The 50,121-nt window shown below is 40.5% G+C and carries 44 protein-coding genes, 1 tRNA gene and 1 pseudogene; 23 read left to right on the top strand and 23 right to left on the bottom strand.

The annotated features are described in order from the left end of the window. Window positions 1-277: 277 nt before the first annotated feature. From HCG69_RS19105 to HCG69_RS19115, 3 genes are read right to left on the bottom strand one after another with little or no spacing between them, the layout of a single operon-like run. Window positions 278-976 carry a calycin-like domain-containing protein gene (locus tag HCG69_RS19105; protein WP_221651355.1) on the bottom strand — a complete coding sequence of 233 codons (699 nt, stop codon included), beginning with the start codon at window positions 974-976 and terminating at the stop codon, window positions 278-280. Between the two features lie 25 nt (window positions 977-1,001). Beyond that, entirely contained in the window at window positions 1,002-1,766 is a 765-nt protein-coding gene (locus HCG69_RS19110) for a porin family protein (protein WP_221651356.1), read from the bottom strand. A gap of 8 nt (window positions 1,767-1,774) precedes the next feature. Then, the gene (locus HCG69_RS19115; protein ID WP_255586306.1) at window positions 1,775-2,773 is read right to left on the bottom strand and encodes a PCMD domain-containing protein; all 999 of its coding nucleotides are present in this window, start codon (window positions 2,771-2,773) and stop codon (window positions 1,775-1,777) included. Window positions 2,774-3,513: 740 nt separating this feature from the next. On the opposite strand from HCG69_RS19115, the gene HCG69_RS19120 reads away from it, so the two are divergent. Then, window positions 3,514-4,800, top strand: a complete 1,287-nt coding sequence (locus tag HCG69_RS19120; protein WP_221651358.1) for a serine dehydratase subunit alpha family protein — start codon at window positions 3,514-3,516, stop codon at window positions 4,798-4,800. An 86-nt stretch (window positions 4,801-4,886) separates the two neighbouring features. Here the strand turns inward: HCG69_RS19120 and HCG69_RS19125 are convergent, their stop codons facing one another. Continuing rightward, window positions 4,887-5,462: a peptidylprolyl isomerase gene (locus HCG69_RS19125; protein ID WP_221651359.1), complete on the bottom strand. Its 576-nt coding sequence runs from the start codon at window positions 5,460-5,462 to the stop codon at window positions 4,887-4,889. A 470-nt stretch (window positions 5,463-5,932) separates the two neighbouring features. Between HCG69_RS19125 and ilvD the strand changes: the two genes are divergently transcribed. From ilvD to HCG69_RS19155, 6 genes are all read left to right on the top strand, one after another. After that, on the top strand, window positions 5,933-7,732 hold the full coding sequence (ilvD, locus tag HCG69_RS19130) for a dihydroxy-acid dehydratase (protein ID WP_221651360.1): 1,800 nt from the start codon (window positions 5,933-5,935) through the stop codon (window positions 7,730-7,732). An 80-nt stretch (window positions 7,733-7,812) separates the two neighbouring features. Next, the gene (gene ilvB, locus HCG69_RS19135; protein ID WP_221651361.1) at window positions 7,813-9,507 is read left to right on the top strand and encodes a biosynthetic-type acetolactate synthase large subunit; all 1,695 of its coding nucleotides are present in this window, start codon (window positions 7,813-7,815) and stop codon (window positions 9,505-9,507) included. Window positions 9,508-9,613: 106 nt separating this feature from the next. Beyond that, complete coding sequence (ilvN, locus tag HCG69_RS19140; RefSeq protein ID WP_221651362.1) at window positions 9,614-10,183, top strand: acetolactate synthase small subunit; 570 nt, start codon at window positions 9,614-9,616, stop codon at window positions 10,181-10,183. Beyond that, entirely contained in the window at window positions 10,176-10,919 is a 744-nt protein-coding gene (locus HCG69_RS19145) for an acyl-[acyl-carrier-protein] thioesterase (protein ID WP_221651363.1), read from the top strand. Before ilvN ends, HCG69_RS19145 begins: the two co-directional genes overlap by 8 nt. Before the next feature lie 63 nt (window positions 10,920-10,982). Continuing rightward, window positions 10,983-12,029, top strand: coding sequence for a ketol-acid reductoisomerase (gene ilvC / locus HCG69_RS19150; protein ID WP_002559445.1), 1,047 nt, complete (start codon window positions 10,983-10,985; stop codon window positions 12,027-12,029). 204 nt (window positions 12,030-12,233) lie between these two features. Beyond that, window positions 12,234-14,141, top strand: coding sequence for an LruC domain-containing protein (locus HCG69_RS19155; protein ID WP_221651364.1), 1,908 nt, complete (start codon window positions 12,234-12,236; stop codon window positions 14,139-14,141). A gap of 78 nt (window positions 14,142-14,219) precedes the next feature. On the opposite strand, the gene HCG69_RS19160 is transcribed toward HCG69_RS19155, so the two are convergent. After that, window positions 14,220-16,127: an AAA domain-containing protein gene (locus tag HCG69_RS19160; protein ID WP_221651365.1), complete on the bottom strand. Its 1,908-nt coding sequence runs from the start codon at window positions 16,125-16,127 to the stop codon at window positions 14,220-14,222. A gap of 218 nt (window positions 16,128-16,345) precedes the next feature. Between HCG69_RS19160 and HCG69_RS19165 the strand changes: the two genes are divergently transcribed. From HCG69_RS19165 to HCG69_RS19175, 3 genes are all read left to right on the top strand, one after another. After that, a complete protein-coding gene (locus HCG69_RS19165) occupies window positions 16,346-18,601 on the top strand; it encodes an aconitate hydratase (protein WP_221651366.1) in 2,256 nt (751 codons plus the stop codon). A 64-nt stretch (window positions 18,602-18,665) separates the two neighbouring features. Then, a complete protein-coding gene (gene icd / locus HCG69_RS19170; protein WP_221651367.1) occupies window positions 18,666-19,862 on the top strand; it encodes an NADP-dependent isocitrate dehydrogenase in 1,197 nt (398 codons plus the stop codon). A 22-nt stretch (window positions 19,863-19,884) separates the two neighbouring features. Further along, on the top strand, window positions 19,885-21,228 hold the full coding sequence (locus HCG69_RS19175) for a citrate/2-methylcitrate synthase (protein ID WP_025866512.1): 1,344 nt from the start codon (window positions 19,885-19,887) through the stop codon (window positions 21,226-21,228). 174 nt (window positions 21,229-21,402) lie between these two features. Here HCG69_RS19175 and pfkA read toward each other — a convergent pair whose 3' ends face one another. The 4 genes from pfkA to porQ form a co-directional block, all read right to left on the bottom strand. After that, the gene (gene pfkA / locus HCG69_RS19180) at window positions 21,403-22,383 is read right to left on the bottom strand and encodes a 6-phosphofructokinase (protein WP_002559450.1); all 981 of its coding nucleotides are present in this window, start codon (window positions 22,381-22,383) and stop codon (window positions 21,403-21,405) included. A 98-nt stretch (window positions 22,384-22,481) separates the two neighbouring features. Continuing rightward, window positions 22,482-23,360: a 4-hydroxy-3-methylbut-2-enyl diphosphate reductase gene (locus tag HCG69_RS19185; protein WP_221651368.1), complete on the bottom strand. Its 879-nt coding sequence runs from the start codon at window positions 23,358-23,360 to the stop codon at window positions 22,482-22,484. A gap of 89 nt (window positions 23,361-23,449) precedes the next feature. Next, complete coding sequence (gene cmk, locus HCG69_RS19190; RefSeq protein WP_221651369.1) at window positions 23,450-24,139, bottom strand: (d)CMP kinase; 690 nt, start codon at window positions 24,137-24,139, stop codon at window positions 23,450-23,452. 16 nt (window positions 24,140-24,155) lie between these two features. Further along, entirely contained in the window at window positions 24,156-25,094 is a 939-nt protein-coding gene (porQ, locus tag HCG69_RS19195) for a type IX secretion system protein PorQ (RefSeq protein ID WP_221651370.1), read from the bottom strand. 142 nt (window positions 25,095-25,236) lie between these two features. Between porQ and HCG69_RS19200 the strand changes: the two genes are divergently transcribed. From HCG69_RS19200 to HCG69_RS19240, 9 genes are all read left to right on the top strand, one after another. Beyond that, window positions 25,237-25,923 carry an energy transducer TonB gene (locus HCG69_RS19200; protein ID WP_002559454.1) on the top strand — a complete coding sequence of 229 codons (687 nt, stop codon included), beginning with the start codon at window positions 25,237-25,239 and terminating at the stop codon, window positions 25,921-25,923. 85 nt (window positions 25,924-26,008) lie between these two features. Further along, window positions 26,009-26,983, top strand: a complete 975-nt coding sequence (locus tag HCG69_RS19205; protein ID WP_221651371.1) for a polyprenyl synthetase family protein — start codon at window positions 26,009-26,011, stop codon at window positions 26,981-26,983. 16 nt (window positions 26,984-26,999) lie between these two features. Further along, entirely contained in the window at window positions 27,000-27,701 is a 702-nt protein-coding gene (locus HCG69_RS19210) for a hypothetical protein (RefSeq protein ID WP_221651372.1), read from the top strand. 12 nt (window positions 27,702-27,713) lie between these two features. Beyond that, entirely contained in the window at window positions 27,714-28,490 is a 777-nt protein-coding gene (locus tag HCG69_RS19215) for a TatD family hydrolase (protein ID WP_221651373.1), read from the top strand. Between the two features lie 121 nt (window positions 28,491-28,611). Continuing rightward, window positions 28,612-28,699 (top strand) — tRNA-Ser (locus tag HCG69_RS19220). An 85-nt stretch (window positions 28,700-28,784) separates the two neighbouring features. Then, on the top strand, window positions 28,785-29,588 hold the full coding sequence (locus HCG69_RS19225) for a MotA/TolQ/ExbB proton channel family protein (protein ID WP_221651374.1): 804 nt from the start codon (window positions 28,785-28,787) through the stop codon (window positions 29,586-29,588). Between the two features lie 6 nt (window positions 29,589-29,594). Next, window positions 29,595-30,080 carry a hypothetical protein gene (locus HCG69_RS19230; RefSeq protein WP_221651375.1) on the top strand — a complete coding sequence of 162 codons (486 nt, stop codon included), beginning with the start codon at window positions 29,595-29,597 and terminating at the stop codon, window positions 30,078-30,080. Window positions 30,081-30,116: 36 nt separating this feature from the next. Continuing rightward, window positions 30,117-30,710, top strand: coding sequence for a biopolymer transporter ExbD (locus HCG69_RS19235; RefSeq protein WP_221651376.1), 594 nt, complete (start codon window positions 30,117-30,119; stop codon window positions 30,708-30,710). Continuing rightward, the gene (locus HCG69_RS19240; protein WP_005933384.1) at window positions 30,710-31,174 is read left to right on the top strand and encodes a biopolymer transporter ExbD; all 465 of its coding nucleotides are present in this window, start codon (window positions 30,710-30,712) and stop codon (window positions 31,172-31,174) included. Before HCG69_RS19235 ends, HCG69_RS19240 begins: the two co-directional genes overlap by 1 nt. Before the next feature lie 88 nt (window positions 31,175-31,262). On the opposite strand, the gene HCG69_RS19245 is transcribed toward HCG69_RS19240, so the two are convergent. Continuing rightward, window positions 31,263-31,805: a GNAT family N-acetyltransferase gene (locus HCG69_RS19245; RefSeq protein ID WP_221651377.1), complete on the bottom strand. Its 543-nt coding sequence runs from the start codon at window positions 31,803-31,805 to the stop codon at window positions 31,263-31,265. Between the two features lie 25 nt (window positions 31,806-31,830). Next, window positions 31,831-33,114, bottom strand: coding sequence for an IgA Peptidase M64 (locus HCG69_RS19250; protein ID WP_221651378.1), 1,284 nt, complete (start codon window positions 33,112-33,114; stop codon window positions 31,831-31,833). A gap of 150 nt (window positions 33,115-33,264) precedes the next feature. Here HCG69_RS19250 and HCG69_RS19255 point away from each other — a divergent pair, with 150 nt between their 5' ends. Then, window positions 33,265-33,744: an Lrp/AsnC family transcriptional regulator gene (locus HCG69_RS19255; protein WP_221651379.1), complete on the top strand. Its 480-nt coding sequence runs from the start codon at window positions 33,265-33,267 to the stop codon at window positions 33,742-33,744. Window positions 33,745-33,760: 16 nt separating this feature from the next. Here HCG69_RS19255 and HCG69_RS19260 read toward each other — a convergent pair whose 3' ends face one another. The 6 genes from HCG69_RS19260 to HCG69_RS19285 form a co-directional block, all read right to left on the bottom strand. Then, window positions 33,761-34,252 (bottom strand): dihydrofolate reductase, encoded by a 492-nt coding sequence (locus HCG69_RS19260; protein ID WP_221651380.1) that lies wholly within the window; start codon window positions 34,250-34,252, stop codon window positions 33,761-33,763. Window positions 34,253-34,378: 126 nt separating this feature from the next. Then, window positions 34,379-35,173 carry a thymidylate synthase gene (locus HCG69_RS19265; RefSeq protein WP_221651381.1) on the bottom strand — a complete coding sequence of 265 codons (795 nt, stop codon included), beginning with the start codon at window positions 35,171-35,173 and terminating at the stop codon, window positions 34,379-34,381. Between the two features lie 61 nt (window positions 35,174-35,234). Then, complete coding sequence (gene cls / locus HCG69_RS19270; RefSeq protein WP_221651382.1) at window positions 35,235-36,509, bottom strand: cardiolipin synthase; 1,275 nt, start codon at window positions 36,507-36,509, stop codon at window positions 35,235-35,237. A gap of 428 nt (window positions 36,510-36,937) precedes the next feature. Then, window positions 36,938-37,267: a DUF5056 domain-containing protein gene (locus tag HCG69_RS19275; RefSeq protein WP_221651383.1), complete on the bottom strand. Its 330-nt coding sequence runs from the start codon at window positions 37,265-37,267 to the stop codon at window positions 36,938-36,940. Then, entirely contained in the window at window positions 37,251-37,799 is a 549-nt protein-coding gene (locus tag HCG69_RS19280) for an RNA polymerase sigma factor (RefSeq protein WP_221651384.1), read from the bottom strand. The genes HCG69_RS19275 and HCG69_RS19280 overlap by 17 nt, the downstream gene beginning before the upstream one ends. Then, window positions 37,796-38,431, bottom strand: a complete 636-nt coding sequence (locus HCG69_RS19285) for a DUF6249 domain-containing protein (RefSeq protein WP_221651385.1) — start codon at window positions 38,429-38,431, stop codon at window positions 37,796-37,798. The genes HCG69_RS19280 and HCG69_RS19285 overlap by 4 nt, the downstream gene beginning before the upstream one ends. Window positions 38,432-38,549: 118 nt before the next feature. Between HCG69_RS19285 and HCG69_RS19290 the strand changes: the two are divergent. Together HCG69_RS19290 and HCG69_RS19295 are read left to right on the top strand one after the other, a co-directional pair. Next, window positions 38,550-38,696: pseudogene (locus HCG69_RS19290) on the top strand (ORF6N domain-containing protein); the annotation flags it as partial. Continuing rightward, window positions 38,693-40,207, top strand: a complete 1,515-nt coding sequence (locus HCG69_RS19295) for an RsmB/NOP family class I SAM-dependent RNA methyltransferase (RefSeq protein ID WP_221651386.1) — start codon at window positions 38,693-38,695, stop codon at window positions 40,205-40,207. The pseudogene HCG69_RS19290 and the gene HCG69_RS19295, both read left to right, overlap by 4 nt. 37 nt (window positions 40,208-40,244) lie before the next feature. On the opposite strand, the gene HCG69_RS19300 is transcribed toward HCG69_RS19295, so the two are convergent. The 6 genes from HCG69_RS19300 to HCG69_RS19325 form a co-directional block, all read right to left on the bottom strand. Continuing rightward, window positions 40,245-41,060 (bottom strand): hypothetical protein, encoded by an 816-nt coding sequence (locus HCG69_RS19300; RefSeq protein ID WP_221651387.1) that lies wholly within the window; start codon window positions 41,058-41,060, stop codon window positions 40,245-40,247. A 94-nt stretch (window positions 41,061-41,154) separates the two neighbouring features. After that, window positions 41,155-42,333 carry a TolC family protein gene (locus HCG69_RS19305; RefSeq protein WP_221651388.1) on the bottom strand — a complete coding sequence of 393 codons (1,179 nt, stop codon included), beginning with the start codon at window positions 42,331-42,333 and terminating at the stop codon, window positions 41,155-41,157. Window positions 42,334-42,342: 9 nt separating this feature from the next. After that, entirely contained in the window at window positions 42,343-45,489 is a 3,147-nt protein-coding gene (locus HCG69_RS19310; RefSeq protein WP_221651389.1) for an efflux RND transporter permease subunit, read from the bottom strand. A 174-nt stretch (window positions 45,490-45,663) separates the two neighbouring features. After that, a complete protein-coding gene (locus tag HCG69_RS19315; RefSeq protein WP_221651390.1) occupies window positions 45,664-46,896 on the bottom strand; it encodes an efflux RND transporter periplasmic adaptor subunit in 1,233 nt (410 codons plus the stop codon). Window positions 46,897-47,017: 121 nt separating this feature from the next. Beyond that, the gene (locus tag HCG69_RS19320) at window positions 47,018-47,422 is read right to left on the bottom strand and encodes a DUF6769 family protein (RefSeq protein WP_221651391.1); all 405 of its coding nucleotides are present in this window, start codon (window positions 47,420-47,422) and stop codon (window positions 47,018-47,020) included. Window positions 47,423-47,698: 276 nt separating this feature from the next. Beyond that, window positions 47,699-49,336, bottom strand: a complete 1,638-nt coding sequence (locus tag HCG69_RS19325; RefSeq protein WP_221651392.1) for an ABC-F family ATP-binding cassette domain-containing protein — start codon at window positions 49,334-49,336, stop codon at window positions 47,699-47,701. A gap of 211 nt (window positions 49,337-49,547) precedes the next feature. On the opposite strand from HCG69_RS19325, the gene HCG69_RS19330 reads away from it, so the two are divergent. After that, the gene (locus HCG69_RS19330) at window positions 49,548-49,946 is read left to right on the top strand and encodes a response regulator (RefSeq protein ID WP_007484281.1); all 399 of its coding nucleotides are present in this window, start codon (window positions 49,548-49,550) and stop codon (window positions 49,944-49,946) included. The last annotated feature ends 175 nt before the right edge of the window (window positions 49,947-50,121 follow it).

A 50,121-nucleotide genomic window follows, 5' to 3' on the forward strand; every position in this document is an offset into this window, starting at 1 on the left:
GATGATTTTGAATCCCATAGAGCCTACTTTGCAAAAGTGACTTATCAAACACGGTTCAACTAAATTGAAGAAGAACCTGTTAAATGTACACTTTTAACATATAAGGTTGTACATTCTTGTGGTATTAAAGTGTACAATCTTGTAAGGTAAGAATTTGAATGTTAAAAACTTCGTTAACGGTGTTAACGCAATGAGAAGTAATGAACCAAAATAAAAGCTCCCTACAGATTTAGAAAAATAATCTGTAGGGAGCTTTTATTTTAGGGATATTTTGAGTTTATTTTTTTATAAATTTTACCGTAGTATTACCAATCTTTATAAGATACAAACCTCTGGATAGAGTAGATACACTAACTTCTTCTGTATTTAAAACTCCTGATAGGATTTGCATACCAGTGACATTATATATATCATACTTTTGATTTTCTGCACCTTGCACCATTAAAGCATCTATTGAAGGATTATAATAAACTGTAGGTTTATTTATAGTTACGTCTGAGATACCAGTTGCATTCATTGTTCCTTTGAAGTCTACATAAATATACATATCCGGATAAGGAGGTGTTGTTTCTACATTAAGAGACAATGTTATCTCTTTATTTTTAATGGTTGATTTATTCAAGATCACATTAACTTCACCTACTACTTTTAGAGTAATTTTTACTGTTTTGGGAAGAATATTAATAACATCTCCTTCTTCTTCTAAAGCTACATCCGGGATAACTATATCTCCTAATTCTCCCACTAATGGGAATGAGAAATTCCTGATTTCTAATGTAACATGATTAGCATCTGTAGAAGTCAGATATATATTCTCTGCACTGCTTCCCAAAGGAATCTTATTAGGTTCCATCATATAGACTTCTAATGTACCTGCGTAAGTTCCTGCTGCTGTCTGACTTACTTGTGCGTAAGCCGATGAGGACATTGTGATTGCTATGAACGCAATAATTGCTGTAAGTAATTTTTTCTTCATAATTTTTTCTTTTATCGTTTATTCTTTAGAACACATAACCGAAACCAATGTTTCCGTAAATAGGAAACATATTAAATGTAACGGTATCAAAATCTTTTTTGAAAATAGGTACTACCCCCCAGGTAAGGCTGGCGGTTACATTTAGATGAGAAAAGGCTCTCCATTGCGCACCTAATTGCATACCACATTGGAAACGTCTTAAATCATCATTAAAGTTGTAGGTAGCAGAACTTACATTTGCTTTTTCTCCTGTCGGATCACCGTCTCTGAGATAACCGTCGTAGGCTTCTCCAAAGAACTCACCTGATAGAACGTAAGAAAACCAGGGTCCTAACTCTAATTCCCAACGCTTACTCACTTTATAAAGAGCTAAAACAGGGACAGTTAACAGTGATTGTTTAACGGTCGTTGTTACACCTCCTGTCCATTGTCCTTCCATTTCGCCGCCGTCACTGGCAATCATTTTCATGTGATAGTTTTTCACAGTAGCATCCGTTTCCATACCTTTTGTCTCTAAACGGATCCCTGCGCTAACTCCCCACTTATTATCGAACGTTTTTACTACATCTCCTTCTATAGAGAAGGCTGTTGTAGGCTTATAACTATTGATTTTTCTTATTTCAACAGGTAGGGGGATGGGAGATGTCCCACCTATGTTAAATCCGGCTTTTAAACGATATTCAAGTCCTATTGTCAGTGATTTAAGAATATTCTTGTTACGATCTTCCTGAGCTTGAGCAATATTAGCTACAATTAGGCACAGAAGTATAAAGGTTATTTTCTTGTTCATTGATAGTTTTAATTAAGATGATCTTCTATGTTTTCTATGTCTTCGAGTTCAATTGTAGCCTCATCAATGATAAGGGTACTTCCGATAGCACCTCTGAAATATGCTCCTTCCAGACTGGACGAAAATACAATTGCTGTATAATACTTGCCTGTTACGAGTTTGGATGGATCAATTTCTTTACGGTATTCAAAAGGTATTGATCGGTATGTGTAGTCAGAAGCGGGTTTGGCATTTTTAATACGGGCGATAGCTATAATGCAAGGATCATCGAACTGAATAGAACCATCCAGGATTTTACCATCGGTTGGCTCATAAAGAATTGAATACATATCGAATATATCTTCCTTACCTGGTACTTCTTCTTTTTGTTCATTTCTGAATACTTCTCCGGGAGTATACTTATACCATACATTAAAAGCTTTAGGTTTTTTATTAGGACTGTAAGCGATAGGAAGTCCGAATAATGTTGACTTTAATGCCTCTTCAGGACCTTGACCTGCTACTGTGGCATCAAAGGAACCTATAAATAAATTTCCGGCAGCTAACGGCATTCTTACCATATCACCGAATGCACCGGTCGGTTTGGTTTCAAGTTTCACCCCTTTTCCGGAATGTCCGGCTTCATAGGAGGTAGTTGGGTAAATAAGAGGATTAGTGAGTTTTTCTCCTTCGGGAGTAACATAACCAGTCAGGGCATATCCACTGTTAGCTGTTGCCCAAATAAACTGTTTCTGCTCCTGTTCTGAGATTTCATAAAAGCCGTGCCATTGTTTACCTCTGGCTCCTTCTATTATTTCCCAATGCTCAAAATTAAAATCCAATTTAATATCAGAAATATCAACGTAGACAGTATATTCCTTTTTCCACTGTCTGTCTTCCGATGTTACTATATAAGTTTGTGGATTTGAGAAATCTCTTACTGTTCCGCTGGGCGGTTCAATAGTGGCCCCTTTTGTTAATGTGAATTCAGGAGCAAAGTGCGTGATGTCAATGGTTGATTGTGCCATGATTATTACCGTATTATTAGTAATAATTGGCTGCATTTTCAACACTGAGGGATCGGAAACTGTACAAGATTCGATATCAGCTTCAGTGTTAGCCGCTTCTTCACGTATGCAAGAGCTAAAACTTAGACAAATGCACATACTTATTATTATAGTTCTAAATCTCATTCCGTTAAATTATTGATTATAAATTTATAATATAGACTATTTTGAGAAAACTTTGGTGCAAAGTTAAGTTTAAAATTTCATATATCAAATCTTGCTTTCCTTATTTTATGTTCTTTTTGTACTATTCCTTAAAATAATGCCTGTGAATCGGATTAAATGCAGGTCTATTCTTTTGATTTTGTGGTCTAATCCTAAAATAACCTCGAATTTATTATAGTAAATGATCGGGGATAATATATGTGAGTATACTAAAAGATGTATAGGCACAAAAGATATAAAATATTATGTATGTATTTGTACTATAGTGTTTTACAAAAGTACGTACTTTATGTATGTAAAAGTACGTATTTAATAGCTTGTTAATTAGGTATTTAACGTATAGTTAAATACCTAAGTTTATTTTGTATGTTATAGCCTTTCATTGTTAGCAAGAAAGCAGTTGAATAAAAAAGAAATTAAGGGGGCTTTGGTATAGGTATATAATATCTCGATATTTTGTGTAAAACTTGAAAATATAATTCATGTTTATAAGTATATTCTTTACTTTTGTAGAAATTTTAAAAAAGAGAAAATTCATGATTGAGTCAGAAAGGAAACAGATAATAGATTTAGTACAACGCGAAGTTATTCCGGCTATTGGTTGTACGGAGCCCATTGCGGTAGCATTATGTGTATCGAAAGCAGCAGAAACACTTGGCGCAATCCCCAAAAATATAAAAGTTCTTTTGAGTGCTAATATTTTAAAGAATGCAATGGGGGTGGGTATTCCGGGAACAGGTATGATCGGGCTTCCTATTGCAGTGGCTTTGGGTGCTATTATCGGAAAATCAGAATACCAGCTTGAAGTGTTGAGAGATAGTACACCGGAAGCTGTGGAGCAAGGTAAGCGATTTATTGATGAAAAACGTATTTGTATTTCATTAAAAGAGGATATAGCGGAGAAACTTTATATTGAAGTAATTTGTGAGGCGGGAGATAAAACTGCTACAGCAATTATTGCCGGGGGGCATACTACCTTTATATATATAGCGCGTGGTGAAGAAGTATTGCTTGATAAACAACAATCCGGAACAGAGGAAGACGAACAAGAACCTTTGGAACTAAATCTGAGAAAGGTGTATGATTTTGCTTTGGAAGCTCCCTTGGATGAAATTCGCTTTATCCTTGAGACTGCCCGTCTAAATAAGGCTGCTGCCGAGCAATCTTTTCATGGAGAGTATGGACATGCATTGGGAAGAATGCTCCGGGGGAGGTATGAACATCAGATTATGGGCGATAGTGTGTTTTCTCACATTCTTTCTTATACTTCGGCAGCTTGTGATGCCCGTATGGCAGGGGCTATGATTCCTGTAATGAGTAATTCGGGAAGTGGTAATCAGGGTATTTCGGCTACTTTACCTGTACTTGTCTTTGCTGAAGAGAATGGAAAATCAGAAGAGGAATTAATCAGAGCCTTGATGATGAGTCATCTCACGGTGATCTATATAAAGCAAAGTCTGGGGCGTTTATCAGCTCTTTGTGGTTGTGTAGTAGCTGCAACGGGGTCCAGTTGTGGTATAACATGGCTGATGGGAGGAAGCTATGAACAAGTTGCTTTCGCTGTACAAAATATGATTGCTAACTTAACCGGAATGATTTGCGATGGTGCAAAACCCAGTTGTGCATTAAAAGTGGCAACGGGAGTTTCTACTGCTGTTTTATCTGCTGTAATGGCAATGGAGAATCGCTGTGTTACATCTGTAGAGGGTATTATAGACAAAGATGTGGATCAAAGTATTCGTAACCTAACCCGTATTGGTTCGCAGGGAATGAATGAAACGGATAGAGTGGTATTGGACATAATGACACATAAGAACTGTTAGGGAATTGAAAGTTGAAAATTGAAAATTACTATGCAGTGTGATAGCGCAGCTAACTTTCAATTTTCAACTTTCAATTTTCAACTAAATTAATGGCATCCGCAACCATCTCCACATTCATGGTCACCGCAGCCGCTACCACAGTCTCCACAACCGCAGCTACAGCCGCCACCGCCCATCATATTTACGACTTCCTGTATTTCTTCGTTTGTAGCCGGACGACTTTCTGTAACTTCACCCACGAAGTTTAAATCAGCTCCTGCCAATGGGTGGTTCATGTCAACTACTACTGTATCAGGCTTTACTTCTACTACTGTTCCGTTCATACGATGACCTTCGGCGTCCATCAAAGGTACTACACTACCTTCGTAGATACGTTCACTATCGAATTTACCATCAATCTCAAAGATGTGTCTCGGTAAATCCAGTACATGTTCTTCGTTGTACTCACCGTAAGCTTCTTGTGACGGGATGATGAATTCAAATTTATCTCCTTTGTTGAGTGAGGCTATCTGGCTTTCGAAAGCTTCGAGCGTAGTACCCAAACCGGAAATGAACTGGAATGGATTTTCTGCTTTTGCTTCTTCTACTAAATCTTTTTCTCCATCTTCTATTGTGTACAGCTTGTACGCTACAGTGATGTACTTGTTTTCTACTGTTTCCATTTGTTTTTTGTATATAGTTAGTACTTACGCATAATCCGCGTAGCTGCAAAGATACGAATTTCACTACAGAGTAGCATAGAGTTTCACAGAGTTTATTGTTTATAGATGAATTTAATGGTTAATTCTCTGTGAAACTCAGTGTTACTCTGTGGTGAAAAGTGTTATTTAAGTGATAAAAAAGGATATTATTCCTTTGTTTTCTTACGATTGTTCGTTTTTAGATGATTTTTTTCTTCAATTTGTTTGGAGATAATAAAAAAGCCCTTACCTTTGCAGCACAATAAACAGAGAAAATTAAGATATGAATATCCATACATCTATAAACCTGACAGTCCTGCATATTATTCGCGTCGTGGTGGTTCCATCAAGAGCGTGAGGAAGGTTGTGTATGTATTCGTATCATAAAAGATAATATTAGAGCCTTTCTCACAACAGTGAGGAAGGCTCTTTAATTAAAAGGAAAACAGGAAATGAAAAAGCAGTTACGCAGTTCATCCAGTACACAAGGCCGCCGTATGGCGGGTGCTCGCGCTTTATGGGCAGCCAATGGCATGAAGAAAGAACAAATGGGAAAACCCATTATAGCTATTGTCAATTCGTTTACACAATTTGTTCCGGGACATGTACACTTGCATGAGATAGGGCAACAGGTGAAAACTGAAATAGAGAAGTTGGGATGCTTTGCAGCGGAATTCAACACAATTGCTATTGATGATGGTATAGCAATGGGACATGATGGTATGCTTTATTCACTTCCTTCCCGTGATATTATAGCTGATAGTGTTGAGTATATGGTGAATGCTCACAAGGCAGATGCAATGATTTGTATTAGTAATTGTGACAAAATCACTCCAGGTATGCTTATGGCTGCTATGCGATTGAATATTCCTACTGTTTTTGTATCGGGTGGTCCGATGGAAGCCGGTGAATGGGATGGCCAGCATCTTGACTTGATTGATGCTATGATTAAATCGGCCGACGAGAGTGTGAGCGATAATGAAGTTGCTAAAATAGAACAACATGCTTGTCCTACCTGTGGTTGTTGTTCGGGTATGTTTACGGCCAATTCAATGAACTGTCTGAATGAGGCGATTGGTTTGGCACTTCCCGGCAATGGTACCATTGTGGCTACACATGAGAATCGTAAGCAACTCTTTAAAGATGCAGCAAAATTGATAGTAGAGAATGCTTTTAAATATTATGAAGAAGGCGACGAAAGTGTATTGCCGCGAAGTATAGCAACGCGTGAAGCTTTTTTGAATGCAATGACGCTGGATATTGCTATGGGTGGTTCTACTAATACAATACTCCATCTGCTTGCTGTTGCCCATGAGGCAGAGGTGGATTTTAAGATGGATGATATTGATATGTTGTCCCGTAAGAGCCCATGTCTTTGTAAGGTAGCTCCTAATACACAGAAATATCATATACAGGATGTGAATCGCGCCGGAGGTATCATTGCTATAATGGATGAATTGGCTAAGGGCGGATTGGTAGACACAACCGTTCTGCGTGTAGATGGAATGACATTGGCTGAGGCTATTGATAAATACAGTATAACCAGTTCTGACGTTTGTGATGAAGCGATAAAAAAATATTCAAGTGCTGCAGCCGGCAAATTTAATCTTGTACTTGGGTCTCAGCATGCATCTTATAAAGAGCTTGATACGGATCGTGCCGAAGGGTGTATCCGTGACTTGGAACATGCTTATAGCAAAGATGGTGGTCTGGCAGTACTGAAAGGAAATATAGCTCAGGATGGCTGTGTCGTGAAAACAGCAGGCGTAGATGCAAGTATCTGGAAGTTTTCGGGACCGGCCAAAGTATTTGATTCGCAAGAGGCAGCTTGTGAGGGTATCCTCGGAGGCAAGGTGGTGAGTGGTGATGTGGTGGTTATTACGAATGAAGGTCCCAAAGGTGGTCCAGGTATGCAGGAAATGCTGTATCCTACTTCTTATATTAAATCCCGTCATCTTGGAAAAGAATGTGCTTTGATTACGGATGGTCGTTTTAGTGGTGGTACATCCGGACTGAGTATCGGGCATATCTCTCCCGAAGCTGCAGCCGGCGGGAATATCGGAAAAATTCAGGATGGAGATATTATTGAAATCAATATCCCGGAACGTACCATTAATGTGAAACTGACCGATGAAGAGTTGGCTGCTCGTCCCATGACTCCTGTGACCCGCGAACGTAATGTTCCGAAAAGTTTGAAGGCTTATGCCAGTATGGTAAGCTCCGCTGATAAGGGAGCTGTAAGAATGATTTAGAAGTATGAATTTAGATTTAGGATTTAGAGTTGAAGTAATTTCAATCGTAAATAGTAAATTGTCTAATCGTAAATATATAGATGAAAGAACTAATATCAGGCTCAGAGGCATTGATGCGTTCTCTTGAGTATCAGGGAGTGAAAACCATTTTTGGTTATCCGGGAGGTTCTATTATGCCGGTGTTCGACGCTCTGTATGATCATAGAGAAACATTGAACCATATTTTGGTTCGACACGAACAGGGGGCTGCTCATGCAGCACAGGGTTTTGCACGCTCGTCGGGTGAAGTAGGGGTCTGCCTGGTAACCAGTGGTCCTGGTGCTACTAATACTATAACAGGTATTGCTGATGCCATGATTGACAGTACTCCTGTTGTTGTGATAGCTGGTCAGGTAGGAACTGCATTTTTGGGGACAGATGCTTTTCAGGAGGTAGATCTTGTTGGTATTACCCAACCTATAACCAAATGGAGTTATCAGATTCGTCGTGCAGAGGATGTCCCATGGGCTGTGGCACGTGCTTTCTATATTGCAAAAAGTGGACGTCCCGGTCCTGTTGTTCTTGACTTTGCAAAAAATGCACAGGTAGAAAAAGCTGAATATGCTCCTGCTAAACTGGATTATATTCGTAGTTATGTTCCTGTACCTGATACCGATCCGGAATCTGTGAAGATGGCTGCCGATTTGATTAATAAGGCAGAACGTCCGTTGGTGCTTGTTGGGCAGGGTGTGGAGCTAGGAAATGCTCAACAGGAATTGCGTACTTTTATCGAAAAGGCTGGAATACCTGCTGGATGTACGTTGCTCGGATTGTCTGCTTTACCTACTGAACATCCTCTGAATAAAGGGATGTTGGGGATGCATGGAAATTTGGGGCCTAATATTAATACAAATAAATGCGATGTGCTTATTGCCGTGGGCATGCGTTTTGACGACCGCGTAACAGGTAATCTTGCTACCTATGCCAAACAGGCAAAAGTGATTCATTTTGATATTGATCCGGCTGAAGTTAATAAAAATGTATATGCAGATGTAGCTGTGTTAGGCGATTGCAAAGAAACGTTGGTTGCAGTAACAGAACTGCTTCAGCCCAATACACACACTGAATGGCTGGAAAGCTTCACGGATTATGAACGGATGGAAGAGGAAAAAGTTATTCGTCCGGAACTTCATCCTATGAATGACACACTCTCTATGGGTGAAGTGGTACGTGCTGTGAGCGAAGCTACTAATAATGAAGCGATCCTTGTAACCGATGTTGGCCAGAATCAAATGATGTCTGCCCGGTATTTTAAATATACGAAAGATCGTAGTATTATTACTTCCGGAGGATTGGGAACGATGGGATTTGGCCTTCCGGCAGCTATTGGTGCTACCTTTGGACGTCCGGACCGTACGGTTTGTGTTTTTATGGGAGATGGTGGTCTTCAAATGAATATTCAGGAGTTGGGTACTATCATGGAACAGAAGGCACCGGTAAAGATTATCGTATTGAACAATAACTTTTTGGGAAATGTACGTCAATGGCAGGCGATGTTTTTCAACCGTAAATACTCTTTTACGCCGATGTTGAATCCGGACTATATGAAAATTGCTTCCGCTTATGATATTCCATCCCGGCGGGTAATGACGCGTGAAGAACTGGCAGAGGCTATCGAAGAAATGATTGCAACCGATGGACCGTATCTGCTGGAAGCTTGTGTGATTGAAGAGGGAAATGTATTGCCAATGACCCCTCCGGGTGGTTCGGTGAATCAGATGCTGTTGGAGTGCTGAATTAGTTGAAAATTGAAAGTTGAAAATGGCTATGCAGTCTGATAGCGTAATCTCACTTTCAACTTTCAATTTTCAACTTTCAATTTTCAATTAACTAAATAAGATTATGAGTGATAAGACATTATATACGCTGATTGTTCATTCGGAGAATATTGCAGGTTTGTTGAATCAGATAACGGCTGTATTTACACGTCGTCAGATTAATATCGAGAGTTTAAATGTGTCTGCCTCTTCCATTAAAGGGGTACATAAGTATACGATTACTGCCTGGACGGATAAAGATACAATCGAGAAAGTTGTTAAACAGATTGAAAAGAAGATAGATGTGTTGCAGGCACATTATTTTACTGATGATGAGATTTATTTTCATGAGATTGCTCTATATAAAGTATCTATTCCGGAATTTCAATCCAATCCGGATGCTTCCCGGATAATCAGAAAATACAATGCACGTATTGTGGAGGTAAACCCTGTATTTGCTATTGTTGAGAAGAATGGACGGGGAGAAGATATCACAGCTCTTTATGATGAATTACGTACATTGGGTTGTGTATTGCAATTTGTACGTTCGGGACGTGTAGCTATTACTACCAGCTGCTTTGAACGGGTAAATGAATTTCTGGCGGACCGGGAGGCAAGATATAACCTAAGTAAGAATCAACAGGAAAATGAGTGAGAATAATAAAATTGGAAGCTATAAATTTATAGCAGAGCCGTTTCATGTAGATTTTAACGGGCGTCTGACAATGGGCGTGCTGGGGAATCATTTGCTTAACTGTGCAGGTTTTCATGCCAGCGACCGTGGGTTTGGAATCGCAACTTTAAATGAGGATAATTATACCTGGGTGCTTTCCCGCTTAGCTATTGAATTGGATGAAATGCCTTATCAGTATGAGGAATTTGGTGTTCAGACATGGGTAGAAAATGTATACCGCCTTTTTACAGATCGTAATTTTGCAATAATCAATAAAGACGGAAAGAAAATCGGATATGCCCGTTCTGTATGGGCTATGATAAATCTGAATACCCGTAAGCCGGCCGATTTGCTTACACTACATGGAGGAAGTATTGTGGATTATGTTTGTGATGAACCTTGTCCGATAGAGAAGCCTTCACGTATTAAGGTGACCGTTACAGAACCTGCGGCTACGCTTACAGCTAAATATAGTGACATTGATATTAATGGACATGTAAACAGTATTCGTTATATTGAGCATATTCTGGATTTGTTTCCGATAGAATTGTATAAGACAAAACATATCCGGCGTTTTGAAATGGCTTATGTTGCCGAAAGTTATTACGGTGATGAACTCTCTTTCTTTCAGGAAGAGGTGAATGAAAATGAATATCATGTAGAGGTGAAAAAGAATGGAAACGAGGTCGTTTGTCGTTCTAAAGTACTGTTTGAATAGAAGAAAATTAGATTATAAATAATGAACAGGTGGCTATGCCACCATTTAAAACTGAAAACAAAAATGGCACAAATGAATTTTGGCGGTGTTACTGAAAATGTAGTAACCCGTGAAGAATTTCCGTTGGAGAAAGCTCGTGAAGTATTGAAAAACGAAACAATCGCTGTTATCGGTTACGGTGTACAGGGCCCTGGCCAGTCGTTAAATTTGCGCGACAATGGTTTTAATGTAATCGTAGGACAGCGTAAAGGTGGTAAAACTTGGGAAAAAGCAGTTGCTGACGGTTGGGTACCTGGTGAGACATTGTTTGATATTGACGAAGCATGCCAGCGTGGAACCATTATTCAATACCTGCTCTCTGATGCAGCCCAAATCGAAGTATGGCCTACTGTGAAGAAGAATCTGACTCCGGGTAAAGCACTTTACTTCTCTCACGGTTTCGGTATTACTTACAAAGAACGTACAGGCATTGTTCCTCCTGCTGATGTAGATGTAATTCTTGTAGCTCCGAAGGGGTCGGGTACGTCTCTTCGTACTATGTTCCTCGAAGGTCGTGGGTTGAACTCTTCTTTTGCTATCTTCCAGGATGCGACAGGTAAAGCATGGGATAGAGTGATTGCACTGGGTATCGGTGTAGGTTCTGGTTATTTGTTTGAAACTACCTTCAAACGTGAAGTTTACTCTGACCTGACAGGAGAACGTGGTACGTTGATGGGTGCTATTCAAGGATTGTTGCTGGCTCAATACGAAGTGTTGCGTGAGAATGGTCATACTCCTTCTGAGGCTTTCAACGAAACTGTTGAAGAATTGACTCAGTCGTTGATGCCATTATTTGCAAAGAATGGTATGGATTGGATGTATGCAAACTGCTCTACTACTGCTCAACGTGGTGCTCTCGACTGGATGGGGCCGTTCCATGATGCTACAAAACCAGTATTTGAAAAGCTGTATAGTGAAGTAAAATGTGGTAACGAAGCACAACGCTCTATTGATACAAACTCTAAACCGGATTATCGTGAAGGTTTGGATGCTGAGCTGAAAGCATTACGTGAAAGTGAAATGTGGCAAGCTGGTGCGGTTGTTCGTAAACTTCGTCCGGAAAATAACTAATCTGGATAAAATATACAACTTTTGTAAAGGAGGGGGACGTTAGTTTCCCTCCTTTTATTTTGCTGTATGATAGAGTACTAAGCCGGATATTAGTTAAAGGTTTGATTTCTGTATAAAAAAATAGTATATGGTATGGATAAATATTACAAGTTTATATGTATATTTGTGGCGATTAACTGAAAACAAACAAAACGAATAACTAATATGGTAAAGAAGTGTATCTCCTTTATGTATTCAGGAGCAATATTTTGCTTGCTGATGACTTCTATTCTTGTAGGTTGTATTAATAATGATACTGACCTTTCTGAACCTGGGGACGTTAATTCTGACACTCCCAATACTTTTGATTTTGCTACTACTGAGTCCATTCAGTTGAATGTGAATTACGATGTTCCTAAAGGATATAAAGTTCTTTTTGAGGTTTATACTGAAAATCCGTTTATTACTGATGCTGAAGGGCAAGTTGTAAAACGTATGGATATTGAACCCGTAGTTAAACGTATGACAGATGAAAAGGGGGAATACCGTTCTTTGGAAACGATTTCATCGGATCATGTTAGTGATGTTTATATTTATACCTCCTATATCGGGGTACCTATGTTGTATAAGGCTTCATTTAAGGGGGAGGTGATTGATGCTGACATCAATTGGGATACAATGGCTGATGCTATTCCACAGACACGTGCCAGTGGAGAATTTGAGAATGTACCTTCTAATTATAATATATTAGGGACATGGGATGTAAATGGTCGTCCAAATTATTTGGACAGTGAAGGGCAGCTCAGTTTATCTGAGTCTATATTAAGTACAATCAATAAGACTATCCCGGAAGGAGGAACTTGTCCTTCTAAGTATCGTCAGTCTGCTGATTTTGTATTAAATGATCCGAAAGGAAGAAAATCAGAGGTTAAAGTACGTTTTATTGGAGGGACAAGTGCTGCCGCGAGTGCTTTTGGATATTATTGTTATAAAGAAGGAGACTCGGACGCAGCTATCAAAAAGGCCAAAAAGTATGTTGTATTCCCTAACACAAAAACAGGTGTTGGTATTAAAGGGGGAGAATGCGTAAAATTGCATTATATTGACGAAAATGGAGTAGATCAGGGAACGGATTTTCCGAATGGAACAAAAATTGGCTGGTTTATCAATAATGATGCTTTCAGAAAAGGTACGGTTGCTACCAGATATAAAGAATTCTATTCCACGACCAGTTTGAACTCTGATGGACGCACACACACTGTAGCCTTTAGAATAAATGACTTCATCGTACTTTCGTTTGAAGACTGGACAGATGAGGATTACAATGATGTACAGTTCAATGTATGGTCTAATCCGATAGAAGCAATTGTAACCCCAGAACTGCCTGAAGTAAAACCTTCAGAGCCGGAAGATGATAACTCGATAGCCTATCGTGTAACTTATAAAGGAATCCTGGCTTTTGAGGATAACTGGCCTGATAAGGGTGATTATGATTTGAATGATATGATTCTGAAGTATAACTCTGTAATGTACTATAACACAAAGAATGAAGTTCTTTCCACAGAAGATACTTTTACTGCTCTTTGGGCAGGGGCACTTTATCATAATGGATTTGCTTATCAGATGAATACTGAACGTTCTAATGTGGAATGTGAAGTTGTAGAAGGTGCTTCTGGCTGGAGTAATCAAGGACTTGACAAGGATATAAATATGGCCACTATATCATTGTTTAATGATGCCAGTGAAGTAACGGGGAATAACACTTATACTTCTGTTTATAAAGTCAGGAATTCTTTCAAAAAACCGGTCGATCATAGCCAGTTTGATGTTGCTCCATACAATTCGTTTATTTTTATTCATAAGAATATGGACAAGGGGCGCATTGAGGTTCATCTGGTAAACCATAAACCGACGGAGAAAGCGGATATGACATTATTCCATACAGGTGCTGATCTTTCTGAAGTAGAAAAAGGTGTTTATTATATTTCTGCTAATAATTATCCATATGCTATCCATATGGCAGATGCTGAAAAATTCAGTACAGAAGAAAAGATATCAGTAGACAAGTCTTATCCTCGCTTTGCGGATTGGGCTAAGTCGAATGGTACAACTAATAAAGATTGGTACAAGTAATAGATACACATTAATGTGATAGCTGGGTGGTATTATCTTTGAATAATATCACCCGGTTGTTTTTATAGGTAGGATGGTTTATAAGCGTATAGCTGTCTCTTTTTGGATATATTCCATTAATTTGTGATAAAAAGTATGTTTAGTCAGGGTCGTAACATTTCCTAATATTACTAATTTCATTCGTGCCCGGGTAATAGCAACATTCATTCTTCGTAAATCATTAAGGAAACCAATCTGCCCGCTTTCGTTGGCGCGTACGAGGCTGATAAAAATGACATCTCTTTCCTGACCTTGAAAGCCATCTACTGTATTAACGGTAATTAATGACCGGAAGCGCCTGAAAAAACTACTACTTTTTATTTTGTTTCGTAAATATTGTACTTGTGCTTTGTACGGAGAAATGAGCCCAAAATCAATTTGTTCGTCTAATACCCGGTTTTCTCCTATTTTTTGAATATAACTTTCCAGCTCTTGCAGTAACAAGTTTGCTTCTGGTTTATTAATACGTCCGAAACTTTCACCAACAAACTCTTCGTGGCATTCCATTTCTGAGGTATCGATCCAGATCATAGGGGTATCGAAATCAAGAATACCGCGTTGACGTATTTCAGGAGCAGATTCTAACTGATTGTTATAAAACCATTCTGAAGGAAAACGCATGATGGACTCGTTCATACGGTATTGTACCTTTAATAAAGAAACGGAAATTGGCTTATTAGCTACTACTTTTTCCATCAATGTGTGATCCAAACCACCACGAGCAGCTTCAATACATTTGATTGTAGGAGGTAACTGGCAATGATCACCGGCAAAGATTACACGATCTGCTTTGCGGATAGCAATCCAGCATGCTGCTTCTAATGCTTGTGCAGCTTCATCAATGAACAGTGTACTGAAACGACGTCCATTAAGAATCCGGTGGTTACTGCTGACAAGAGTTGATGCAACCACCCGGGTTGAAGAAAACAGATCTTCATTGATAAGTATTTCCAACTCTGTGGCACGGTCACGCAGGTGGCTGATACGGTTGCGCATATTTTCTCTTTCGATATGACTGCCTTTACGTATACGTCCGTTCATTTCCCGGATAGATTTACGTATCCCCCATAACTCGGTATAGGCCGGATGACTCTCAAAACGGCGTTCATACGTGAACGAGAGCATCTTATCATTAACACGCGTTGGATTACCGATGCGAAGTACGGGTACACCGCGGTCTACAAGCTTTTCTGAAATCCAGTCTACAGCAGTGTTACTTTGTGCGCAAACGAGTACTTGATTTTCACGATGTAGTGTTTCGTAAATAGCTTCAACGAGTGTGGTGGTTTTTCCTGTTCCGGGAGGTCCATGGACTATGGCTACGTCTTTAGTACAAAGTACCTTGTTTACAGCTTCCTCCTGAGTAGAGTTTAACCATGGGAAACGGACAGGATAGAGCTCGCGTTGATGTACAGGAAGAGTTCCTAAGAGGGTATCACGCAGTTCTGCCAATCGGTTATTTTTGGCGCGGATTACATCTTCCAATGCTTCAAACATAGTATGGTAGGAGGTCTCGTCAAAATAAAGTTGTATCCCCAACCGATCGGTTCCTTGTATTTCGAGTAGTGCACCTGCATTGGGTAGAGCGATTACCATTCGTTCTTCATCAGCATAACTTACTGTTGCAGTAAAATTCATATAATGGATTTTTCCATCATATTCCTGCTGAAAGAAACAAACAGGACGTCCGAACTCAAAAGCATGCTCGATATCCTTATCTTCGGTTCGTATCACTTCTGCTACCAGTTGGTTTAAAGAATTATAATAACTACGTCCAACAAGTAGAGGATACCAGCAGAGCCCGCGTTTTATCTTTCGGGTGATTCCCATTGTTTCTGTCTGACGCTTAAATTCTTCTTTCTCACATTCATATTCCATACGCAACAGGAGTTGTTGCTTTTGGAGAGAAAGGAGTGGAGATGCGGGATTTATTTTATTTTCAACCATGCTGTCTGCTAAAAAATATTCACTATTGCTCAAAAAACAAATCTATGTTGTAAAGCGTGATTCTTTTTTTAAGCAGAGAAAATAATTCTGATTATAATTTATCTTTTCGCAAAGGTAACACTTCTCTTTGCAGTCTCGAATATTTATTTCATTTTGTTAAACCTTATCTGTCTCTCGTTCGTTAATATTATATATACAGTTTAAAAATATTAATGCATATGGTGTATGATATAGACATGATAAAGAGCTTCTATTCGGCTTATAAAGGGAAGATGGAGCATGTGCGGGCAGTATTGAAGCGTCCGCTTACGTTGGCGGAAAAGATCTTGTATACTCATCTTTTTGATGAGGCTGTTTTAAAAGATTATAAACGTGGGGAAGATTATGTGAATTTCCGTCCGGACCGCGTAGCAATGCAGGATGCTACAGCGCAGATGGCTTTATTGCAGTTTATGAATGCAGGAAAGGAACAGGCTGCAGTTCCTTCTACTGTACATTGTGATCATTTGATACAAGCTTATAAAGGTGCACGCGAAGACATTGCCACTGCCACCAGGACAAACGAAGAAGTGTATGATTTTCTGCGTGACGTTTCTTCCCGCTATGGCATTGGCTTTTGGAAACCGGGAGCTGGCATTATCCATCAGGTAGTATTGGAGAATTATGCTTTTCCTGGCGGTATGATGGTGGGAACGGACTCTCATACTCCTAATGCCGGTGGGTTAGGTATGGTTGCAATAGGTGTGGGAGGTGCTGATGCAGTAGATGTGATGACGGGTATGGAATGGGAGCTTAAGATGCCTAAGTTGATTGGAGTTCGTTTGACGGGTGAACTTAATGGTTGGACTGCCCCGAAAGACGTTATTCTGAAACTGGCAGGTATATTGACCGTGAAAGGGGGAACAAATGCCATTATTGAATATTTTGGCCCCGGTACGGAATCTATTTCTGCTACAGGAAAAGCTACTATTTGTAATATGGGGGCGGAAGTAGGTGCTACTACTTCACTATTTCCTTATGATGAGCGTATGGCTGCTTATCTACGTGCTACTGGCCGCGAAGAGGTTGTAATGTTGGCTGAAACTGTAGCTGCCGATCTTCGTCCGGATGATGAAGTAATGGCACTTCCTGAGAAGTTTTATGATCGTATAATTGAAATAGATCTATCTGAATTAGAACCCTATATTAACGGACCTTTTACTCCTGATGCTGCTACTCCTATTTCGGAATTTGCAGAAAAAGTATTGCTGAATGGATATCCTCGTAAGATGGAGGTGGGGCTTATTGGCTCATGTACAAATTCTTCTTATCAGGATATCAGTCGCGCTGCTTCTGTTGCCCGGCAGGCATTGGAGAAAGATGTTGCTATCTCTTCACCACTAATTGTAAATCCGGGTAGTGAACAAATCTACGCTACTGCTGAACGCGATGGAATGATAACTCTTTTTCAGCAAATTGGTGCTACAATTATGGCTAATGCTTGTGGACCTTGTATCGGGCAGTGGAAGAGACATACAGATGACCCTATGCGTAAGAATTCTATAGTAACTTCTTTCAATCGTAACTTTGCCAAGCGTGCTGATGGAAATCCGAATACCTTTGCTTTTGTTGCCTCACCTGAGATTGTTATGGCGTTGACTATTGCCGGTGATCTTTGTTTCAATCCGCTGAAAGACCGTTTGCTCACTCATGATGGTGAGAAAGTAAAGCTTAACGAACCGGTAGGCGATGAATTGCCTGTGCATGGTTTCACTTCGGCTTCCGACGGCTATCTTGCTCCGGCTGGATCACTGGTTGAAATAAAGGTGGATCCACATTCAACGCGTTTACAATTATTGACCCCTTTCCCTGCATGGGATGGAAATGATTTACTGAATATGCCTCTTTTGATTAAGACTCAGGGGAAATGTACTACCGACCATATCTCTATGGCAGGTCCCTGGTTGCGTTTTCGGGGGCATCTGGAAAACATCTCAGACAATATGTTGATGGGAGCTGTGAATGTTTTTAATGGTGAAACGAACAGTGTTTGGAATCGTTTGACAAATACGTATGGACCAGTTTCGGGTACGGCAAAGATGTATAAATCTGAAGGAGTTTCTTCGATTGTGGTTGCTGAAGAAAACTATGGCGAAGGTTCTAGCCGGGAACATGCTGCTATGGAACCTCGTTTCCTCAATGTGAAAGTAATTCTTGCCAAGAGTTTTGCCCGTATCCATGAAACAAATCTTAAAAAGCAGGGTATGCTTGCTATTACTTTCAAGGATAAGGATGATTATAATCGGATACAGGAACATGATTTAATTTCTGTCATAGGTTTACAGAATTTTGCTCCAGGATGTGATCTTGAAGTGATTGTCCATCATGAAGACGGAACGAAAGAACGTTTTGCTGTGCAACATACTTATAATGAACAACAGATAGACTGGTTTCGTGCCGGTTCTGCCTTGAATAATAATGGATTAAAGAATTAACCAATTAACACGCGCCAGCCAATTGACATGTTTTGAATATTGGCATATTGGCACATTATTTATTATGAGCAAAATTACTAAGCAAGCAGATGGTACATTATTAGTACCCGATATCCCTACAGTTCCTTTCATAACAGGGGATGGGGTAGGCGAGGAGATTACTCCTGCCATGCAAAGCATTGTGGACACTGCCGTGAAAGAAGCTTACGGTGAAAAGCGTAAAATAGACTGGGTAGAAGTTTTGGCTGGAGAACGTGCATATAATATTACCGGTTCATGGCTTCCTGATGAGACCATGGAGAAGTTTAAAGAGTATCTGATAGGTATCAAGGGGCCTTTGACTACACCGGTGGGCGGTGGCATACGCTCATTGAACGTAGCTTTGCGCCAAACTCTTGATTTGTATGTATGTCTTCGTCCCGTTCGCTGGTTCATAGGCGTACATTCGCCTGTCATAGCACCAGAGAAGGTAAATATGCATATCTTCCGTGAAAATACAGAAGATATTTATGCAGGAATAGAATGGGAAGCGGGTACTCCTGAAGCGAAGAAATTTTATCATTTTTTACGTGATGAAATGGGAGTAACTAAAGTACGGTTTCCGGAAACGTCTTCTTTTGGTGTAAAACCGGTTTCGCGTGAAGGTACTGAACGTTTGGTAAGGGCGGCTTGTCAGTATGCATTAGATCATCATTTACCTTCTGTGACATTGGTGCATAAAGGAAATATTATGAAATTTACCGAAGGTGGTTTCAAAAAATGGGGGTATGAACTGGCACAACGTGAATTTGGTGATGCATTGGCAGAGGGACGATTTATTGTTAAAGACTGTATTGCAGATGCTTTTCTGCAAAATACCTTGTTAATGCCCGAAGAGTATTCGGTGGTTGCCACCCTCAATCTGAATGGTGATTATATCTCTGATCAGTTGGCAGCTATGGTAGGCGGTATTGGTATAGCTCCTGGTGCTAATATCAATTATGATAGTGGGCATGCTATTTTTGAAGCAACACACGGGACTGCACCTAACATTGCCGGAAAGGATATTGTGAATCCTTGTTCGCTTGTTCTTTCTGCTGTGATGATGCTTGAGTATTTTGGTTGGCAGGAAGCTGCTGACCTGATAGTAAGAGCACTGGAACATAGCTTTGAGGATGGTCGTGCAACAGCTGATCTGGCTCGGTTTATGCCGGGGGGTAAAGCTCTGTCTACTTCTGCTTTTACGCGGGAGATTATTGAAAGAATAGAAAATATAAATTAATGATTAAAAGAGAAATAATCCCATGAAGAAAGAATATTTAGTTTATAAGCTCTCCGAGGAGATGAAGGATGCTACCCGGATTGATAATGATTTATTTCCGAAATATGATGTAAAACGCGGTTTGCGTAATGAAGATGGTACTGGTGTACTGGTAGGGTTGACTAAGGTCGGTAATGTAGTTGGTTATGAGCGTATTCCGGGTGGTGGTTTAAAGCCAATTCCCGGTAAGTTATTCTATCGTCAATACGATTTGGAAGATTTGGCACATGCTGCAATGAAAGAAAAACGTTATGGCTTTGAAGAGGTAGCTTATCTGTTGCTATCCGGTCATTTGCCCGATAAGGAAGAATTAGCTTCTTTTCGTGAATTGGTGAATGACAATATGCCATTGGAACAGAAAACGAAAATGAATATTATAGAGCTGGAAGGTAATAACATTATGAATATTTTGGCTCGTAGTGTGCTTGAAATGTATCGTTTTGACCCCAATCCGGATGATACCTCCCGGGATAATCTTATGAGGCAGAGCATTGATCTGATTTCGAAGTTTCCTACTATTATTGCATATGCTTATAATATGTTGCGCCATGCCACCTTTGGTCGTTCGCTTCATATTCGTCATCCGCAGGAAAAACTCTCTATAGCCGAAAATTTCCTCTACATGCTTAAGAAGGATTATACCCAGCTGGAGGCCCGTACCCTTGATCTTTTACTCATGCTGCAAGCAGAGCATGGTGGTGGTAATAACTCTACTTTTACAGTACGTGTCACTTCTTCTACCGGGACAGATACTTATTCGTCTATTGCAGCTGGTATCGGTTCCTTGAAAGGTCCGCTTCACGGAGGTGCTAATATTCAGGTCGTTGATATGTTCCATCATCTTCAGGAAAATATCCAGGATTGGAAGGATGTAGATGAAATAGATACTTATTTTACTCGTATGCTGAATAAGGAAGTCTATAATAAAACCGGATTGATTTATGGTATCGGGCATGCTGTATACACTATTTCAGATCCACGTGCCTTATTGCTGAAAGAACTCGCCCGGGATTTGGCAAAGGAGAAGAAAAAGGAAGAAGAGTTTGCTTTTCTTGAATTGCTTGAAGAACGTGCAATTGCGATGTTTGGTAAAATAAAAAATAACGGTAAGACTGTATCAAGTAATGTTGATTTCTATTCCGGTTTTGTATATGAGATGATTGGTCTGCCACAAGAAATTTATACTCCGCTTTTTGCAATGGCTCGTATTGTAGGCTGGTGTGCACATCGTAATGAAGAACTTAACTTTGAAGGTAAGCGCATCATCCGTCCTGCATATAAAAATGTACTGGATGTCGGTAAATATATTCCGCTGAATAAACGATAAAAAAGAACGATAGGGTGGTGAAGTTATAGAATTATAAAGTGATAGGGTTATAGGATGCAAGATTTCAAAATTTTACACTTCAGATCTCATTGAAAATCTGAATGGAAAAATAATGGCACTATACTTCTTGGTTCTATAATCCTATAACTCTACCACTTTATAACTCTATAACCCTTAAATAGAGAGTTCTCTCAGTACGTTCACCAGTTCTCTTTGAATTGGTTTGTCATTCTTAATGGCCTTACTGAATGGTACATATACAATCTCGTCATGTTCGATACCAATCATTACATTACGTTGATCTTCCATTAATGCATCGATTGCTGCGGCACCCATTCTGCTCGCAATGATACGGTCATGAGCGGTAGGGCTACCACCACGTTGTAAATGACCTAATATAGTGACGCGTACGTCGTATTCCGGATATTCATTTTTTACACGCTCTGCGTAATGCATGGCACCACCAGTCAGTTCACTTTCGGCTACTAATACGATACTGCTATTTTTGGATTTTCGGAAACCGCTTTTGATAAACTCTTCCAATTGGTCTACCTCTGTACTAAATTCTGGAATAATAGCGGCTTCGGCTCCTGAAGCAATAGCACCATTCAGTGCAAGAAAACCTGCATCACGTCCCATTACTTCTACGAAAAAAAGGCGCTCATGTGAAGTCGCTGTATCGCGTATTTTATCGACTGCATCCAGAATTGTATTCAATGCTGTGTCATATCCAATAGTTGTATCTGTACCATACAAGTCGTTATCAATTGTACCGGGTAGTCCGATACAAGGTACATCAAACTCTTGTGCAAAAATACGTGCACCGGTCAATGAACCATCACCACCGATAACAACAAGGGCGTCGATTCCCTCTTTTTTCATATTATCGTATGCGAGCTGACGTCCCTCAGGAGTAGTAAATTCCTTGCAACGTGCTGTTTTTAATATAGTGCCACCCAGTTGAATGATATTACTAACATTCTGACTTTTGAATTCGCTGATTTCTCCTGTTACCAGACCTCTATATCCTCTGTATATACCCTTAACTTGCAGTCCGTTATAGATAGCTGCACGTGTCACTGCACGAATTGCAGCATTCATTCCCGGAGCATCTCCTCCGGAGGTTAAAATACCTACACACTTAACTGTTCCCATTACAATCTTATTTTATATTTGACGCTGCAAAGATAACAAAAAGTGTTAGGAAATAAGTTGCATTTGTGTCAAACTGACGGTGGCATTAATAAATAACGTTAAATGATTTTTTTGTCGAGACGTGCTTTGATTTCTGTATAAATCTGTTCCATCAGCCATTTGGGGGTTGAAGTAGCTCCGCATACTCCAATAGAACTAATTCCATGAAATAGAGAGTCATCTATTTCTTCTGCATTATCTATTAAATGAGAATTAGGGTTGACCTTTAGACATTCACTGAATAACATTTTCCCATTAGAACTTTTTTTACCACTGACAAAAAAGATAAGATCATGTGAAGCAGCAAACGTACGTAGGTTAGGCATGCGATTGGCTACCTGACGACAAATGGTATCATAGTATTCAAATGTAGCAGAAGGAGAAATGTGATCTTTGATGTAGTCAACTATTTCCCAGAATTCATCTAACGATTTGGTGGTTTGCGAATAAAGACGGATACTTTTGCTGAAATCGAGCTCTTTAGCTTCTTCTAATTTTTCTATAACAATTGCTTTTCCGGTAGTTTGACCTACTAATCCTAAAACTTCGGCATGTCCATTTTGACCATAAATAACAATTTGTTTTTCTTCTGCATCTTTCTCCTGATATTCTTGCTTGATGCGTTTTTGCAATCGGAGTACTACCGGACAGGTAGCATCAATAATTTCAATATTATTTTCCCGGGCGATTGTATATGTTTCGGGAGGTTCACCATGAGCACGAAGTAATACTTTGGCATTATGTAGTTGCTTGAACTCTTCATGATTGATAGTAATGAGTCCCATTGTTTTTAACCGTTCTACCTCCTTGCTGTTGTGAACAATATCACCCAGGCAATAGAGGGTAACTCCTTTTGCCAGTTCTTCTTCTGCCTTATGAATAGCGGTTACCACTCCAAAACAGAAACCTGAACCTTCATCTATTTCTACTTTGATCATTCCTGGTTTTACGTTTGCAGATTTTTTCAGATGATTCTATGTATTTGTTTAATACTCTCTGCTCTTAATGAGGTCAGATGATACGTAACTTACCCTTTTGCCTTTTGATTATATTGATTAAATAACCATTCTTTCTGCTGCTGGATAGTCAATTCTGTATTATCCAGCAATAGCGCATCATCTGCCTTTCGTAATGGACTCACTTCGCGATGCTGGTCAATATAATCGCGTTGTTTTACATTTTCTAATATTTCATCAAAGTTGGCTTCTTGTCCTTTCGCTTTTAGCTCATCGTAACGCCTTTGAGCACGAATTTCAGGAGTTGCTGTAACAAATATTTTCAACTCGGCATTAGGGAATACTGTAGTACCGATGTCACGTCCATCCATAACAATTCCTTTTTCATTGCCCATGGCCTGTTGCTGTTGGACCATAGCAGAACGTACGAAGTCAAGTGTGCTAATAGGACTCACCTTAGAAGAAACCTCCATTGTGCGAATTTTGTTCTCTACATTCACACCATTTAAGTAAGTATTTGGGCGGCCGGTTTCCGGATCAATCTGGAAAGAAATGTGGATGTCGTTCATTCGTTTTTTAAGCTCTTCGGTGTTAATCGTATCTCCTTTAAAGATACCGTTTTCTATACTATAAAGAGTGACTGCACGGTACATAGCTCCACTGTCTATATAAATATACCCTATTTCACGAGCCAGGTCTTTGGCCATTGTGCTTTTACCACAAGAGGAAAAGCCATCGATTGCTATGGTGATTTTTTTCATTTTATTTGTAATTGTACTATAATGTCATTGAGAGATTGAATAATAAAGAAGAAGAGCTGAGGTGATATTTTGCATAGGCAGCTCCTAATTTGAAGCGTTTGATTTGTATGCCGGCTCCGGCTGTGAGACCTGCCCAATGACTGGAGTCAGCTATTTTCATCTCGTTTTTTCTACGGAAATTGTATCCTAATGAAATATAGAAATTATCTGTTGGCAGAAAGTCTATACCTAACACGGTGTGATCAAAGAAGTTGGAATTTTTCCAATCCGTCAGATTGTATAAAGTTGCTGATACTCGGAAAGGTGCATGTGACAATCGCTTTGTGATACCTACTTGCACATCTACCGGAAGCTTTTCATGTTTATCTTCAAAAGCTACAATTTGTCCTCCTAAGTTACGGGCAACAAGAGAAAAAGAAAAGTCGCTGTTCTGATGATAATAATTCAATCCCAAATCCACTCCAATAGCAAATGAAGAAAATTTCTCGTAATTAGAATAGATGAGATTTGCTTTTACTCCACCACTCCAATAGTCACTCAAGTCATAAGAGTAGATTCCTGAAAATGCCATATCTTTAGCCGAAAAGGTTCCTGTTATTACATTTTCACTGGTTGTTTCTTTCATTGTTCCATAATTCACGAACTGAGCTGTAACTGCCCATGTTGAGCGTTCTCCGGCAACACGTGAGAAAGCTGCACTGGCGGCGTTGACTCCGGCTATATATAACATATAGTTCAGGTTAAGTGTTTTATCCGCTACGCATGACAACAAAGCAGGATTATGGACCGCCATTGTAAGGTCATCCTCTATAATTGATATATTTTCCCCTCCTAATGCTGCTGCATGAGAAGAAAAAGGGATCTTGAGGAATTGGAACACGCTATTATCTTCCTGAGCCTGTATCCGGACCCAAAAAAGGAGTAATACTACTATGAATATATTCTTTTTTAACATTTTGGCAGAAAAAACTGTTCAAATATACTTTATTTCTCAAATATCTGCGTTATATTTGTGGCAGAAAAACACGTGATACTCAAAAGCACTGAGAAACACATCTGATTAAAAGAACGTATTATTAATATTTATATTATAATTTATGGAAGTTAAAAAATCACCTAAAGCAGACCTGGAAGGCAAAAAGTCTACATGGTTGCTTATCGGATACGTGGTTGTATTAGCTTTTATGTTCGTGGCGTTCGAATGGACCGAGCGAGACATAAAGATTGATACAAGTCAGGCTTTATCCGATCTAGTGTTTGAAGAGGAAATGGTTCCTATTACGGAACAAGAACAGAAAATTGAGGTTCCACCTCCACCTGAAGTACCTGCGGCTGCTGAAATCTTGGATATTGTAGATGATGATGCTGATGTAGAAGAAACAATTATAGCATCAAGTGAGGAAACCGGTCAGAAAGTTGAAGTGAAATATGTGCCTGTACAGGTTGTTGAAGAAGAACCGGAAGAACAGGAAATCTTCGATGTTGTAGAAAAAATGCCGGAATTCCCGGGCGGAAATGCTGCCTTGATGTCATATTTGGCTAAGAATATCAAATATCCTACAATTGCTCAGGAAAATGGTACACAAGGTCGTGTTATCGTACAGTTTGTTGTAAACAAAGATGGTAGTATCGTAGATGCAAAGGTCGCACGTAGTGTTGATCCATATCTGGATAAAGAAGCTCTTCGTGTGATTAATTCCATGCCTAAATGGAATCCTGGTATGCAGAGAAACAAACCTGTACGTGTGAAGTATACGGTACCTGTAATGTTTAGATTGCAATAATATTATGTAATATACAGAAAAAGGCTGCCATAAAAGCAGCCTTTTTCATTAGTAATTATTTCTCGTCTTTTTAATTCAAATGACTATGTTTACTGCGCCTCAATTGCTTGATAAAATAAATACCCATGTTTCTGAATTACAGTTTACCCGTTCTCCTAAAGGATTATATGATCCGGTAGAATACGTCTTGTCTTTGGGCGGAAAACGCATTCGTCCTGTATTGATGTTGATGGCTTATAACTTATATAAGGAAAATGTGGAGCAGGTTTATGATCCGGCCATAGGTATTGAAATTTATCATAACTATACCCTTCTTCATGATGATCTCATGGACAGGGCAGATGTGCGTAGAGGTAAACCTACCGTACACAAAGTGTGGGATGATAATACTGCCATATTGTCGGGGGATGCAATGTTGGTACTTGCTTATCAATATATGGCAGCCTGTCCAACGGAATATTTAAAGGAGGTGATGGATCTTTTTAGCCTTACTGCTCTTGAAATTTGTGAAGGGCAGCAGATGGATATGGAGTTTGAGCAACGTAGCGATGTTAAAGAAGAGGAATATATTGAAATGATCCGGTTGAAAACAGCAGTGTTGTTGGCTGCCAGTCTGAAAATAGGTGCAATATTGGGCGGAGCATCCAGAGAAGATTCCGAACGTCTTTATGATTTTGGTGTTCAGCTAGGTGTTGCTTTTCAATTGCAGGATGATTTGTTGGATGTGTATGGTGATCCGGTTGTCTTTGGTAAGAAAATAGGGGGAGATATCCTCTGCAATAAGAAAACTTATATGTTGATTAAAGCTTTGGAGCATGCTGATAAGGATTGTTTTGCCGAACTGAATACTTGGATTACTGCTGAAGATTTTGTTCCGGAACAAAAGATCGCTGCTGTAACCGGGATTTATGATAAGATTGGCATAAAGGGTATCTGTAAAAATAAAATGCGTGAATATTATACCCGTGCTATGGAAAGTTTAGCAGCAGTAACAGTGGCTGAAGAAAGAAAAAAAGAATTAAAAAATTTGATGGAACATTTGATGTACAGAGAAATGTAATTAACAGTGTTGTCCGATGCCTTACAGACGTTTACCAAATACAGACCAGGCCAGAATACGAGCGCTGAAATCGGCGGTCGGAAAGGGTGATGTGTATAATGTAAGTGAACTGGCAATATCTTTGAATACTTTATCTGAAGCAAGGAATTTTCTTTCAAAATTTGAGGTTGCTCATAACTATTATATTCAATGTTATAATAACCAGGTGAAGGAAAGTCCAAAGCATCAATCAAATGTAAAGACAGCCCGTTTGTATATTTCTCATTTTATCCAGGTATTGAATTTGTCTGTACTTCGTTCTGAAGTGAAACCTATCCACAAAAAAATATATTGTTTACCGGTTGATAATTATAATGTTCCCGATTTAACATCTGAGGTTGCAATGGTTGAATGGGGAAAACGAATTATTGAAGGTGAGAGAAAAAGAACGTCACAGGGAGGAGTGCCTATTTATAATCCTACTATTGCTAAGGTGAAGGTTCATTATGATATATTTGTTGATAGTTATGAAAGGCAGAAAGCACTACAAGTGTTGACTAACCGTAGTTTAGAAGGATTGGCTGCTATGCGTACCCGTGCTGATGAACTGATATTGGATATTTGGAATCAAGTAGAAGAAAAGTTCCGGAATATATCTCCTAATGAACTCCGTTTAGACAGATGCCGTGACTATGGAGTTATTTATTATTACCGGACAGGTGAAAAACAACCTGAATAGATTAGTTTAATTATGCTTGTTGATTCTCATTCACATCTTTTTTTGGAAGAGTTCTCCGACGATCTTCCACAAGTAATGCAGCGTGCTCACGATGCAGGTGTAACTCATATTTTTATGCCGAATATAGACAGTACAACAATTGGACCATTACTTTCGGTATGTAATACTTATAAAGGATTTTGTTTTCCGATGATGGGATTACATCCTACTTCTGTTAATGAGTCTTATGAAAAAGAATTGGATATTGTTGCACGTCAGTTAGCTCCTTTTAATGAGTATGTGGCTATTGGTGAAATTGGCTTGGACCTTTATTGGGATAAAACTTTTTTGAAAGAGCAACTTATTGTCTTTGAAAAACAGATAGAATGGGCTTTAGAGTATCATTTGCCTATTGTGGTTCATTGTAGAGAAGCTTTCGATTATATATATAAGGTATTGGAGCCCTATAAAAAAAGTGGGTTAAAAGGGATTTTTCATAGTTTTACCGGTCCTTCTGAAGAGGCTGCCAGGTTACTGGAATTTCCGGATTTTATGCTGGGAATAAATGGGGTCGTGACATTTAAGAAATCTCACTTGGCAGATGTTTTGAAAGGTATTCCGTTGACACGTATTGTTTTAGAGACTGATTCACCTTACCTGACTCCCGCTCCGAATCGTGGAAAGAGGAATGAAAGTGCCTATATAAAAGATACTTTGATAAAAGTTGCAGAGGCTTATGAAAAGATGCCTGAACGGGTTGCTGAAGCCACATCTGAAAACGCTTTAAAAGTGTTTGGAATGCTCAAATAAGCTTCTAAAGGTTTTAAAATATATTAATTTGGAGTATTTCTTTGAGATAAAAGAGCTAGAATGCTTTAGAAGAAGAAAAAAAAGGATACATTTGTAGCTGAAAAGGCTCAAACCGGTTTAGGGAGAGATGCTCGAGTGGTTGAAGAGGCACGCCTGGAAAGCGTGTATACGCCAAAAGTGTATCGCGGGTTCGAATCCCGCTCTCTCCGCAGATGAACAAATGGAATTTGGAAACAACTAAAATAAATACAATAATAATAATTTAATTAATTAATCTTAAAAATTAGACACACAATGAAAAAGTTATTCGCAATTGTTGCTGTGATGGGAGTCTTAACATTTGGCTCAACTCAACTTGCTCAGGCTCAAGATGCTCCTGCTGCTGAACAAACTGAACAGGCTGCACCTGCTGCAGTAGAACCAGCTGCTGATGCTTCTGTTGACGGCGTTGAAGAAGGTGGTATTCACAAAGAAATTAAAGTAAAATTCATTGAAGGTACTGCATCTTTCATGAGTTTGGTAGCTATTGCATTGGTTATCGGTTTGGCATTCTGTATTGAACGTATCATTTATTTGAGCTTGGCTGAAATCAATACTAAGAAATTTATGGCTTCTATTGAAGCTGCTTTGGAAAAAGGTGATGTTGAAGCTGCAAAAGACATCGCTCGTAACACCAGAGGTCCTATTGCATCTATTTACTATCAAGGTTTGATGAGAATCGATCAAGGTATTGATGTAGTAGAAAAATCAGTTGTATCTTATGGTGGTGTGCAAGCAGGTTACCTTGAAAAAGGATGTTCTTGGATCACACTGTTTATCGCAATGGCTCCGTCATTAGGATTCTTGGGTACTGTAATCGGTATGGTGCAGGCATTTGATAAGATCCAGCAAGTAGGTGATATCTCTCCGACGGTTGTTGCAGGTGGTATGAAAGTTGCTTTGATTACAACTATCTTCGGTTTGATCGTTGCTTTGATTCTTCAGGTATTCTACAACTATGTACTTTCTAAGATCGAAGCTCTTACAAGCGAAATGGAAGATTCTTCTATCTCTTTGCTTGACATGGTAATCAAATATAACTTGAAATACAAAAAATAATCTGAGATGAGTAAGTTATCATATAAATTATCGTACTACGTACTGTACGCAATGTTTGCTCTTATCCTGGTGGTATTAGGTCTCTTTTATTTTGGAGGAGATGCTCAGGGAACAGCTGCATTGGCAGGCGTTGATCCGGAAATGTGGCAACCTGCAAATACAGATGCATTATTGTATTTGATGTATGCACTTTTCGGACTTGCAGTAGCTGCAACTGTTATTGCTGCTATATTCCAGTTCGGTTCAGCGTTGAAAGATAATCCGGTAAGCGCTATTAAATCATTGATTGGTCTTATTCTTTTAGTTCTTGTACTGGTTGTTTCTTGGGCTATGGGTAGCGAAGAGACTTTGAGAATACCAGGATATGATGGAACGGACAATGTTCCTTTTTGGTTGAAGCTAACTGATATGTTCCTTTATTCAATCTACTTCCTTTTGGGAGCAACAGTTGTTGCTATCATCTTGAGTAGCATTAAGAAGAAATTATCATAATCCAATTGAGCTTGCTCAATTAAATATAGTAATACTATGGCAAAAGGAAAAAGAAAAGTTCCTGATATAAATTCAAGTTCTACGGCTGATATCGCTTTCTTGTTGCTGATCTTCTTCTTGATTACAACTTCTATGGATACGGATCGTGGTTTGGCAAGACGTTTGCCGCCACCGCCTGAAAATGATAAGGAGCAGAAGAATGAAGACAAGGTTAAGCAACGCAACGTTCTACAGATTTACCTGAATATGTATGACCAGTTGATGGTTAACGGTGAAATCATGAATGTTCAGCAGTTGAGAGCGAAGACTAAAGAGTTTGTTGCTAATAAATATAATGATGAGTCGTTGCCGGAAAAAACATCAAAGGATGTTGACTTTTTTGGTCCGACGATGGTCACTGAAAAGCATGTAGTCTCTTTACAGAACGACCGTTCTTCTTCATATCAGGCATATATTGACGTACAAAATGAATTGGTTGCTGCTTACAATGAACTGAGAGATGAACTGTCTCAGGAAAAGTGGGGAAAGAAATATTCAGAGTTAAATGAAGATCAGCAGAAAGCTGTTCGTGAAATTTATCCTCAGAAGATTTCTGAAGCTGAACCTAAAAAATATGGAGAAAAGAAGTAATGGGAAAATTTAATAAAACAGGTAAACGTGAAATGCCTGCGTTGAATACTTCTTCTCTGCCTGACCTTATCTTTACGCTGTTATTCTTCTTTATGATTGTAACAACGATGCGTGAGGTAACGTTGAAGGTTGAATTTAAGATTCCGCAAGCAACAGAATTAGAAAAACTTGAAAAGAAATCATTGGTTACATTTGTGTATGTAGGAAAGCCAATGAGAGAGTTTCGTCAGAAGATGGGTTCTGAGAGCCGTATCCAATTGAATGATGCTTTCGCTGAAGTTTCGGAAATTCAGGATTATATTATTGCAGAAAGATCAAGTATGAAAGAATCTGATCAGGCAATGATGACTGTATCTCTGAAAATCGATAAGGATACGAAGATGGGTATCGTAACTGATATCAAGAATGCACTTCGTCAAGCTTATGCTTTGAAAATTAACTACTCTTCGCAGTACCGCGAATAGAGAGTTGATTGAATATATTTGAAAAAGGTGCTTAGCTATTTATTTAGTTAAGCACCTTTTTTTCTTTGGAATGAAATGAAGAGAATGTTTAGGGATTCATTTTCACATTATAGACTTCCTTGTGGATTTTCTTCTTTACTGTGTCAAAATCCCGTTCACATTGTAAATCGCCATGTACCATCAGATACATCGGTAAGAAAGGATCTCCGGTTTTATAGGGAGGCTGGTGGTATTCTTTTTCCCAAAGAACAAATCCTTGTCGTTTGTAGAAGTTAATACGGCGTTGTGCCATTTCTTCCAGGGGCATTTCAACTTCCAGAACGATGGGACGGTTTAATTTTTTGCATAAGAAATCTAATACTTTTTTGCCATAGCCACCATTTCGTAATGCCGGGTTAATGGCAAAGTGTTCTACATAATAAAAATGATCGAAGTCCCAGTAGGTAATAAACCCCACAGGGGTATCATCATCAAAAATAATATTATTATGGAAATTGCCAATGCGGTTGGTATATTCGCGCAAATCTTTCAGCTCGCGGTATTCTTCTGGTGGAAAGGCTGCAATAAGCAGATCCTCCATAAATTGATAATGTTGTACGTCAGACGTACTGATAGGTTGGAGTCTAATCATAAAGACCTGGTTTTTGATTATTACTTTATTTATTGTTAGTATAAAATTCAATCATTCTACGAATAGAGCGTTGGCATACCGGACAGAATGTTGGATATTCATTTGTTCGCATGCGGCAATCAAAAGAGGGACGGTAGATACCTTTTGCTGAATATCCACCACCTTCATAAACACCTACCGGGTACTGCTTATTCATTTGCGGAGGAGTAGGAACAGGAATTCCTGCCGGAAGCATATCTTCCCATTTGGAGGAGAAGTCTACACGGGTAGAGATATTCGGTTCCCAAGGCTCCACATTGAGCGGATAGGTGTCCGTCATTACATCTTCTTCATAAAAATATTCGTCACCTAAACCTCCGAAACTATGTCCGAATTCGTGTACTACTACGGGTTTGAAGGTAGGGTGGTGAGCAGCAGTCAGTGTGTAGGAGTTATAGATACCTCCACCACCGTATTCTTTGGTATTGACGATGATGATAATATGCTCGTAAGGAATACCTGATAACGCGTTGTGTATAGACTTTACACGACTGGTAGTCAGATAACGGTCGGAATAGAAAGTATCAAAATGAGAATTAAATGCAGTTTGTTTCCAATTGCTTTTTCGTGGTACACTGACACCACTATCTTTTGATGGGCTGGCAACAGCAACAATATTGAACCGGTTTTTCATTGATTTGAATGGTTCATAAAAGAAAAGACTTTCGCATGCTTTTTCAGCATCTTTGTAGAATAGATCCATTTCGTCTTCAGTATATCCTTCAGCCAAGATGGCTACATCGATACAATCTGCTTCACTACCACTTTTCAGAAGGTATTTATGTGGTGTTATATGCGAGATACCCCGTTCATGAATCAGTATATCATCGGGGTGTACGATATGTTTTAAACGAGCCATTACTTTTCGTGACGAGTTGAGCAGTGTGATCTCTATCTCTACCGGGTGTTGCGGATAAGGAAGTAGAAAGGTATTTTCAAATCCTTTTGCTGTTTTCTGAGCCTCGTCTGTAGAAAGCCACTCTTGAAAAAGAGAGGAAAAGGAGGTTTTATAGATACATTTTCGAGTGGTGAGATCGATCATTGTGATTTGGCCGTTACCCTCTAAAGGAAGTTCGGAGAGATGATGTCTGCGCCCTGCCCATGAAGGCAGGTACGAAAGTTCATCCAGATAGATCGATTGGTGTTTGGCATCACCGGTGAAAATATAATCTACTCGTAATGTTTTGTCCTTGAAAAAGTCTGTAAACCCCTGTGCGTGTATGTTTATTACCATCAAAAGGCATAGTATGAGGGTAGTATTTCGTTTCATATTTAGCGTATATTTATGTTTTTACAAAGGTACGAACAATTGCTGACTTATCCCATATTTAGAAATAAAAGTAATAAATCATAGTATTTATTGCCAAAAAATTATCTAACTTTGCAATAACATTCATGTATTAAAACAAATTGATTTAAAATGGGACATCATCAATTGGATACTTTAGATGAGCAGATTCTGAAGCTGATAGCAGATAATGCACGTATTCCTTTTCTGGAAGTGGCACGAGCGTGTAATGTTTCGGGTGCAGCTATCCACCAGCGTATACAGAAGCTGACTAATCTGGGGATATTGAAGGGTTCGGAGTTTGTCATCGACCCTGAAAAAATCGGGTATGAGACGTGTGCTTACATTGGAATTTACCTGAAGGACCCGGAATCATTTGATTCTGTGACAAAAGCTTTGGAAGTTATACCAGAGGTGGTGGAATGTCATTTCACTACAGGTAAATATGATATGTTCATCAAGATTTATGCAAAGAATAATCATCATCTGTTGAGTGTCATTCATGATAAGCTGCAACCGTTGGGGTTGGCACGTACTGAGACGCTTATCTCTTTCCATGAAGCTATTAAACGGCAGATGCCAATTATAGTGGACACAGACGATCAGGAGTGATTCGTTCTATCCGTAACTATCTGGTGTAATCAACGAACGCATAGGAGCAGAGATGTTTTTCATCCGCAGGATGGACTTCTCTGTTTTTTTCGTGCCATACTGTAAGGTCTACTGAAGGGAAGAAAGCATCGGCTTCCAGGGCTTCATCATCTATTTCAGTCAAGCAGAGTTCGTCAGCTAGGACAATAGCCTGGCGGTATACAGTTTCTCCGCCGATGACGTAAACATGCTCATCTTCGCGGCAATTTTGCAAAGCAGCTTCCAAAGAAGTGAAAACCTCGGCATTGGGAAAGCTATTTGCCGGATTGGAAGAAAGAACAATATTGCGGCGATTGGGAAGTGCACCTTTAGGAAGTGACTCGAATGTTTTTCGCCCCATTATAATTGTATTTCCTGTGGTGAGTGCTTTAAAACGTTTGAGGTCATTGGGCAACCAGAACAAAAGTTTATTTTTGAAGCCGATAGCCATATGGCGATCTACAGCGGCTATAATGCTGATTTTACTCATAATGTTTATTGGAATTTAGTAGTTAGAATTTAGAAGTTGGAATCTATGGAATATGTCGTCAGATCATAAAAATACGATCATGCTGCATAGCTTCTAACTACCAACTACTAAATTCTAGCTACTGATTTATACCGAGACTTTTCCTGCAATATGTGGATGCGGATCATAGTTTATTAATTCAAAATCTTCAAATTTGAAGTCGAAGATACTTTTTACATCCGGATTTATCTTCATTTGGGGTAGCGGACGTGGTTCACGGGTTAATTGCAGCTTTACCTGTTCCAGATGGTTCAGGTAGATATGCGCATCTCCCAATGTATGTACGAAATCTCCGGCTTTCAATCCGGTCACTTGCGCCATCATTTGCAATAACAGGGCATAAGAGGCGATATTGAACGGAACTCCCAGAAAAATATCTGCACTCCGTTGATAGAGTTGCAGACTCAGACGTCCGTTGGCTACGTAAAACTGGAAGAAAGCATGGCATGGAGGCAGGTTCATATTATCGAGGTCCCCTACATTCCAGGCACTTACGATGATTCGCCGGGAGTCAGGATTATGCTTGATTGTATCTACCACTTCACTGATCTGATCGATAAAACCGCCTTTGTAGTCAGGCCATGAACGCCACTGATAGCCATAGATATGTCCTAGTTCTCCTTTTTCGTCGGCCCATTCATTCCAGATACGAACCCCGTTATCTTGCAGATATTTTACATTCGTATCTCCCTGCAAGAACCATAATAGCTCATATATAATAGATTTCAGGTGCAATTTCTTTGTCGTCAGGCAAGGGAATCCCTCGTCGAGATTGAAGCGCATCTGATGTCCGAAAACACTGATTGTACCAGTACCGGTGCGGTCACTCTTTTCAGCACCCTCGGTAAGTACACGGTTGAGTAAATCTAAATACTGTTTCATACTGCAAAGGTAGAAAAAAAGTAGTTAGAATCCAGTAGTAAGTAGTTAGAATCTATGCAGATTATAAAAAGGGAGTGAATAGGTTGGCAAACCATCCGACAAACTTCTTCCACGGTGAACGCTTTTTCCATATTTCAGGTGTGAGCTTTGTACAATGTTGGGTATCAGCCTCAAATACACTGTCAAGTTGTGCTGTAAACTCTTTGTCAAAGATAAAAGCATTTGTTTCATAGTCGTAGCGCAGGCTTCGGCTGTTAAGATTGGCAGTGCCTACGGTACAAAAGGTCTCGTCCACCATCATGATTTTCGAGTGATGAAATCCGCCATTGTACAGATATATATCCGCGCCACGTTTCATTAGCTTATGTACTTTATAGAGCGAAGCATCCGGCGTGAAAGGTATATCTGCCTTAGAGGAGATCATAATCTCTACCTTTGTACCTTTCTCAAGTGCGTAGTTTAGTGCTTTCCGGATCGAAGAGGTGGGTACGAAGTAAGGATTCACTATTCGTACATTTTCTTTTGCCGCATAGATAGACATGGCATAAGTATGGCTGAGCATGCGGGTATTCTTTTTCGGTGTACGGTCGACGATAGCAACGGTAATTCCATCAATACTATCTGCCGGAGCCGGAAGTTCAGGGAAATAAGCCTCTCCTGTGATATCTTGCTTGGCTGTTTTGTTCCATATTGTGAGGAAGATTTCTTGCAGAATGTCTACTGCCGGGCCTTCAATACGGATGTGCATATCACGCCATGTACCAATTTTGGGGAGTCCGTTGATGTAATAATCTGCTATATTCATTCCTCCGGTGTAACCTATTTTCCCATCGATAACAACTATTTTCCGATGATCCCGATGTGCTGCGTGATTGATATAGGGAAACTTAAATGGATCGAACTTGACTATTTCGATACCTCGTTCACGGATTGCTTTGAGATGACGCTTCTTTAGCGGCTTATTATTAGACCAGTTACCGAAAGCATCGAATAAGGCGCGTACCTCCACTCCCTCCTTTACTTTTTCGGCCAAGAGGTCAAAAAGAGCGTTGGCAATGGAATCATTCCGGAAGTTAAAGTATTCCAGGTGTATATGGTGTTTAGCGCCGCGAATAGCTTCAAAGAGATCCTCAAATTTCTCGCGTCCGCTTTTGAGTAACTTTACTTTATTACCATGCGTAATAGGAATACCCGATTCCCGGAGGAAATTGAGTACCATCTGGTCACTGGGTAATTCGGTAGTGTCTTGTCGCTGTACCCATGAGCTATCTATTTCATCTGCTTTTATGTTGCTTATTGTCAAAAACAACAAAATAAAAAATATATGTAGTCTCAAAACTTGCAGTCTTTATTTAGTTTACTAAGGAAACAAAGATACAACTTCTCTGTTCGGAGCTCTTTTCTGTTAAGAGCAAATTTATCATACTTTAACAAAATGAAAACTGTTCTCCTATCATTTGATGTTCCGTTTCACCAGACTAAGAGATAGAATATTATTTACTGATGAAAAAAAGTTTGCTGCTATCAAGCGGACTGTTTGCTACCGGGATATTGTTGATATGCCGATTTCAAACGAGACCTATATACCCCCTTCACAGGGCATATGGAGCCTGTTGATTGAAATTCCTTTGCTTTGTATAAGCATAAAAGAGGAAAGTAAAGACTTCCCTCTTTTATTCCATATTAAATTGAATGTGTGATTGTTATACGTTTACCAATATACTATATTACAGAGTAAAAAGTTTACTTTTTACTCTGCTTTTCTTATGCCATCGACCATGCCTTGCGTACTCCCAGAAACATGAGTACCACTGCAGCGATAATCAGCGATTTGAGATCAATGCCAGTTGCGGCTCCGCTTTGTACCATCGATACAAATATATCACGTGCAGTACCTACTACTGCCTGAAGTCCGTCGAAAGCAAAGAACAGCACCACAGCCACAAACGTAATAAATACACTCCATATTTTCACCAATAGTCCTGTGCGGTAGGGCAGATGGTGCATTACACGGCGACTAAAGCCATTATCGGGTATTTCTTGTTTTTGTTTTGCAAAGAATTCCCGTATTAGTTTATCATCTGTTTCCATCATAACCATTTTGTTTTAAATACATAGCCAATTTCTCTTTACCACGCGACAGGTGACTTTTTACTGTTCCTGCCGGTATACCCACAATTCCCGCAATTTTGTCTATACTTACATCTTCCATATAGAACAAAGTGATACAGGTTCGTTCCACTTCTTTTAGCTTTTCAAGTGATTGGTAAATGTCCATGCGTTGTCCTACGTTTTCCTGTTCAACACAATTGGTAGCATCTACCTCTCTGGAGTCCAGTTCGGTTGTTTCCTTCCGACTGCGAATATAATCATAAAATACATTATAAGCAATACGATAAAGCCATGTTGAGAAATTTGAAAGATTTTTAAAGGTTGCTATACTTGTATATGCTTTGATAAATGTATCTTGTGCCAGATCGTCGCTCAAATCGCTGTCGCCGCACGTCAGGTTGAGGAAGAAGCGCCGGATAGGCGATTGATACTTCTGCACCAACTGGTTGAAGGCCTTGGCGTTTTTAAACACCACGACCTGTGCGACTAACGATATGTCGTTGATCTGACTCATTTTTGCTCGTCAGTAGGATGTTGATTACGGGCAACCAACCATTGTCCGAGGCCGGTGAACATTATCAGTAGGCCTATACACCCCAGAGCAAAGCTGTCTGTTATAGCCCAAAGGAAGATGAACAATCCGGCGCCGAGGCACATGTTTTTAATTCCTTTGGAACGTGTGTCTGTATTCAGGCTCTCTTTAAGAATACCTTCCGGAATGGGCTGTCCGGCAGCAATGGCTTTTTCTACCAGTTTGTAACGTTCACGCCGGTTTTTGTAGCGGAAGTAAAACGCAATGAAGATAACAAAAATAGGGAAACCGAAAACTAATATCAAGATGAAGAATGCAAGAGCAATGCCTTTGGAAGCCATGCCGCTAAAGTCTTTGATTAAAGAGAAGTCTTCATCATTAAAGCCAGTATAACTGTATGTACTGTCATAGGAATCAGTTGATTCGCTTTCTACGGTTACTCCATCCTCTGCTGTATCTTTGTATTTGGGGGTATAGACCGAATCATCATTGGTTTTGCTAACTGTAATTGTTACCTGTCCGGTACTATCTTTGTAGACGGTTTTCTGCTTTTGTGCAAATGACATGGAGCAGTAGAGAGTTGCCACCATTAGAGCAATTAAAATTCTTTTCATATCTTGTAATTTTTTTTGTTTCTTTGGTTATTAGACGTAGTTAACCTGCCGGAAAGTTGCAAAGAGACAAAATATTTTTGATATTTGCAGGAATTAACAGAAGAAAATGGATGGAGTTGCCGATTATAATGATATAAATGATGATACGCGTATGCAGATAGAATTGATAAATCGGACTCTTGCGGAGTTACAGACCAAAGAGAAAGATGCGAGTAAACCCCGTAATCCAATCGGTTTTAATACATATAAAAAGGAAATCCAATGAATTTGCCAGCCTCTTTTATTGACTATACCCGTACCTTGTTGGGCAACGAAGAATATGAAAAGTTATCTGCCGCCCTGGAGCAGGAACCTCCTGTCAGTATCCGGCTTAATCAATTGAAAATTGAAAGTGGAAAGTTGAAAGTTACTATGCAGCCTGATAGCGCAGTTAATTTTCAACTTCCAACTCTCAACTCTCAACTAAAACAAGTTCCCTGGTGCAAAGAGGGGTATTATCTCGATCAGCGTCTGACGTTTACTTTTGATCCTCTTTTTCATGCCGGTTGTTACTATGTGCAGGAAGCCTCGTCTATGTTTGTTGGTCAGGTGTTGCAACAATATCTATCCGAAGACCCTGTTGTGATGCTTGATCTTTGCGCTGCTCCCGGCGGGAAGTCTACTCATGCCTGTAGCCTTTTGCCGGCAGGAAGTCTGTTGGTTGCAAATGAAGTGATCCGCAATCGTTCGCAGATACTTGCAGAGAATCTGACAAAGTGGGGGTATCCCGGGGTTGTAGTGACGAACAATGATCCGGCAGATTTCTCACATCTTGGAAGTTTTTTTGATGTAATACTCACCGATGTACCCTGTTCCGGCGAAGGTATGTTCCGCAAAGATCCTCGCGCAATTGAAGAGTGGAACTCGGATAACGTTGAAATATGCTGGCAACGTCAACGCCGTATTATTGCTGATATCTGGCAATGTCTTAAACCGGGTGGGATACTTATATACAGTACTTGTACTTATAACACGAAGGAGGACGAAGAAAATGTGCAGTGGATTTGTGATGAATTCGGAGCTGAAGTACTTCCGTTGGATATTTCTTCGGAGTGGGACATCACAGGAGACCTGCTAACAGGAACAGACTTTCCGGTCTACCGTTTTTTGCCTCATAAAACGAGAGGAGAGGGGTTCTTTCTTGCCGCACTTCGGAAACCGGAAAGAGAGAAAGAAATGTACGGTGCTGCAGGTTCGGAGGTATTTGCTTATGAAGCCGGCAATGGAAAGGCTATCCGTAAAAAAGTGTCTGCTATGCGAGGTAAAGCAGCTCCTGCACCGATTGGTAAAGAACAATTAGCGACAGCAAAAAGCTGGCTTGCAGTTCCTGAAGCGTATGAACTGTCAGTAAATGGAAACACGATTACTGCATTTCCTAAAGAATACATCGGTGAACTTGCCACTTTACAGCAGTTTCTCCGCATAGTACAAGCGGGTATCACAGTGGGAGAAGTGAAAGGGAAAGATCTTATTCCCGATCATGCACTTGCTATGAGCCGGGCATTGCAACCGGGTATTTTCTCTACAGAAGAAATCAGTTACGAACAAGCTATTGCTTTTTTACGCAAAGAGGCCATCTCTTTATCAGAGACGGCCCCTCGTGGTTATGTATTGCTTACTTATAGATCGGTTCCCCTCGGTTTTGTGAAGAATATAGGCAATCGTGCCAATAATCTTTATCCGCAGGAGTGGCGTATTCGCAGCGGATATTTGCCCGAAGAGATACGTATCTTGTGATGACACCAGACATCGGAGCCGGCTGTTTTCTTCCCGGTTAAGGCAATATTCCTTCCGGCATTTCCAGTCCGGTGAATGAAAAGCTCAACTGCTTTCCTGTTCCTTCTTCTTCCAGAATGTAAGAAGGAGGAGGCTCGGGCGATGTCCGCGTATCTCCTGTCGGTGGAGTATCCCAATTCAGATTCAGGTTCTTGTCCAACCGGTGGAGTATATACGGATTGCCGTGAAGGATGAACTTATGTGAACCGGTCAGGGCTTCTGCGTGCTCCACACTCTCTGTAAAGGTGAGTGTCATATTGGCCTGGTCGTCCATTCCCGGTTCGAGTACATAATTTCCTTTTGCTACCAGTACCAACCCGGATGAAAAGGCTGTTTGAGGTCCCTGTCTGAAGAAATATGCATCCCGTGCACGATTATTGATAAGAAATATATCCGAAATGCCGGGCAGCATGTCCGCCGTTCCATTCTCAGACAGTGCAGATCCATATCCACGGGATAGCCGCATTGTTTCGTAATTATCCACTACTTTAATTGTCAAAAGACAACTTTCCAACGTTGCATAGTCTGTGACTTTCAAGGTTGTTTTTCCCGTAAGGATTCCCCGGACATAGATGGCACTACCACCCGGAGTCGACCATCCCTGTTCCACTTGTGCACTGACAAGACGTTGATCTTTTACTTCTAATGAATAATCACCGTTTCCGCTTTCCAACCCCAGGTAGCGTATACCTCCCATAGGGACTTCGTATGTGTCGTTATAAAAGCGGAGCGGACTGTCGTTGTCGTCCTTACATGCGCTCAGCAGAGTAAGGATGCAGCACAAAGCTGTCTGATAGAAATGTTTAGGTTTCATAATCAGTATTTTATGTTTGCTGCAAATATAATGTATTCTCTTGTCTTTGTCAACAAAAAGCTTCAAACAATGTCTGGCAGAAGTGAAATCGGTTCTATAATTGGTTCTTATATATCTTTGCCATTGCCTTCTGATACTGGTTTTCCAGTTGCAGATAATTTTGTTTGCTTTGATATACTACCGAGACTTCTACAAAGTACTCAATCATGCTGATCTGCCCACCGGTCAGTGCTTGTTTCAGCATTTCGAGATCTTGCTGCGCCTGGAAGGTTTTTTCGTACTCGTCCATTGAACTGCGCAAAGTTTGTGCCTCCTGATAAAGTTGTGCTACTTGTGATTCTGCCTGCAATATGGCACTTTCTTTCAGGAAATCTGTATTCATGGCTTGTGCTTTTGCTATCTTTACTTTGCTTTTGTTTTCAAAGATCGGAAAAGAAAACCCTACTACTACGCCATTGAAGGGAGTACCCGATTCGGTATTCCGGCGGTATCCCAGTTCCAGTTTCGGCAACCAGCCTTGTTTGTTGACACCAATTTGCTTACGGGCAGCTGCACTCTCACTGGCAAGTGTCTGCAGGGTTGGATCTGCAGCGAGTACTTCCGCTTTAAGCATCTGATAGTCCGAAGGGAAGATAACCGCCGGATATGTATTCCCTTCAAATACTACAGGAATATTTCCATTCAGGGTATTCAGTTCCTGAAGCTTATTGCGCAAGGCTGTTTCATTTAGCGAAGCCTCTGTTTTGACATTTAGCAGTTCCAGGTTGATCTTGTTTGTTTCAATAATGTTGGCATCGCCTGTTTGCAGGCGTTTCTTGTACATTGCCGAAAGCTCTTCCGCATTGCGTAAACGTTCTTGTAAGATCTGCTTTTGCTGGCGAAGCATGATAATGTCCAGACATACTTCTTTGGCCTGTAGCAGGATACCTTGCCGGAAGATACTTGCCTGTCCGTCGAAAGAGCTTGTTTTCAGGCGGTTCAATCTTGCACGGCTGGCGTAGAGACTGGGAAAGTCGAAGCTTTGAGAAACGACAAGCTCTCCGATTGTCTCATTTTTGTCTTTTGCGCCCCAAAGGTGAGCATAAGAGAGACTGGGATCTGCAAGGTTATTATCAGTCTTTGCTTCCAGCTTCTGTGAAGAGATAAGCTGGGCGTTTGCCTGCAACTCCTTATTGTTAGCTTCGATATTCCGAAGCACCTGTTCTATGTTACTTTGTGCCTGCACTCCTGCAATGGCAAGGAGTGCGGCAGTAAATATCGTTATTCTTTTCATTTCATTCTATTATTCATTCGTTTCATTAGGGATATTCCCATCATCTATCGTTTGGCATATCTCCTCCTTCTGTGGGGAGCGGTGATGCATCATCAGGTATACAATGGGAATGATAAATCCGTTCAGGAAAGTCGATGTTAAAAGACCTCCGAGGATTACTTTTGCCATTGGACTTTGTATCTCGTTACCCGGCAGATCACCACTCAGGGCCAGTGGTATCAGCGCCAGAGCACTGGAGAGTGCTGTCATCAAAATAGGATTCAACCGGTCCAGTGAACCATGAATTACACTGTCGTATACTCCCATACCCTCTTCCTGTTGCAGGTGATTGTAATGGCTGATAAGTAGCATACCATTACGTGTAGCGATACCAAACAGAGAGATAAATCCGATGATGGCCGGGATACTGACTTCACCTGTGGTGATGAGTAGCGCAAATACGCCACCAATCAGCGCCAACGGCAAGTTCAGCAGAATCACTCCGGACTCTTTTACACTCCGGAACTCATGGTACAGCAGTAAGAAGATTATAACGATACTCATGAAGGAAGTCAAGGCCAGCGTGCGGCTTGCTGCCTGTTCGCTTTCAAATTGCCCTCCATATTCAATATGGTACCCTTCCGGGAGCTTTACGGAGGTATCTATCTTTTTCTGTATATCATTTACTACGCTGCGAAGGTCGCGGTCGGCTACGTTTGCAGAAATCACAATCTTACGTTTCACGTTTTCACGGTTAATGGTATTGGGACCCATAGCCGAAACAACATCAGCTACGTAACTTAGGGGTACCTTCTTTCCGTCCGATGTATCTACCATCAGGTTACGTATCTTCTCGGCTTCATCACGGAAGTTATCTTTCACTTTAACAATGAGATCGAATGCCTTGCCTTTTTCATAAACCTGTGAAATGACTTCACCTGCCAATGCTACATTGATATATTCTGAGAATTCCGGCAGGGTGATACCATATTTGGCAAGCATTTCACGTTTCGGAGTGATTTTTAGCTGTGGGCGTTCAATCTGTTGTTCCACATTCAGGTCGGCAATACCGGGAATACCTTCAATAGCCCCTTTTATTTCATTACCCAAAGAGAACATTTTGTTTAAGTCATCTCCGAAAAGCTTAATAGCGATATTGGCTTTTGTTCCGGATAGCATAGCGTCGATACGGTGGCTGATAGGCTGGCCGATCTCGATATTTGCTCCGGTGATTGTACCCAGTTTCTCACGTACATCTGCAATGAGCTCATTGCGCGAACGGTCTTTCAGTTCAAATGGTGCTTCTATCTCCGAGGTATTCACTCCCAGGGCATGTTCATCCAGTTCGGCACGTCCGGTTTTGCGGGCCACGGTCTGTATTTCAGGAATAGTTAATAGCAACATTTCCGCACGGTGCCCCATTTTGTTACTCTCTTCCAGAGAGATACCCGGCAGCGAAGATATATTGATGGTAAACGAACCTTCGTTGAAAGGCGGTAGGAAGGAGCGTCCTAACGTAAAGAAACATCCCAAAGCAACAATAAACAGAGCAATGGTACTTCCCAACGTGATTCGCTTGTGATTAAGTACCCATCTCAATGCTTTTTCATAAACACCTTTCAACCAGCGTGCTACGAATGCTTCTTTGGGGATTTTGTCACTCTTGTTTCTACCCAACAGATAAGAGCATAGTACCGGAGTAAGTGTTAAAGCCACTATTGTAGAAGCGAACAGTGCCACAATAAAAGCAACGCCCAGCGGTACTAACATACGTCCTTCCATACCTGTAAGGAAGAAGAGGGGTACGAAACTCACTACAATGATCAGTGTAGAGTTCAGAATGGGCATACGCACCTCTTTAGAGGCATTGAATACCACGTCGAGTACCGGGAGACGTTCAGCTTCCGGTTTCATCCGGTTCTCACGGAGTCGTTTATATACGTTTTCCACATCTACAATAGCATCGTCCACCAGTGAACCGATGGCAATTGCCATACCGCCAAGACTCATTGTATTAATAGTCATCCCCATATAATGAAGAGTGAGGATGGAAACAATCAGTGAAATTGGCAGTGTTACCAGTGAAATAATTGTGGTTCGTACATTTGCCAGGAACAGGAAGAGCACGATCACAACAAAGATACCTCCTTCCAGCAAAGACTTCTTCACGTTTCCGATAGAACTTTCGATAAAACGGCTTTGACGGAAAATATCGGTAGAAACCTTCACATCCGCAGGTAGGTTCTTCTGTAAATCCTTTAAAGAAGCTTCCAGTTTATCCGTCAGTTCCAGTGTACTGGTAGAAGGTTGTTTGGTAACTGTCAGCAATACAGCAAGTTTTCCCCGTTCCGAGGCTGTGCCCAACTTCGGAGCTTTCGGTCCGATAGTTACATCTGCTATATCTTCCAATAGTACAGGTACGGTGTTTATACTCTTCACTACAGCTTTTCCCAGCTGATCTGCTTTATCTGTAGAGAGTACTCCGCGTACTATATATTCGTTTCCATATTCATAAAGTACTCCACCGTTGGCGTTGAGATTCATATCCCGGGTGGTGTTCATTACTTCACCCATAGATACCCCATAGTGACGCATCCGTTCCGGGTCGAGTTGTATTTGATACTCTTTCAAATCGCCACCCAAAACGGCTACTTGTGCCACACCTCCTGTTGAAAGCAGACGCGGACGAATTGTCCAGTCGGCGATAGTACGCAGGTCGAGCATAGATGTTGAATCTGCGGTAAGGCCGATAATCAGCATCTCACCCAATATGGAAGACTGTGGGCCAAGTGTTGGTTTGCCCACATTAGCGGGCAGTGACTCATTGACTACTGCCAGTTTTTCACTTACAATCTGCCGGGCCAGATAAATATCTGTTCCCCAGTCAAATTCTACCCAAACTACAGAAAATCCATTTGTAGAAGAAGAGCGTACGCGGCGCACACCTGTTGCACCATTCACAGAAGTTTCTACGGGAAAGGTGACGAGCTGTTCCACTTCTTCGGCTGCCATACCATTGGCCTCAGTCATGATGACCACTGTTGGCGCGTTGAGGTCGGGAAATACGTCCACTTCTGTATGCATTGCGGTATACGTACCGCCAATCAGCAACAACACCGAGGCTACGAGTACCAGGATGCGGTTCTGAAGAGAGAAATGTATAATTTTATTTAACATGAAATTATTTACGATTAGACGATTTACAATGATTTACAATTAGACAATTTACAATTTACGATTAAAATTACAATTATTTACGATTAGACGATTTACAATTTACGATTGATGAAAGAGATTGTAAATCAAAGTAATTTCAATCGTAAATTGTAAATCGTCCAATCGTAAATCCTTTTAGTGTTCATGACTATGTGCCGGTATCGCATTACTTGCCGAAGCCAGTTTCACCTGGTAGGCACCGCTGACAACAACAGGATCGCCGGCTTTGACGCCTGTAAGTATCTGTACGCTTTGCCCATTATCTGCACCTAAGGTCACTTCCTGCTTTTTATACCCTTCTTCATCCAGTTGCAAATAGACAAAGAATAATCCTTGTTCCTCTGTCAGTGCAGTGCGGGGGAGCGAGATAACGTTTTCCATTGGGGTTGACAGTAGATATACCTCTACAAACGAACCGGGAATAATATCTCCTTTGTTGTCAAACTCAAATGTTACCGGAACATAGAATGAATTATCTCCGGCAGACTTGCCAAACGAAAGGAGGCGTCCGCTTAATTCTTTTAGTGCATACACCTTATTATCATACGGCGTTTTGAAGTTAGCCGAACCAATAGTGCGCAGATATGGGTAGTATTTCTCTGAAACTTCTGCGCGCAGGAAAAGACGACGGTTTTGTGTTACGCTGACCAACGGTTGTCCGATGGTAACATAATCTCCCTCTTTGACTAAGATATTTTTCACATATCCGCCGATAGGAGAAGATATGGCCTGTCCGCCTTTGGTATTTCCTTTGGCGAGTGCTTCGTAGCTGATACGGGCATTCTCGTAATTTTGTTCGGCTTGTGCGAAATCTTTGTCGGATACGATTTTGTTTTTAACCAACGCTTTCATACGTTCGTATTCTTTCTTTGAGATTTCATAGGCAATACGGGCACGTTGCACCGGGTCACCATCTGCTATATTACTGGATGAGATGGTCAGCAGGGTACTGCCTTTCCCTACACTCATGCCCTCGGTAACTTTACCGTGAAAGCTGACAACACCGGCTACCGTAGCTACAGCTACGCTTTCGTCTCCCTGTGCGGCAAGTACTTGTCCGCTGGTCTTTATTACTTGTTCAAAAGTCCCCGGTTCAATAGTGCTCACCTTCACTCCGGCAGCTTCTGCCTTAGCTTTGGGCAGAATGATTTCATCACTATGTTCGCTTTCGGAAGCCTCGCTACCGTGGTCATGTCCCTCGCACTCTTTGGTGGCGCTGTGTCCTTCATTTTCGTGATCGTGTCCTTCGTGGTCATGGTTGTGAGCCTCGGTACCATGATTGTGTTCCTCGGGATTATTTCCCGGTTTGTTGTTGCAGGAGCCCAGAATAAACAATCCCAGAACTCCCATAAAGATAAGTTTCTTCATGATTATATAAAATACATTCTTAATGATTTCGTTTTTGTAAATTCGTCACAATTCACCCTGCAAAAGTAGAGGTTTGCGGGTGCAACAGTCTTGCAAACAATGTAATAGCTACATTGTTCGGTTAGACGAATGTAGATGGAGGGGCACGAAGTCCGAAGGCACGAGTGATATTCGTGCCGTGTAAAGACTCTCGGTAGACATATTCGTTAGTGAATTGTTTTTCCTGAGGTCGGAGTAGATTTTCAATTATAAAGTCGGTGAATAAGATTGCAACAAACATATGTTGTGGTCCCAAATCTACCTGCGCACTGGGTGCAGGAGATGAAAAACGCGCCAGACATTCGTTACTGCAGCAGGAGTCATTTTCCCGGTGGTGATTGTGTACAGGGCATTGTTCTTCGGGTGTTACATCATGTTTCATGCAAATCATCCCATTGGCATGGTGATGATGGGGAACAAGGGGTACTGCCAGCATAATGATGCTGATGACAAATAGAATATAGAATATGTACCTTTTGTTCTTCAAATTTAAAACTTTAATTGGCTGGCAAAGATAGGATTTACCTTATCGAATAGCAAATTATAGTACTTAAAATATTAAAAAGATAATTTGGAGGGATTTCACCACAGAGGCTCACAGAGTTCCATAGAGTATTATTATTCAATAAAACGCAGATTAACGCGGATTTGCACAAAGAAAGACGAGATAGAATAACAGTCTTTTAATTTGCGCAAATTCGCGTTAATCCGCGTTTCAAAATATACCCATCGCTTGGCGTACCTCCCCGTGCGGGAAGTACCACTATTTCTTTTCTAACTCCTGCAGAGAGTCCATCTTTTTCTTTTCAAGAAATTCGTAGATACCGCACAAGTGTTCTTTTACTTTCTTATTGCCGAATTCGTATACTTTTGTTACCAGTCCGTCCAGGAAGTCACGGTCATGTGAAACGACAATCAACGTACCGTCAAAATCAATTAAAGCCTGTTTCAGGATATCCTTTGTTTTGAGGTCAAGATGATTGGTAGGCTCATCCAGAATCAGCAGGTTTACCGGTTCGAGTAATAGCTTAATCATAGCTAAACGTGTACGCTCGCCTCCCGATAGTACTTTCACCTTCTTCATTGATTCTTCCGGTCCGCCAAACATGAAAGCTCCTAACAGGTCGCGTATCTTATTACGGATTTCTCCTTTAGCCACATCGTCGATGGTCTGGAATACGGTTAGGTTCTCGTCTAACAGTGAGGCCTGGTTTTGTGCGAAGTATCCTATCTGTACGTTGTGTCCCAGAGTCAATGTACCCTCATGTTCGATTTCTTTCATGATACATTTCACTAATGTGGATTTACCTTCACCGTTTTTTCCGACAAATGCTACCTTATCTCCGCGTTCTATAGTGAGTGAAGCATTTTTGAATACTGTATGTTCGCCATAGGTTTTACCTACATTGTCCATAATTACCGGATAACTACCCGAACGGGGAGAAGGCGGAAACTTCAGGCGTAAAGCCGATGTATCTTCTTCGTCCACTTCCAGCAATACCAGTTTCTCGAGCATCTTTACACGGCTTTGTACTTGCAGGGTTTTGGAGTATGTTCCTTTGAACCGTTCTATGAATTCGGTGGTTTCGGCAATGAATTTCTGTTGTTCGTCATACTGTTTTTGCTGCTGCACACGACGTTCTGCGCGTAATTGCAGATATTGGGAGTAGTTAACTTTATAGTCGTAGATGCGTCCCATCGTCACCTCGATGGTACGGGTGGTGATATTGTCAACGAATTTACGGTCATGGCTGATTACGATTACCGCTTTACCATTGTTGATGAGGAAATCTTCCAGCCATTGTATAGACTCAATATCCAGGTGGTTGGTCGGCTCGTCCAGTAGCAATACGTCCGGCTTTTTCAGTAACAGTTTTGCCAGTTCGATGCGCATACGCCAGCCACCGCTGAAGTCACTTGTTTGCCGATGGAAGTCCTCACGCACGAAACCGAGTCCTAATAATGCTTTTTCTACATCCTCTTCATAGTTGGTTGCATCAATCGAATAGAACTTTTCACTCAGTGACGAAACCTTTTCAATCAGTTCCATATAACTGTCACTTTCATAATCGGTGCGGGTCTCCAGTTCTTTATTTAATTGTTCTATTTCGGCCTCCATTTCATGCAGATGAGCGAACGCCTGTGCTGTTTCCTCAAATACGGTACGTCCGTCTTCGGTCATTAAATGCTGTGGAAGATAAGCAATAACACACTCTTTGGGAGCCGAAATATTCCCTCGGGTCGGCTGGCGGGCTCCTGCCAATATTTTAAGCAGTGTGCTTTTACCTGCTCCGTTTTTACCCATCAGGGCAATACGGTCTTTTTCGTTAATTACAAAAGAAATATCACTAAATAAGGTGGTTCCGCCGAATTCTACGGCAACTCCGTCTACTGAAATCATATATGTTCGTTAAAATGAGGTGCAAAGATAATGCAAACCGGGAGTAGAATAAAATGAACGAGTTCATTTTTTATGCCAAGGTGCAGCTTATCTTCGCTTTTTTGGCAAAGATAATCATTTATATTATTTTTTTTTATAACTTGCGCGCTGAATGCGTATGATATAATACGATATACTTAAATATGTACACGCGAATATAACAATCATTATAATGGAAAATGAATCAACAACAGACTTCCGTCCGCTAATACTGGTGGCGGAAGACGATGACAGTAATTTCAAATTGATAAAGGCTATCATAGGAAAAAAATGTGATATCCTGTGGGCTAAGAACGGAGAGGAAATAGTGAAGTTGTTCAATGAGAATCGTGGCAAAGCTGCAGCGATACTTATGGATATTAAAATGCCGATAATGACTGGTTTGGACGCAACAGTGATTATTCGTAAAGAGGATCAGAAAATACCTATCATAATGCAGACTGCATATGCATTCAGTTCCGATAAAGAAAATGCAATGAAATGTGGAGCAACAGAGGTATTGGTGAAACCCATTACATTGAGTATTTTGAGGAATTGCCTGACGAGTTATTTCCCGGATTTGAAGTGGTAACTGAAATGGCTTGCCTTATAGGCAGCTGAATTTTATAACTTGCATTATAAATATGAGCTACAAGTAGAATGGTATGCATTCACTTGTAGCTCATGTTTTATAAGATTGACTTAATACAGATTTACTTTACACCGTTTTAACATTATAAAAATTCATATGGCAAGTAAAGTATTTC

Source organism: Bacteroides sp. K03 (assembly GCF_019734355.1).
Taxonomy (GTDB): domain Bacteria; phylum Bacteroidota; class Bacteroidia; order Bacteroidales; family Bacteroidaceae; genus Bacteroides; species Bacteroides nordii.

What these genes read in the sequence shown, in the direction of transcription:
- icd (WP_221651367.1), top strand. Translation starts at nt 18,666, where the DNA reads ATGAGCAAAATTACTAAGCAAGCAGATGGTACATTATTAGTACCCGAT.
- HCG69_RS19245 (WP_221651377.1), bottom strand. Translation starts at nt 31,805, where the DNA reads ATGATTAGACTCCAACCTATCAGTACGTCTGACGTACAACATTATCAA.
- HCG69_RS19200 (WP_002559454.1), top strand. Translation starts at nt 25,237, where the DNA reads ATGGAAGTTAAAAAATCACCTAAAGCAGACCTGGAAGGCAAAAAGTCT.
- HCG69_RS19300 (WP_221651387.1), bottom strand. Translation starts at nt 41,060, where the DNA reads ATGAAACCTAAACATTTCTATCAGACAGCTTTGTGCTGCATCCTTACT.
- pfkA (WP_002559450.1), bottom strand. Translation starts at nt 22,383, where the DNA reads ATGGGAACAGTTAAGTGTGTAGGTATTTTAACCTCCGGAGGAGATGCT.
- ilvB (WP_221651361.1), top strand. Translation starts at nt 7,813, where the DNA reads ATGAAAGAACTAATATCAGGCTCAGAGGCATTGATGCGTTCTCTTGAG.
- HCG69_RS19210 (WP_221651372.1), top strand. Translation starts at nt 27,000, where the DNA reads ATGCCTTACAGACGTTTACCAAATACAGACCAGGCCAGAATACGAGCG.
- HCG69_RS19230 (WP_221651375.1), top strand. Translation starts at nt 29,595, where the DNA reads ATGAGTAAGTTATCATATAAATTATCGTACTACGTACTGTACGCAATG.
- HCG69_RS19265 (WP_221651381.1), bottom strand. Translation starts at nt 35,173, where the DNA reads ATGAAACAGTATTTAGATTTACTCAACCGTGTACTTACCGAGGGTGCT.
- HCG69_RS19250 (WP_221651378.1), bottom strand. Translation starts at nt 33,114, where the DNA reads ATGAAACGAAATACTACCCTCATACTATGCCTTTTGATGGTAATAAAC.
- HCG69_RS19275 (WP_221651383.1), bottom strand. Translation starts at nt 37,267, where the DNA reads ATGATGGAAACAGATGATAAACTAATACGGGAATTCTTTGCAAAACAA.
- ilvC (WP_002559445.1), top strand. Translation starts at nt 10,983, where the DNA reads ATGGCACAAATGAATTTTGGCGGTGTTACTGAAAATGTAGTAACCCGT.
- HCG69_RS19145 (WP_221651363.1), top strand. Translation starts at nt 10,176, where the DNA reads ATGAGTGAGAATAATAAAATTGGAAGCTATAAATTTATAGCAGAGCCG.
- HCG69_RS19330 (WP_007484281.1), top strand. Translation starts at nt 49,548, where the DNA reads ATGGAAAATGAATCAACAACAGACTTCCGTCCGCTAATACTGGTGGCG.
- HCG69_RS19240 (WP_005933384.1), top strand. Translation starts at nt 30,710, where the DNA reads ATGGGAAAATTTAATAAAACAGGTAAACGTGAAATGCCTGCGTTGAAT.
- HCG69_RS19255 (WP_221651379.1), top strand. Translation starts at nt 33,265, where the DNA reads ATGGGACATCATCAATTGGATACTTTAGATGAGCAGATTCTGAAGCTG.
- HCG69_RS19305 (WP_221651388.1), bottom strand. Translation starts at nt 42,333, where the DNA reads ATGAAAAGAATAACGATATTTACTGCCGCACTCCTTGCCATTGCAGGA.
- HCG69_RS19310 (WP_221651389.1), bottom strand. Translation starts at nt 45,489, where the DNA reads ATGTTAAATAAAATTATACATTTCTCTCTTCAGAACCGCATCCTGGTA.
- HCG69_RS19185 (WP_221651368.1), bottom strand. Translation starts at nt 23,360, where the DNA reads ATGATCAAAGTAGAAATAGATGAAGGTTCAGGTTTCTGTTTTGGAGTG.
- cmk (WP_221651369.1), bottom strand. Translation starts at nt 24,139, where the DNA reads ATGAAAAAAATCACCATAGCAATCGATGGCTTTTCCTCTTGTGGTAAA.
- HCG69_RS19105 (WP_221651355.1), bottom strand. Translation starts at nt 976, where the DNA reads ATGAAGAAAAAATTACTTACAGCAATTATTGCGTTCATAGCAATCACA.
- HCG69_RS19215 (WP_221651373.1), top strand. Translation starts at nt 27,714, where the DNA reads ATGCTTGTTGATTCTCATTCACATCTTTTTTTGGAAGAGTTCTCCGAC.
- HCG69_RS19285 (WP_221651385.1), bottom strand. Translation starts at nt 38,431, where the DNA reads ATGAAAAGAATTTTAATTGCTCTAATGGTGGCAACTCTCTACTGCTCC.
- HCG69_RS19260 (WP_221651380.1), bottom strand. Translation starts at nt 34,252, where the DNA reads ATGAGTAAAATCAGCATTATAGCCGCTGTAGATCGCCATATGGCTATC.
- HCG69_RS19205 (WP_221651371.1), top strand. Translation starts at nt 26,009, where the DNA reads ATGTTTACTGCGCCTCAATTGCTTGATAAAATAAATACCCATGTTTCT.
- HCG69_RS19110 (WP_221651356.1), bottom strand. Translation starts at nt 1,766, where the DNA reads ATGAACAAGAAAATAACCTTTATACTTCTGTGCCTAATTGTAGCTAAT.
- HCG69_RS19295 (WP_221651386.1), top strand. Translation starts at nt 38,693, where the DNA reads ATGAATTTGCCAGCCTCTTTTATTGACTATACCCGTACCTTGTTGGGC.
- ilvD (WP_221651360.1), top strand. Translation starts at nt 5,933, where the DNA reads ATGAAAAAGCAGTTACGCAGTTCATCCAGTACACAAGGCCGCCGTATG.
- porQ (WP_221651370.1), bottom strand. Translation starts at nt 25,094, where the DNA reads ATGTTAAAAAAGAATATATTCATAGTAGTATTACTCCTTTTTTGGGTC.
- HCG69_RS19315 (WP_221651390.1), bottom strand. Translation starts at nt 46,896, where the DNA reads ATGAAGAAACTTATCTTTATGGGAGTTCTGGGATTGTTTATTCTGGGC.
- HCG69_RS19225 (WP_221651374.1), top strand. Translation starts at nt 28,785, where the DNA reads ATGAAAAAGTTATTCGCAATTGTTGCTGTGATGGGAGTCTTAACATTT.
- HCG69_RS19155 (WP_221651364.1), top strand. Translation starts at nt 12,234, where the DNA reads ATGGTAAAGAAGTGTATCTCCTTTATGTATTCAGGAGCAATATTTTGC.
- HCG69_RS19160 (WP_221651365.1), bottom strand. Translation starts at nt 16,127, where the DNA reads ATGGTTGAAAATAAAATAAATCCCGCATCTCCACTCCTTTCTCTCCAA.
- HCG69_RS19165 (WP_221651366.1), top strand. Translation starts at nt 16,346, where the DNA reads ATGGTGTATGATATAGACATGATAAAGAGCTTCTATTCGGCTTATAAA.
- HCG69_RS19125 (WP_221651359.1), bottom strand. Translation starts at nt 5,462, where the DNA reads ATGGAAACAGTAGAAAACAAGTACATCACTGTAGCGTACAAGCTGTAC.
- ilvN (WP_221651362.1), top strand. Translation starts at nt 9,614, where the DNA reads ATGAGTGATAAGACATTATATACGCTGATTGTTCATTCGGAGAATATT.
- HCG69_RS19325 (WP_221651392.1), bottom strand. Translation starts at nt 49,336, where the DNA reads ATGATTTCAGTAGACGGAGTTGCCGTAGAATTCGGCGGAACCACCTTA.
- HCG69_RS19280 (WP_221651384.1), bottom strand. Translation starts at nt 37,799, where the DNA reads ATGAGTCAGATCAACGACATATCGTTAGTCGCACAGGTCGTGGTGTTT.
- HCG69_RS19175 (WP_025866512.1), top strand. Translation starts at nt 19,885, where the DNA reads ATGAAGAAAGAATATTTAGTTTATAAGCTCTCCGAGGAGATGAAGGAT.
- HCG69_RS19235 (WP_221651376.1), top strand. Translation starts at nt 30,117, where the DNA reads ATGGCAAAAGGAAAAAGAAAAGTTCCTGATATAAATTCAAGTTCTACG.
- HCG69_RS19115 (WP_255586306.1), bottom strand. Translation starts at nt 2,773, where the DNA reads ATGGCACAATCAACCATTGACATCACGCACTTTGCTCCTGAATTCACA.
- HCG69_RS19120 (WP_221651358.1), top strand. Translation starts at nt 3,514, where the DNA reads ATGATTGAGTCAGAAAGGAAACAGATAATAGATTTAGTACAACGCGAA.